Source organism: Pseudomonas migulae (assembly GCF_024169315.1).
Taxonomy (GTDB): Bacteria; Pseudomonadota; Gammaproteobacteria; order Pseudomonadales; family Pseudomonadaceae; genus Aquipseudomonas; species Aquipseudomonas migulae_B.
In genome coordinates this window covers 782,322-839,992 of the sequence record NZ_JALJWR010000001.1, presented here as the reverse complement: position 1 = coordinate 839,992, position 57,671 = coordinate 782,322, and the positions used below count along the sequence as shown (strand labels likewise).

44 protein-coding genes and 1 pseudogene (2 of these 45 cut by a window edge) are annotated in these 57,671 nt (G+C 59.6%); 19 read left to right on the top strand and 26 right to left on the bottom strand.

All coding sequences use genetic code 11. From position 1 onward, the window contains the following. From J2Y86_RS03735 to J2Y86_RS03670, 14 genes are all read right to left on the bottom strand, one after another. A protein-coding gene (locus J2Y86_RS03735; RefSeq protein WP_253428231.1) for a hypothetical protein crosses the window boundary here: on the bottom strand, positions 1-137 show its beginning. The gene continues 1,432 nt to the left of window position 1, outside the view; only the first 137 of its 1,569 coding nucleotides appear in the window; the start codon lies at positions 135-137; its stop codon lies beyond the left edge, outside the window. Beyond that, on the bottom strand, positions 134-2,425 hold the full coding sequence (tssI, locus tag J2Y86_RS03730; protein WP_253428230.1) for a type VI secretion system Vgr family protein: 2,292 nt from the start codon (positions 2,423-2,425) through the stop codon (positions 134-136). Before tssI ends, J2Y86_RS03735 begins: the two co-directional genes overlap by 4 nt. A gap of 261 nt (positions 2,426-2,686) precedes the next feature. After that, complete coding sequence (locus J2Y86_RS03725) at positions 2,687-3,631, bottom strand: carbohydrate kinase family protein (protein ID WP_253428229.1); 945 nt, start codon at positions 3,629-3,631, stop codon at positions 2,687-2,689. 13 nt (positions 3,632-3,644) lie between these two features. Continuing rightward, positions 3,645-5,141, bottom strand: a complete 1,497-nt coding sequence (xylB, locus tag J2Y86_RS03720) for a xylulokinase (RefSeq protein WP_253428228.1) — start codon at positions 5,139-5,141, stop codon at positions 3,645-3,647. A gap of 150 nt (positions 5,142-5,291) precedes the next feature. After that, entirely contained in the window at positions 5,292-6,764 is a 1,473-nt protein-coding gene (locus J2Y86_RS03715; protein ID WP_253428227.1) for a mannitol dehydrogenase family protein, read from the bottom strand. A 16-nt stretch (positions 6,765-6,780) separates the two neighbouring features. Beyond that, a complete protein-coding gene (locus J2Y86_RS03710; RefSeq protein ID WP_253428226.1) occupies positions 6,781-7,884 on the bottom strand; it encodes an ABC transporter ATP-binding protein in 1,104 nt (367 codons plus the stop codon). 169 nt (positions 7,885-8,053) lie between these two features. Next, the gene (locus tag J2Y86_RS03705; RefSeq protein ID WP_007936731.1) at positions 8,054-8,884 is read right to left on the bottom strand and encodes a carbohydrate ABC transporter permease; all 831 of its coding nucleotides are present in this window, start codon (positions 8,882-8,884) and stop codon (positions 8,054-8,056) included. 10 nt (positions 8,885-8,894) lie between these two features. Continuing rightward, entirely contained in the window at positions 8,895-9,821 is a 927-nt protein-coding gene (locus tag J2Y86_RS03700) for a carbohydrate ABC transporter permease (RefSeq protein WP_084321634.1), read from the bottom strand. 155 nt (positions 9,822-9,976) lie between these two features. Further along, entirely contained in the window at positions 9,977-11,287 is a 1,311-nt protein-coding gene (locus J2Y86_RS03695; protein ID WP_253428225.1) for an ABC transporter substrate-binding protein, read from the bottom strand. Positions 11,288-11,625: 338 nt separating this feature from the next. Then, positions 11,626-12,531, bottom strand: a complete 906-nt coding sequence (locus J2Y86_RS03690) for an AraC family transcriptional regulator (RefSeq protein ID WP_214383234.1) — start codon at positions 12,529-12,531, stop codon at positions 11,626-11,628. An 82-nt stretch (positions 12,532-12,613) separates the two neighbouring features. Continuing rightward, the gene (locus J2Y86_RS03685) at positions 12,614-13,501 is read right to left on the bottom strand and encodes a phospholipase (protein WP_253428224.1); all 888 of its coding nucleotides are present in this window, start codon (positions 13,499-13,501) and stop codon (positions 12,614-12,616) included. Positions 13,502-13,611: 110 nt separating this feature from the next. Beyond that, entirely contained in the window at positions 13,612-14,493 is an 882-nt protein-coding gene (locus J2Y86_RS03680) for a phospholipase (RefSeq protein WP_253428223.1), read from the bottom strand. Positions 14,494-14,543: 50 nt separating this feature from the next. Further along, complete coding sequence (locus J2Y86_RS03675) at positions 14,544-15,845, bottom strand: glycosyltransferase (protein ID WP_253428222.1); 1,302 nt, start codon at positions 15,843-15,845, stop codon at positions 14,544-14,546. A gap of 100 nt (positions 15,846-15,945) precedes the next feature. Continuing rightward, complete coding sequence (locus tag J2Y86_RS03670; RefSeq protein ID WP_253428221.1) at positions 15,946-16,305, bottom strand: response regulator; 360 nt, start codon at positions 16,303-16,305, stop codon at positions 15,946-15,948. 262 nt (positions 16,306-16,567) lie between these two features. Here J2Y86_RS03670 and J2Y86_RS03665 point away from each other — a divergent pair, with 262 nt between their 5' ends. The 5 genes from J2Y86_RS03665 to J2Y86_RS03645 all read left to right on the top strand — a co-directional run bounded on the left by J2Y86_RS03665 (position 16,568) and on the right by J2Y86_RS03645 (position 23,112). Further along, positions 16,568-20,059 carry a response regulator gene (locus J2Y86_RS03665; RefSeq protein ID WP_253428220.1) on the top strand — a complete coding sequence of 1,164 codons (3,492 nt, stop codon included), beginning with the start codon at positions 16,568-16,570 and terminating at the stop codon, positions 20,057-20,059. After that, positions 20,059-20,892, top strand: a complete 834-nt coding sequence (locus J2Y86_RS03660; RefSeq protein WP_253428219.1) for a CheR family methyltransferase — start codon at positions 20,059-20,061, stop codon at positions 20,890-20,892. Before J2Y86_RS03665 ends, J2Y86_RS03660 begins: the two co-directional genes overlap by 1 nt. Next, on the top strand, positions 20,889-21,482 hold the full coding sequence (locus tag J2Y86_RS03655; protein WP_253428218.1) for a chemotaxis protein CheB: 594 nt from the start codon (positions 20,889-20,891) through the stop codon (positions 21,480-21,482). Before J2Y86_RS03660 ends, J2Y86_RS03655 begins: the two co-directional genes overlap by 4 nt. Continuing rightward, on the top strand, positions 21,476-22,657 hold the full coding sequence (locus tag J2Y86_RS03650) for a hybrid sensor histidine kinase/response regulator (RefSeq protein ID WP_253428217.1): 1,182 nt from the start codon (positions 21,476-21,478) through the stop codon (positions 22,655-22,657). Before J2Y86_RS03655 ends, J2Y86_RS03650 begins: the two co-directional genes overlap by 7 nt. Before the next feature lie 77 nt (positions 22,658-22,734). Beyond that, on the top strand, positions 22,735-23,112 hold the full coding sequence (locus J2Y86_RS03645; protein WP_010460444.1) for a response regulator: 378 nt from the start codon (positions 22,735-22,737) through the stop codon (positions 23,110-23,112). Between the two features lie 112 nt (positions 23,113-23,224). Here the strand turns inward: J2Y86_RS03645 and J2Y86_RS03640 are convergent, their stop codons facing one another. From J2Y86_RS03640 to J2Y86_RS03630, 3 genes are all read right to left on the bottom strand, one after another. Beyond that, positions 23,225-24,895 carry a response regulator gene (locus J2Y86_RS03640; protein ID WP_253428216.1) on the bottom strand — a complete coding sequence of 557 codons (1,671 nt, stop codon included), beginning with the start codon at positions 24,893-24,895 and terminating at the stop codon, positions 23,225-23,227. After that, positions 24,892-26,394 (bottom strand): ATPase domain-containing protein, encoded by a 1,503-nt coding sequence (locus tag J2Y86_RS03635; protein ID WP_253428215.1) that lies wholly within the window; start codon positions 26,392-26,394, stop codon positions 24,892-24,894. The genes J2Y86_RS03640 and J2Y86_RS03635 overlap by 4 nt, the downstream gene beginning before the upstream one ends. A gap of 237 nt (positions 26,395-26,631) precedes the next feature. Next, positions 26,632-27,687 (bottom strand): tetratricopeptide repeat protein, encoded by a 1,056-nt coding sequence (locus tag J2Y86_RS03630; protein ID WP_253428214.1) that lies wholly within the window; start codon positions 27,685-27,687, stop codon positions 26,632-26,634. Between the two features lie 191 nt (positions 27,688-27,878). Between J2Y86_RS03630 and J2Y86_RS03625 the strand changes: the two genes are divergently transcribed. Genes J2Y86_RS03625 through J2Y86_RS03615 form a run of 3 tightly spaced genes read left to right on the top strand, consistent with a single transcriptional unit; the run spans position 27,879 to position 31,177 of the window. Beyond that, the gene (locus tag J2Y86_RS03625; protein ID WP_253428213.1) at positions 27,879-30,017 is read left to right on the top strand and encodes an FUSC family protein; all 2,139 of its coding nucleotides are present in this window, start codon (positions 27,879-27,881) and stop codon (positions 30,015-30,017) included. After that, positions 30,007-30,207: a DUF1656 domain-containing protein gene (locus J2Y86_RS03620; RefSeq protein ID WP_253428212.1), complete on the top strand. Its 201-nt coding sequence runs from the start codon at positions 30,007-30,009 to the stop codon at positions 30,205-30,207. Before J2Y86_RS03625 ends, J2Y86_RS03620 begins: the two co-directional genes overlap by 11 nt. 4 nt (positions 30,208-30,211) lie before the next feature. After that, complete coding sequence (locus J2Y86_RS03615; RefSeq protein WP_253428211.1) at positions 30,212-31,177, top strand: HlyD family efflux transporter periplasmic adaptor subunit; 966 nt, start codon at positions 30,212-30,214, stop codon at positions 31,175-31,177. 205 nt (positions 31,178-31,382) lie between these two features. On the opposite strand, the gene J2Y86_RS03610 is transcribed toward J2Y86_RS03615, so the two are convergent. The 4 genes from J2Y86_RS03610 to J2Y86_RS03595 all read right to left on the bottom strand — a co-directional run bounded on the left by J2Y86_RS03610 (position 31,383) and on the right by J2Y86_RS03595 (position 38,912). Next, positions 31,383-32,804, bottom strand: coding sequence for an efflux transporter outer membrane subunit (locus tag J2Y86_RS03610; protein WP_253428210.1), 1,422 nt, complete (start codon positions 32,802-32,804; stop codon positions 31,383-31,385). Continuing rightward, positions 32,801-35,983 (bottom strand): efflux RND transporter permease subunit, encoded by a 3,183-nt coding sequence (locus tag J2Y86_RS03605; protein WP_253428209.1) that lies wholly within the window; start codon positions 35,981-35,983, stop codon positions 32,801-32,803. Before J2Y86_RS03605 ends, J2Y86_RS03610 begins: the two co-directional genes overlap by 4 nt. 15 nt (positions 35,984-35,998) lie before the next feature. Beyond that, positions 35,999-37,252: a multidrug efflux RND transporter periplasmic adaptor subunit MexE gene (mexE, locus tag J2Y86_RS03600; RefSeq protein WP_253428208.1), complete on the bottom strand. Its 1,254-nt coding sequence runs from the start codon at positions 37,250-37,252 to the stop codon at positions 35,999-36,001. 643 nt (positions 37,253-37,895) lie between these two features. Next, positions 37,896-38,912, bottom strand: a complete 1,017-nt coding sequence (locus J2Y86_RS03595; RefSeq protein WP_253428207.1) for a LacI family DNA-binding transcriptional regulator — start codon at positions 38,910-38,912, stop codon at positions 37,896-37,898. 185 nt (positions 38,913-39,097) lie between these two features. Here J2Y86_RS03595 and J2Y86_RS03590 point away from each other — a divergent pair, with 185 nt between their 5' ends. From J2Y86_RS03590 to J2Y86_RS03580, 3 genes are read left to right on the top strand one after another with little or no spacing between them, the layout of a single operon-like run. Beyond that, positions 39,098-40,264, top strand: a complete 1,167-nt coding sequence (locus J2Y86_RS03590; RefSeq protein ID WP_253428206.1) for a Gfo/Idh/MocA family protein — start codon at positions 39,098-39,100, stop codon at positions 40,262-40,264. Further along, positions 40,261-41,364: a sugar phosphate isomerase/epimerase family protein gene (locus tag J2Y86_RS03585; protein ID WP_253428204.1), complete on the top strand. Its 1,104-nt coding sequence runs from the start codon at positions 40,261-40,263 to the stop codon at positions 41,362-41,364. Before J2Y86_RS03590 ends, J2Y86_RS03585 begins: the two co-directional genes overlap by 4 nt. 42 nt (positions 41,365-41,406) lie before the next feature. Then, on the top strand, positions 41,407-42,642 hold the full coding sequence (locus J2Y86_RS03580; protein ID WP_253428202.1) for a nucleoside permease: 1,236 nt from the start codon (positions 41,407-41,409) through the stop codon (positions 42,640-42,642). A gap of 109 nt (positions 42,643-42,751) precedes the next feature. Here J2Y86_RS03580 and J2Y86_RS03575 read toward each other — a convergent pair whose 3' ends face one another. The 3 genes from J2Y86_RS03575 to J2Y86_RS03565 all read right to left on the bottom strand — a co-directional run bounded on the left by J2Y86_RS03575 (position 42,752) and on the right by J2Y86_RS03565 (position 44,533). After that, complete coding sequence (locus J2Y86_RS03575; RefSeq protein ID WP_253428200.1) at positions 42,752-43,042, bottom strand: hypothetical protein; 291 nt, start codon at positions 43,040-43,042, stop codon at positions 42,752-42,754. Beyond that, entirely contained in the window at positions 43,043-43,426 is a 384-nt protein-coding gene (locus J2Y86_RS03570) for a putative quinol monooxygenase (RefSeq protein WP_253428198.1), read from the bottom strand. 192 nt (positions 43,427-43,618) lie between these two features. Beyond that, the gene (locus tag J2Y86_RS03565) at positions 43,619-44,533 is read right to left on the bottom strand and encodes a LysR family transcriptional regulator (protein ID WP_253428197.1); all 915 of its coding nucleotides are present in this window, start codon (positions 44,531-44,533) and stop codon (positions 43,619-43,621) included. A gap of 268 nt (positions 44,534-44,801) precedes the next feature. Here J2Y86_RS03565 and J2Y86_RS03560 point away from each other — a divergent pair, with 268 nt between their 5' ends. The 4 genes and pseudogenes from J2Y86_RS03560 (at position 44,802) to pgm (ending at position 51,011) form a co-directional block, all read left to right on the top strand. Next, positions 44,802-45,824 carry a zinc-dependent alcohol dehydrogenase family protein gene (locus tag J2Y86_RS03560; protein WP_253428195.1) on the top strand — a complete coding sequence of 341 codons (1,023 nt, stop codon included), beginning with the start codon at positions 44,802-44,804 and terminating at the stop codon, positions 45,822-45,824. 550 nt (positions 45,825-46,374) lie between these two features. After that, a complete protein-coding gene (locus J2Y86_RS03555) occupies positions 46,375-47,859 on the top strand; it encodes a hypothetical protein (RefSeq protein WP_253428192.1) in 1,485 nt (494 codons plus the stop codon). Next, positions 47,856-49,255: pseudogene (locus J2Y86_RS03550) on the top strand (PLP-dependent aminotransferase family protein). The gene J2Y86_RS03555 and the pseudogene J2Y86_RS03550 overlap by 4 nt, the downstream one beginning before the upstream one ends. 109 nt (positions 49,256-49,364) lie before the next feature. Further along, positions 49,365-51,011 (top strand): phosphoglucomutase (alpha-D-glucose-1,6-bisphosphate-dependent), encoded by a 1,647-nt coding sequence (pgm, locus tag J2Y86_RS03545; RefSeq protein ID WP_253428191.1) that lies wholly within the window; start codon positions 49,365-49,367, stop codon positions 51,009-51,011. Between the two features lie 155 nt (positions 51,012-51,166). Here pgm and J2Y86_RS03540 read toward each other — a convergent pair whose 3' ends face one another. Continuing rightward, on the bottom strand, positions 51,167-51,862 hold the full coding sequence (locus J2Y86_RS03540) for a pirin family protein (RefSeq protein ID WP_031318906.1): 696 nt from the start codon (positions 51,860-51,862) through the stop codon (positions 51,167-51,169). Between the two features lie 237 nt (positions 51,863-52,099). Here J2Y86_RS03540 and J2Y86_RS03535 point away from each other — a divergent pair, with 237 nt between their 5' ends. Then, positions 52,100-54,574 (top strand): UvrD-helicase domain-containing protein, encoded by a 2,475-nt coding sequence (locus J2Y86_RS03535; protein ID WP_253428189.1) that lies wholly within the window; start codon positions 52,100-52,102, stop codon positions 54,572-54,574. Between the two features lie 61 nt (positions 54,575-54,635). Here J2Y86_RS03535 and J2Y86_RS03530 read toward each other — a convergent pair whose 3' ends face one another. Further along, a complete protein-coding gene (locus J2Y86_RS03530) occupies positions 54,636-54,908 on the bottom strand; it encodes a DUF1652 domain-containing protein (protein WP_031318908.1) in 273 nt (90 codons plus the stop codon). A gap of 263 nt (positions 54,909-55,171) precedes the next feature. On the opposite strand from J2Y86_RS03530, the gene J2Y86_RS03525 reads away from it, so the two are divergent. The 3 genes in view from J2Y86_RS03525 to J2Y86_RS03515 are tightly spaced (at most 50 nt apart) and all read left to right on the top strand, a layout consistent with a single transcriptional unit that may run on beyond the window. Further along, positions 55,172-55,987, top strand: a complete 816-nt coding sequence (locus tag J2Y86_RS03525; protein ID WP_253428187.1) for an AraC family transcriptional regulator — start codon at positions 55,172-55,174, stop codon at positions 55,985-55,987. Positions 55,988-56,037: 50 nt separating this feature from the next. Beyond that, the gene (locus tag J2Y86_RS03520; RefSeq protein WP_253428185.1) at positions 56,038-57,444 is read left to right on the top strand and encodes an NAD(P)/FAD-dependent oxidoreductase; all 1,407 of its coding nucleotides are present in this window, start codon (positions 56,038-56,040) and stop codon (positions 57,442-57,444) included. Between the two features lie 30 nt (positions 57,445-57,474). Then, positions 57,475-57,671, top strand: the 5' portion of a protein-coding gene (locus J2Y86_RS03515; protein WP_253428183.1) for a cupin domain-containing protein. The gene runs 145 nt beyond the window's last position; the window shows 197 of its 342 coding nt (coding positions 1-197); it begins with the start codon at positions 57,475-57,477; its stop codon lies off the right edge, out of view.

Genomic DNA, 57,671 nt, shown 5'->3' with positions numbered 1-57,671 from the left:
TAGGCGTCGATGGCTTGGCCCAGAAAGGGCACGGCGCCGAGCGCGATGCCTTTGGTCAATTCAACCGCTGCCTCTTGATAGGCGGCGCTACGGTCTTCGCCTCCGTCGTTTGCGCTCTCAGCTACTGCCTCGCTCATGTCAGCCTCCCTGCGGCTTTCTCCACCAATGCTTGTAAATCAACCTGGTCCGGGTCCAGACCGAGCTTGCGTAAATCTTCGTTAACCTTTTCGTCCGAGTTCTGCACCACCGTTACGCTTTCACGGTTGAACGGCCTTGGATCCTCGCCGTAGTAAACCTTGGCCGGTCCTTTCGGGACGTCCTCCAACCGGGCGAAGCCGTCGTCATCCAGCACGCCTTCACGCGTGGACCCGTCTGCAAAGTCAACGCGATACGACGCACCCGGCACCGGCTCAAGGTTGTCGTAATGCAGGTTCAATTCCAGCCAGGTCGGATTGGCCTTGGCTTGTTTCATCAGCTGCCCGGCGATATCGGCAGCGGCGAGTCCCGGAATAAGCGGAGCAAGGATTCCAATCCCGGTTCCCGCCCCCGGCGCACCGCCCGAGTTGGCCTTCACCTCAGCACCACTAATGGTCACGCCACCCGCATCAACCTTGACGAAACTCCCTCCAGCCTTCGCCGTCAGCTCCATCCCGCCTTCAACCACCACTTTGTTACCCGCGTGGTAGTGAATCTCCTCACCAGCTTCAACAAACTGCGCCGTCCCGACTTTGACGTGCTGAGTCACGCCCACCGTGAGGTGATCATCCGCCCGCGCTTCGGTCTTGCGATCCAGGTGCGTAATCCGGTGCTCTTCCACCTTGAACTCGCTGAAAACCTTCGCCTCAACCGTGTCATGCCGTTCGTTGCCGATGCGGATTTTCTGGTCGTGCTCGATGTTTTCGTCCCAATCGCGCTGGGCGTGCAGGTAGATCTGTTCCGCGCCTTTTTTGTCTTCGATGCGAAATTCGTTGTAACCCTTGCCGCCCGGCGAGCTGAGGGTTTTGAAGGTGCTGCGGGTCTTGTTGGCCGGCAGGTCGTAGGGGACGACATTTTCCTTGTGGTACAGGCAACCGGTGATCAGCGGTTGGTCGGGGTCGCCTTCGAGGAAGGTGACGAGCACTTCCATGCCGACGCGCGGGATGGCAATGCCGCCGTAGGCGCTGCCGGCCCAGCCGGTGGCGACGCGCAGCCAGCAACTGGTCTTGTCGTCGGCCTGGCCGTCGCGGTCCCAGTGGAATTGCACTTTGACGCGGCCGTACTCGTCGCAATGGATTTCTTCACCCGGCGGGCCGGTGACGATGGCGGTCTGGCCGCCGAGAACTTGCGGTTTCGGGTGCTCGAGGGCAGGGCGGTAGTGCGCGTCCCACGGCGTGGCGAGGAAGCGGTTGCGGTAGCCCTGATGGAAATCGTCTTTGTTCTGGGTGACGTCGCTGGTGACGTTTTCGCCGAGCACTTGCGGTTGCTTGCCTTCGTGGACCACTTCCAGCAGCAGCCAGAGGTCGTTCCATTCGGCGCGCGGGTGTTCGCTCAGGGCCATGAAGTGGCCGCTGAGCAGTGTCGGTTGATCGCCTTTGCCTTCCGCGAGTTTGTAGTCGCTACGGTGGCGCTCAAGCGCGCGGGTTGCCAATTGCTTGCCGCGGGCACGGTCGGTGAAGCGGCCTGGGTAGTCGTAGTCTTCCAGGTCCGGAGCGAATGCACTGGAAGCGGTGCCTTCCGGGAGGATGCGTGGTTTTTCGAAATCGTAGTCGCGGCAGCTGACGCGGGTGGTGCGGGTTTCCAGGCGCAGGTTGAAGCGCTTGATCACCGGTTTCTCTGCGGCCATGCCTGAGTCTTGCTGATAGGCCACGGGCGCCAGTTTGCGGAATACCGTCTGGTCGTCGCCGAACACCAGTTTGTGGCCGCTGCTGCTGTGCTGGAAATGGAAGTGAATGCCTTCTTCCTCGCACAGGCGCTGGATGAAATGCAGGTCGGATTCGTCGTACTGCACGCAGTAGACGCGCTCCGGGTAAATTGCGCCGAGCTGAAAGCTGTAGGCGTCGGCGAGGATGCCGCGGGCCTCGAGCACCTGAGCGATGATCTTCGGCACCGTCAAATGCTGGAAGATCTGCTGGTCATGGTTATGCCGCAGATACGCCAGTTGCGGCACCAGGCTGATGCTGTATCGGGTCAGGCTTTTGCCGGAGTCGCCTTGCTCGATGCGATAGACCAGCCCGTGAATGATGCCTTCGCCAGTGGCGCCGAACGTCAGGCTGCCACGCTTGTGCAGCAACTCTTCGAGTTTCAGATCGGGGCGGGTGCTGACCAGTTCGATGTCAAAACAGAAGGGCTGATTGAGGGCTTCGCGACCGACGAAACTGAGTACCTGAAGGTCAACGGAAACGCCTTCCAGCGTGAGGGAAATATGGGTTGCGTTTGCGTCCAGCATGCCTTGAGTTCCGTCCTTTGGATAAGCAGATGCGGATGGTGCAGGATTAAACCTGCTGGTTCAAGGCGCAAATGCCGTAGGCGGTGAGGCAGGGCGGTATCGGGGAAACCCTTAATGGCGCGGTTTCATTGAGACTGGCGGTGTGAATTAGAGCGCTTTCGCGAGCAAGCCCGCTCCCTCATTTGATGTCGGCGAACACGAAATCCGTGGTCGCTGAGATCAAATGTGGGAGCGGGCTTGCTCGCGAAGAGGCCATCAGTTTCAGCGAAGATCCAACTGCTGCCGATACGGCAAATCCGGCCCGGTCTTGCTGCACGTCAGCGCCGCTGCCTGCACCGCAAACCTCAACATCCCGTCGATCTGCTCGCGGGCCAGCGATTGCACGCCTTCCACCGAATCCAGCTGCTGCTCGGTCAGCCAGGTAATCAGCGCCGCCTGAAAGGTATCGCCAGCCCCCACGGTGTCGGCAATCTTCACCGAACAGGCCGGCACCGACCACGAACCATGAGCACGGCTGAACACCGTCGCACCCTCGCCACCACGGGTCAAAAACACCAACTGACAGCGATGCTGCAACCAGCCTTCAATCACGCGCTGCGGATCCTGCTCGGGATACAACAGGCTCAAGTCCTCGTCGCTGACTTTGATCAGGTCGGCCAGCTCGACCAACGTGGCCACCCGCGAACGCCAGAGTTCGATGTTCGGTTCAGGATTGAGCCGCACGTTGGGATCAAGGCTGATCAGGCGTTTGCCGCTTTCCCGTTGCACCAAGGCCAGCAACGTGTCGGCGATTGGCTGTACCACCAGCGAGAACGAGCCGATGTGCAAGCCGCGCACTTCCGCGCCGAGTGGCGGCAGATGTTCCGGTTTCAACTGCCGGTCCGCGCAGCCTTCGCCACGGAAGCTGTAATGCGGCGAGCCGTTGGCGCCGACCGCGACCATCGCCAGCGTGGTCGGTGCGGCGAAGTCCACCAGGTAATCCGGACGCACGCCTTCATCCTGCAGCACTTGCTGCAAACGTCGGCCAAGGTAGTCGGTCGACAGCCCGGCAAACAGCGCGGCATCTACGCCCAGGCGGCGTAAACCGACCGCGACATTGAACGGTGAGCCACCGGCAATCGCCTTGAAATTCACTTTTGAAGCCAGGCCGCTGGCGTCGTCTTCACTGAAGAAATCGAACAGCGCTTCGCCACACACCAAGTACATAGTTGCTCACTCTTTAAAGGGTTGCGACATGCTGTTGATAGCGTTCATAGGCCTGCTGACAGGCCGCCACGTTTGCCGCGATCGGCAAGGTTTCACTGGCGAGGTCGAGCTTCACGCAACGCTCGCACAGGTCCGCCAGGCTGTCTTCGTGGCCGTTTGCCCAGGACTTGCACCACGCGGCCTGAATCGCCGCACCGAGGGCGGCGGCTTCGCTTTGTTCGGTGCAGATCACCGGGGTGTTCATGATGTCGGCGACGATCTGCCGCCACACCGGGCTTTTCGAGCCGCCGCCAATCAGACAGATGCGCAGGCTTTGTAAGCCATTCTGGCGCAGCAGGTCCAGTCCGTAACGCAAACCGAAGGTCGTGCCTTCGACCACGGCGCGGCACAGGTTGGCTTGCGTCAGGTTAGTCATGGTCAAGCCCAGCAGGCTGCCGGTGGCGTGGGGCAGGGCGGGGACGCGTTCGCCGTTGAGGAACGGCAGCATGCATACGCCTTCGGCACCGATCGGGGCTTGCGCGACGAGGTCGTTGAACCGTTCGATATCCAGCTCGAACAAATCGCGAATCACCCCGGTGGCGTTGGTCAGGTTCATGGTGCAAATCAACGGCAACCAGCCACCGCTGGAGGCGCAGAACGTCGCGACCGAGGCGTCCGGGCTGACGTTCGGTTGCTCGGCGTAGGCGTAAACCGTGCCCGAGGAACCGAGGCTCATGGTGATCGCGCCGGGCCGGATGTTGCCGGTGCCGATGGCGCCCATCATGTTGTCGCCGCCACCGCTGGACACCAGCGCCTTGGGGTTGATGCCCAGGTGCTCGGCGATGCCTGGCAGGATCGTGCCGACCGCTTGGTGGGCATCGATCAGCTCCGGCAGCGCGGCTTGCAAGCGCCCGCTGGGGTCGATGTCGCGCAATAGCTGCAAATCCCACTGGCGGGTGCGCACATTGAAATAACCGGTGCCCGAGGCGTCGCCGTACTCGCTGCAACTGCGGCCGGTGAGCCAGTGGTTGAGGTAGTCGTGGGGCAACAGAATGCGTGCGATCCGGGAAAAAACCTCCGGGTGCTGTTCTTTGGTCCAGAGCAACTTTGACACCGTATAGCCTGGTGCGATGACCACGCCGAGACGCTCCAGCGAACCTTTTTCACCTCCGAGATGGGCGAGCAGGCGGTCGTTTTCCGCCGTGGTTTCGGTGTCGCACCAGAGCTTCGCGGGGCGCAGCACCTGGCTTTGATCATCGAGCAGGACCAGGCCGTGTTGCTGGCCGGAGACGCCGATGCCGAGGATCTGTTGGCCGTCGACGTTGGCCGCGATCAAGGCACGGCGAGTCGCCGAAGTGAACGCTTCAAGCCATTGCGATGTGTCTTGCTCGCGGCGGCCGTTGGCGCCGCTGATCAACGTGTGCGCGGCGGCGCCCTGGCCGAGGACCTGACCGCTGGCCGCATCGAGGACGATGGCCTTTGTGCCTTGGGTGCCGCAGTCGATGCCGAGGAATAATTGTGGGTTTGCCATGAGTGGTCCTTGGGGTGTCAGGTAGATCTCGGGTGAAGCCGTTCGCGGGCAAGCCTCGCTCCTACGGAGTTGATGTCGATCAGAAGGCTTGCGACATCCCTGTAGGGGCGAGGCTTGCCCGCGATGACGGCAGTAGTTCTACCACCGTCCTTAAGCCAGCAACCGCTCCAACGTCCGCGTCACACCCACATCCCGCAAACTGTTGCAGCACCACTCAAACGCCGCCACAAATTCCGGCGAACGCGGAATCGCTGTGCCAAAAATCTCCTCGACCCCCAGCAACCGCTGGGTGATCAACGCATCATCGGCCACCAGCGCCTGGCAAAACGCGGCGCGCGGATCGGGAATCGAGTAGGTCTCGCCATTCTCATCCACCCCCTTCAAATACAGCGCCCAGGCCGCCACCACCAGCGCCGCGCGTTTGGTCTCCTGACGATCGGCAATCAACCGATTGATCGTTGGCACGGTGAACTTCGGAAACTTCGATGAACCGTCCGAACACACACGCTCCAGCTGATCGGCAATCGCCTGATTGGAGAAACGCTCCACCAGCGTGTTCTTGTACTCGGCCAGGTCGATCCCGGGAACGGACGACAGTTGCGGTGTCACGTCCAGGTCCATGTAGGCGCGCATGTAGCGCACGAACAGTGGATCGTTCATGGTCTCGTGAACGAAGCGATATCCCTTCAGGAACCCGAGATACGTCAGTGCCAGATGACTGCCATTGAGCAGTTTGATCTTCATTTCTTCGTACGGCGTCACGTCGTCGGTGAATTGCACGCCGACCTTTTCCCAGGCCGGGCGACCGTTGACGAACTTGTCTTCCAGCACCCACTGCACAAACGGTTCACAGACCACCGGCCAGGCATCGTCGACGGCATGTTTGTCGTGCAGTTGCAGCTTGTGTTCGGTGCTGGTCATCGGCGTGATGCGGTCGACCATGGCATTCGGAAAGCTCACGTTCCCGGCGATCCAGTCGCGCAAGTCCGCATCGCGCAACGCGGCGAAGGCCAACAGCGCTTTGCGAGTCACGGCGCCGTTGTGCGGCAGGTTATCGCAGGACATCAAGGTGAATGCCGGGGTGCCGGCGGCGCGGCGTTTGGCCAAGGCGGCGCAGAGGAAGCCGAACACGGTTCTCGGCGAATCCGGGTGCGCCAGGTCGTGCTGGATCTGCGGCAGGTGCGCCATGAACTCGCCGTTGCTGTCGTCGATGCAGTAGCCGCCTTCGGTGATGGTCAGCGAGACGATGCGAATCTCCGGGCTGGCGAGTTTGTCGATCAACGCTTGCGCGCCGTCCTCGGCCAGCAGCATGTCGCGGATCGCGCCGATGACCCGGACTTCGGTGTCGTCGGTGTCGCCCAGCTCGAACAGGGTGAACAGGTAATCCTGTTCCTTCAGATCGTCCCGGGCACGACGGTCTTCGGCGCGCAGGCCGACGCCGCAAATCGCCCAGTCCAGGCCTTCGCCCATATTCATCAAGGCGTCGGTGTAATACGCCTGATGGGCGCGGTGGAAACCACCGACGCCGATGTGCGCGATGCCTTGGCGGGTGTCGCTCAGGGCGTAGGCGGGCAGGACCACCTCGGGAGCGAGGTGGTGCAGGTTGTGTTTATTCAGTTTCATCACAGGCTCTCTGAAATCAGGCCGCAGCGCGCAACGGGCGGGTCAGCGCCACGCCGTCGGCATCGAATAAATGGCAGTGTTCGGCGTCCAGATGCAGGCTCAGGGTTTCGCCATAACGGCTGGCCAGGTCGCCGCGAACGCGCATGGTCAGCGCTTCACCGGACGAGGTCAGCACGTGGCAGAAGGTGTCGCTGCCCAGGCGTTCGCTGACGTCGGCGGTGACTTGCAAGGTGCAGTCGCCGGTTTGCGCCAGTTCCAGATGTTCCGGGCGAATGCCCAGGGTCACTGCGCCGCCGACGCTCAGGTTTGCGCCGGTCAACGGCAAGGTGATGCGGGTGCCGGCATCGAGCGCCACTTCGCAGCTTTGGCTGTCGACACGGGTAACCTTGCCCTTGAGGAACCCCATTTTCGGCGTGCCGAGAAAGCCGGCGACGAACAGGTTGGCCGGTTGGTGATAGAGGTCCAGCGGCGAGCCGACCTGCTCGATCTTGCCGCCATTGAGCACGACGACTTTGTCGGCCATGGTCATGGCTTCCACCTGGTCGTGGGTCACGTAGATCATCGTCGCTTGCAGCTCCTTGTGCAGGCGCAGCAGTTCCAGGCGCATCTGAACGCGCAGGGCGGCGTCAAGGTTCGACAGCGGTTCGTCGAACAGGAAGATTTTCGGGTTGCGCACGATGGCGCGGCCGATGGCGACGCGTTGACGCTGGCCGCCCGACAGTTGTTTCGGTTTGCGCTCCAGCATCGGCCCGAGTTCGAGGATGCGTGCCGCTTCGCCGACTTTTTTCTCGACTTCGGCTTTGGGTACGCCGGCCAGATCGAGGGCGAACGACATGTTTTTGCGCACGCTCATGTGCGGGTACAGAGCATAGGTCTGGAACACCATCGCCAGGTCGCGCTTGGCCGGGCTGACTTCGGTGATGTCACGGCCATCGAGTTCGATGGTGCCGTCGCTGACTTCTTCCAGGCCGGCGATCAGCCGCAGCAGTGTGGATTTACCGCAGCCCGACGGGCCGACGAAGACCACGAATTCCTTGTCGTTCACTTCCAGGTCGATGCCCTTGATGATGGAAAAGCCTTCGAAGCCTTTTTGCAGATTCTTGATTTTCAGGTTGGCCATGGTGATGGGCCTCCGCTTGATGTTATTCGTTTACGTCGGACGGGCTTTTTGTGTAGGAGCCAGGCTTGCCGGCGAAGGCGATCTCAAGGGCGCCTTCGCCGGCAAACCTGGCTCCTACAAAGATCGTGTCCGGCGGACGTTACGGTGATTCGCGTTGGGTGGGCGATCCTCATTTCACGGCACCAAACGACAGGCCGCGGACCAGTTGTTTCTGGCTGATCCAGCCGAAGATCAGGATCGGCGCGCAGGCCAGCGTGGACACCGCCGACAACTTGGCCCAGAACAGACCTTCGGGACTTGAGTACGAAGCAATCAGCGCGGTCAGTGGCGCGGCTTTCGACGAGGTCAGGTTCAACGACCAGAACGCCTCGTTCCAGCACAGGATCAACGACAGCAACACCGTCGACGCCAGCCCGCCCTTGGCGATCGGCAGCAGCACCCGGACCATTTCCTGCCACAACGTGGCGCCGTCGAGGCGTGCGGCTTCGAGGATGTCTTTGGGGATGTCCTTGAAGTAGGTGTAAATCATCCAGACCACGATCGGCAGGTTGATCAGCGTGTAGATCACGATCAGCGCGATCCGCGTGTCGAGCAGGCCAAAGCTCTTGGCCAGCAGGTAGATCGGCATCAGCACGCCCACCGGCGGCAGCATCTTGGTGGAGAGCATCCACAGCAGCGTGCCTTTGGTGCGCTGGGTTTCGTAGAACGCCATCGAGTAGGCTGCCGGCACCGCGATCAGCAGGCACAGGGCCGTGGCGCTGAACGAAATCACCACCGAGTTCCAGGCGAAACTGAAGTAATCGCTGCGCTCGTTGATGTGCAGGTAGTTCTCCAGCGTCGGCGTGAAGATGAACTGCGGCGGCGTGGCGAACGCGTCGATTTCGGTTTTGAAACTGGTCAGCACCATCCAGAAGATCGGGAAGAAGATCAGGATCGCGATGGCCCAGGCCAGCGTGCCCAGCAGCAGGCTTTGCAGACGACGGGATTGTTGAAGGGTCATGGCGCAGGCCTCAGGCTTTGTCTGTCAGGTTTTTGCCGATCATCCGCACCAGCACGATGGCCGCGATGTTGGCGATCACCACCGCAATCAAACCGCCGGCGGACGCCATGCCGACGTCGAACTGCACCAGCGCCTGGTTGTAGATCAGGTAGGCGAGGTTGGTCGAGGCGTAGCCGGGGCCACCGTTGGTGGTGGTGAAGATTTCGGCGAATACCGAGAGCAGAAAGATGGTTTCGATCATCACCACCACGGCGATGGGACGCGCCAGGTGCGGCAGGGTCAGGTGCCAGAAAATCGCGATTGGCCCGGCACCGTCGAGGCGCGCGGCCTCTTTCTGTTCCTGGTCGAGGGACTGCATGGCGGTCATCAGGATCAGGATCGCGAACGGCAGCCATTGCCACGAGACAATGATGATGATCGACAGCAGCGGGTAGTGGGCCAGCCAGTCCACCGGTTGCGCGCCGAAGAGTTTCCAGACGTAGGCGAGAATCCCCGACACCGGGTGGAAAATCAGGTTCTTCCAGATCAGCGCACCGACGGTGGGCATGATGAAGAACGGCGAGATCAACATCACCCGCACGATGCCGCGACCGAGAAACTCACTGGCCTCCAGCAGCGCACTGATCAACACCCCGAACACCACGCTGATCAGCAACACGCTGCCCACCAGCAACAAGGTGTTGGTGGCGCCCGGCATGAACCCGGAGTCGGTCAGGAAATAGGTGAAGTTCTCCAGGCCGACGAACTCGTTTTCACCGGGGTTGAGCAGGTTGTAGCGGATCATCGAGAAGTACAGCGTCATGCCCAGCGGCACGATCATCCACAGCAGCAACAGCGCCACCGAGGGGCTGACCAGAAACCAGCCGGGATTGGCCAGCCGGCTTTTACGCACCGGTTGGGGAATGTCCATGTGAGCTTTGGCAGTTGAAATATTCATGGCGATCAGAACCGAGTCATACAGACCTGAGAAGATCCCATGTGGGAGCGGGCTTGCTCGCGAAAGCAATGTATCAGTCAACATTGATGTTGAGGCTGCCGGCCCCTTCGCGAGCAAGCCCGCTCCCACATAAGGCGAGAGCGGGAAGGCAAGGGTTACTTTGGATAACCCGCGCGCTTCATCTCACGTTCGGTGGTTTGCTGGGCGGCAGCCAAGGCCTGATCGACCGTGGTCTGACCGATCAGCGCCGCCGAGAACGACTTGCCAACCTGAGTCCCAATGCCCTGGAACTCGGGAATGGTCACCAGCTGAATGCCGATGTAAGGCACGGGTTTGAGCGTCGGTTTGCTCGGGTCCGCCGCTTTCAGCGATTCCAGAGTCACCTTGGCGAACGGTGCAGCGCTCATGTAGGCATCGCTGTAGGTCGAAGCCCGAGTGCCTGGCGGCACGTTGGCGATGCCGTCCTTTTCTGCGACCAGCGCGCCGTACTCCTTGGACGTCGCCCAGGCGCTGAAGGTTTTCGCCGCCTCCTTGGCCTTGGAACTGGTGGGAATGGCCAGCGCCCAGGAATAGAGCCAGGCCGAGCCTTTGTCGGTGGTCTGATGCGGCGCGTAGGTGAAACCGACGTGCTCGCTGACCTTGCTCTGGGTCTTGTCGGTGACGAACGAACCGGCGACGCTGGCATCGACCCAGATCGCGCATTTGCCGCTGTTGAACAGCGCCAGGTTTTCGTTGAAACCGTTGCTCGACGCACCCGGCGGACCGGATTTCTTCATGGTGTCGACGTAGAAGTTCAGCGCGTTTTTCCACTCGGGACCGGTGAATTCCGGCTGCCACTTCTCATCGAACCAGCGTGCACCATAGGCGTTGGCGACCGTGGTGATCAGCGCCATGTTCTCGCCCCAGCCGGCCTTGCCGCGCAGGCAGATGCCGTACTGTTCCTTGTCTTTGTTGGTGAGTTTGCTGGCGAACTCGCCGATCTGTTCCCAGGTCGGGCGCTCGGGCATGGTCAGCCCGGCTTCCTTGAACAGGTCGGTGCGGTAGTAGGTGATGGAGCTTTCGGCGTAGAACGGCAGGGCGTACAGCGAGCCCTTGACCGACAGGCCTTCGCGCACCGACGGGAACACGTCATCGAGCGCATAAGACGCAGGCAAATCCTTCATCGGCTCGAGCCAGCCCTTGCCGCCCCAGAGTGCAGCTTCGTACATGCCGATGGTCAACACATCGAACTGTCCGCCCTGGGTGGCGATGTCAGTGGTCAGGCGTTGGCGCAGGACGTTTTCTTCGAGCACCACCCAATTGAGCTTGATGTCCGGGTGCTCGGCTTCGAAGGTTTTCGAAAGCTTTTGCATGCGGATCATGTCGCTGTTGTTGACGGTGGCGATGGTCAGGGTCTGAGCGCCGAGACTGACGCTGCTGAGGGTCATGCAGGTGAGGGCAAGCAGAGCTTTTACCGAAGGTTGCATCGTGCACTCCTTTTCTGCACCCGGCGGGGACAGAAGGACAGTTATTGTTTTTGTGTCTTCCCGTGGGGGAAGAATGTGCACTGATTACAGCCTTCAATTGAAGATGAGACAAATCATCCATCGCACTTGAATCGATACTATTTTGCACTGGTGTTTGGAACGGTGAACGAAGGGAAGGGCTTTTCAGCGTTAAGGCGCTATCGGATACGTACAGGTTTAAGTCGCAACACGAACCCTGTGGGAGCGGGCTTGCTCGCGAAGGCGGCGTGTCAGACGCCATTTTTGCAAACTGACACGCCGCCTTCGCGAGCAAGCCCGCTCCCACATTTTGATCGTGTTTACCCTAGGTTTTGTTCAGTCAACCGCTGCACCGCCAGCCGCCGGTAATGCGAAGGGGTCATGCCTTTCAATTGCTGAAAACGCCGGTTGAAATTGGAAATATTGTTGAAGCCGGACTCGAAACACACATCGGTCACCGGTTTATCGCCATCGGCCAGCAGTTCGCAGGACTTGCTGATGCGCAGCCGGTTGACGAACTCGATGAAGCAGCGCCCGGTGGCTTGCTTGAACACACGGCTGAAGTACGTCGGCTTCATGCCCAGGTGCTCGGCGACTTCCTCCAGCGGCAGTTCACGGGCGTAGTGGGCAAAGATGTAATCCACCGCCCGGTTGGTGCGATCGATGTTGTGTTCGTCCGCCAGTTGCGGCGTCGTGGCACCGGACAGCAATTGGTAGTCGTCGGAGGCGGCGAGCAGCTCAAGCAGAATGAAAAAGTGCCCGAGCCGGGTCACGCCCTTAGTGTCGGCAATGCGCTGCATCAAGGTCATGGCCTGGCGAATGGTGCGTTTGCAGCGGAACTCGATGCCGTACTGCGCACGCTCCAGCAAGGGGGCGAGGGTCTTGAGTTCGGCGAATACCTGATGGCCACTTTCGAACAACTCATCGGTGAAATTGACCAGCATGTCGCGCTTGGGCACCACTTCGTCCTCGGCCACCTGGCTGATCCAGTTATGGGGCAGGTTGGGGCCGGTCAGGAACAGGGTTTCCGGATAGAAGTTGCCAATGTAGTCGCCAATGAACACCTTGCCGGAGCTGGCGACGATCAGGTGCAGTTCGTATTCCTTGTGGAAATGCCAGCGTACCAAGGGGCACGGGAAACCGTGCTGGCGATAGATGATCGACAACCCGTTATGGTCGTCCATCAGTTCGTAGGAAGGATCGGTGACTCTGGCAGTCCGGGTCATATCAGGGCGCTTTTTTTGTTATTGCGCCCTGATCATGCCTCTTTCCGGGCCGGCAATGCCAGCCCGGGGCATATTGAACGTGTTAGGCGCCGATGGGTCGGTGCAACGCGCTGCCATAAACCGCTTTCATGCTCGTGGCGCTCCAGCAGTAACGCACGATGTCTGACTCATCGAAAAAGTCGGTACTGATGATGCTGCAACGCGTCACCCAGTCGCGAGTTGGATTGAACCAGTCGTTGATCTGGCTTTTGATGTCCTGCGGGCCGCCCAGAAACCCGTAGCTGGTGGCGGACAACGACCAGAGAAAGGTCGAGAAAGGCGCGTGTTTCAGCGTGCTGGAAATGTGCCGTTCCAGCTCCGTTGCATCAGTGAAGGCTTCGCCGCTCCATTTGTGGGGGATGCGTGGCCAGAAGTAATCATCGTCCAGTCCTTGCACGACCTGCGCCGCGAGTACCAATCTGCGGCGTGAACTGACTCTTTTGAGCTCGCCCACCGTTTTCGTGGCATCGGAGGGTGGAATGATCCGGTGGCCGAGGCGCCTCACCAGCAGGTCATTGAGTTTTTTTGCGTCGAAAGGCTTCTGACCATCCCCAAGCTGGTGAAAATCGAAAACGATGAACTCGTCCGGGTTTCGATCAAGGAAGGCCGACACGGCATCGATCAACTCATCGATGACGCGATGGGACTGGTAGCCATTATGGTGGAAATAGAAAATGGATTGGTCGTATCCCGCGGTATAGCCGAGGCGGATATCAAATGCCCGCGCGCCGTTTTCCAACTGCCAGGCAAACGAATCGTTTTGACAGGTGGTCCAGTTGCCGATCACTACCTCATAGTTGGGCGCTTTTTTGTCCATGCCGCTGTTATGTGTACCGGGCCAGACAATATCTGTCAGTTTTATTCGGTCGATGTCGAGGGAATTAGCCATCCATCTTTGTTTGTCGAAAGTTGCTTGTGTAGAACGTGTCATGTTTACTCCTGTAATTGCTTCGTGCCGTCCGTGGTACGAAGTGCATCATTATAAAAACCGAGCATAGACGGTCGTTTCGGCATTGCCAGTGCCGGAAACATTCGCACAAATTAATGATTGTTGGCTTTGATCAGATTGGCAGTGCGGCAATGACGAACCAGATTCGACGTTTCAAAAAAGTCAGCGTTGATGATGTTGCTGTTCAGAACCCAGTCACTGAGTGCAGGATCGAACCATCGATCTAGATGTTCGCGAATATTTACCGGCCCCTCGGCGACATTGTAACTGGTCGCGGAGAGCGACCACGGCAAGGACCCGCCAGGCGGGAACTTCATGACCTTGGTGATATGAACGTTCAGTTCGCTGACACTGGCGGTCCCGATGCCGCTCCACTCGTGCTCGATGTATTCACAGAAGTAGGTCGAATCGAGCTCCGTGTGATTCTCGGCGGCCACCATCACTCGCCGGGCATGGCTGGCCTGTTTCAATTGACCGAGGGTCAGGAATACGTGTGTGGAAGGAATCAGCCGGTTACCGAGATGCGTCAGCAGCAGCCTGTTGAACTCTTTATAGTCAAAGCGCTGGTTGCCCGGATTCAACTGGTGAAAATCCAGGATGATGAACTCGTCGGGATTTTCATCCAGAAACCGGATGACGCTCATGATCAGGCTTTCCAGCGACCTGGAGGAACGGAAACCGTTATGCTGAAACCAGAAAGTACCGACGCCATCGCCGCCAACCGCATACTCCAGCCTTAAATCGAGCGCCCGTGCGCCGTGGGTCAGCTGGTAATAAAAGGAGTTGTTCTGGCAGGCGGCCCAGTGACTGATGCCCAGCGCCGTATAAGAAGCTTTCTTGTCGACGCCGGCATTATGCGCGCCGGGTAATACCAACTCTGCGAGCGATAGCGAATCAATGATGGGGATGTCGGACATCCAGTTATTGGGGTTAAAGTTTCTGGTGATATATGGGTTGTTGAGAGCGTGCTTCATTGTGCGTCCTTGCACCGTTAATAAATCGTTAGTTGGAGCGAGTTTAACGATTAGTTGTGTTCCTTAAAGCGGTTTTTCGATTCAATCCATTGCGACATGTATTGAGTGCTCTTGTGCTGGTGATGGCGCAACATGCTGCCGGTAAAGTTGTCCCTTCTTAGTGACGCCAGGTGCCGTCGGCAATACTCGAGTTTTGCAATCAAGGCCGGGCCGTGTGTTTGCAGTTGATAACGATCGGCCAGTAACGCCAGACCGACAGCCTGAGCGTGAGTCCATTGCGCCTGGTCTTTATAAAGTTGCACGGCGCAATCGGCGAACTCGCGCGCCGTGCGGGTCACCGCGCCAGGCCAGGGGCTCTCGCCGTGCATGGCTTCAGCGCCGACAGGGGTGGTGACGTTCGGCGTACCGCAGATCATCGCATCGACGATCTTGCCTTTGATCCCCGCACCGAAACGCAACGGTGCCAGACACACCCGCGCCGCCGACATCACTTGCAACGCATCTTCCGCCCAGTTCATCACATGGAAACCCTGGGCCGCATTGTGCAAGGCCGTTGCTTTTGGCGGCGTATAGGCCCCGTAGATGTGCAATTGAGCCGTGGGTAACTGCTCGCGAATCAACGGCCAGATCGTGGTTTTCAGCCAGAGCACCGCATCCCAGTTGGGCGCATGGCGGAAGTTGCCGATATGGATAAAGTGCGATCGATCTTCAAACGGTACAGGCGTGCTGTCAGGTCGATCGACCATCAAAGGGCACCAATGCAACAGGTTGCGCGGAACGTTGAACTGTTCGACCAGGAGTTCGATTTCCACTTCGGAAATCATCAGGTTCAAATCACAGCGATACAGCGCCGCGATCTCGCGTTTGGCCAGGTCGGTGTCGGCCATCAGTTCGAATTCTTCACGCAAGGCCGGCGCGAACAGATCGCTGAAGTCATTGGCATCGTCACTGGCCTTCAGGCGATCCTTGAGCCGTTGATGCCGGGCATGCCGCAGGCTTTGCAAGTCCTGGGTGCCCAGCACGCGCAAGGCATCGGGGCAGTGCTTTTCGACGCGCCAGCCGAATTGTTCTTCCATCATGAATTGTTCGAACAGCACGATATCCGGTGCCAGCTCGCTGACGAATGTGTCGAAGCTGCTGTTGTTCAGCTCGATCGGCACTTCACGGATACCCAGCACCGTCAGGTCTTCCTGATGTTCGCCAGCTCCGGCCGGGCTGCTGAATGTCACGTCCCAGCCTTGTTGCAGGAAAGTCCCGAGCAGTTGCATCACATACCCACCGGCGGCTGAAGACCGAGGCTCGGGCCAGACGTAACCGATGACCAGGACTTTGGTTGCGCGGGGTTGATTCATGCGGGGAGATTTCCTTGAAGCGGGGCAGGGGATAAAAGCGGGGTGCAATTAAACCACAGCCGAGGGCATTTCCTGAGCCCGCTCCAGCGAAGACCGGGCGTTACGCGAGAATGCTTTTCACCTTGTCCCGCAACTGATCAATCGAGAACGGCTTGCCGATCACATGCATCCCTTCAGGCACGTCAATGCTTTCGGCATATCCGCTGGCGAACAGGATCGGCAACTCGGGACGAACCATGCGTGCCTGGGTGGCCAGTTCACGACCATCCATCACCGGCAACCCGACGTCGGTCATCATCAGGTCGATGTACTGGTCTTCATCGTTGAGAAACTCCAGTGCCTGTTCGCACCCGTCAGCTTCCAGCACCTTGAATTCCAACTCCTCGAGGACATCGACGATCAGCATGCGCACGATGTCGTCGTCTTCAACGACCAGGATGATGGATTTATCGGCGGACATAATGGGGCTCTCAAAAGTTGAATTCGCGGTGGCCGGTCGATCAAAAACGCCGGGCTCTAGCATGAGTAAATGACGGAACCCGACAAGTTCCCGGCCACGCCATAAAAAAGAATAGCCGCACACAGGCCGGCGAGGATAACCGCTTGCTTGCGCTGGAGCAGCTGAATGTAGGATTTTGCGCGAAAACACGTCAGAAAAATGGATTAAATCGGCTGATTTGGGGCAAACTCCTTGGTTTTCAACAGTTCGACAAGGCCTCCCCATGACCACCGCGTCTTCGGTTGATGAGCAACGATTCCGTAAACTCCTGAGCCGCAACATCGGCCTGCCGTTGGGCGTCGGCGTGCTCAGCGCGGTGTTCTTTGTTTCGCTGATCACCTATTTGCTGTCGGTGATCCAGTGGGTCGAGCACACCGACCGGGTGATCAATAACGCCAATGAAGCGGTGAAGCTGACCGTTGATCTGGAAACCGGCATGCGTGGCTTCCTGCTCACGGGTGACGACAAATTCCTCGAACCCTACGAAACCGCCCGACCGAGAGTCGCGGTGGCGGTGAAGACGTTGCTCGAACTCACCGCGGATAACCCGGTGCAAACGGATCGACTGCAAAGGCTGCAGGCCTTGCAGGATGAGTGGGCCACCTACGCGCAGAGCATGATCGACTTGCAACACGCGGGTGGTGATTACCGCAGCGCCGTTCAGGCCGGGCGCGGCAAACGCCTGACCGATGAGATCCGCAAGCAATTCGAAGACGTGATCGACATGGAGCAGCAGTTGCGCACCACGCGCAACGAAGAAGTGCGCCGCACGACGATCTGGAGCATCAGCCTTTATCTGTTGTTCATCATCGGTATCAGCGCCATGCTGGCTTACATTGGCCGACGGGATTTGCTCAACCTGTCGCAAAGTTACAGCGGCACGCTGGCCGCGCAACAGGCCAGTGCCCTGCGCCTGGAACAGCAAGCCTGGCTGCGTAACGGTCAGACCGAGCTGGCCGAGCAAGTGCTGGGGCAATTGTCTCTTAATATGCTGGGCCGCAATATTCTGCAGTTTTGCGCGCAATACCTGGGCACGGCCGTCGCGGCTATTTATGTGCGTGAAGAACACGGCGGACTCAAGCGGGTGGCGTCCTACGGTTTTTCCCGTGAGCAGGAAGAACGCGATCAGCAGATTTACAGCGATGAAGGGATTGTTGGCCAAGTGGCGCAACAGGCGCGCCTGATCCGACTCGACCACGTTCCGAACGACTACTTCAAAGTCACCTCCGGTCTCGGTGAAGGCCTGCCGCAGAGCGTGGTGGTCGTGCCGACCAGCGATGACGATCGGGTCAACGGTGTCATCGAACTGGGCTTTCTGCGTCCGTTGGACGACCGCGACATCGAACTCCTCGAGCTGATCGCCGGCAATATCGGTACCTCGATCGAGGCGGCGCGCTATCGCCAGCGTTTGCAGGAAGTGCTGGCCGAAACCCAGCAGCTCAATGAAGAGCTGCAGGTGCAGCAGGAAGAACTCAAGACCGCCAACGAAGAGCTGGAAGAGCAGTCGCGGATTCTCAAGGAATCCCAGGCGCATCTGGAAACCCAGCAGGTCGAGCTGGAGCAGACCAACGAACAGCTCGCCGAACAGGCGCAGATCCTCGCGGACCAGCGCGATGCGATGGACCTGAAAAACACTGAACTCAATCAGGCCCAGACGCAGCTCGAAGAGCGCGCCGAAGAGTTGCAGCGCTCGAGCAAGTACAAATCCGAATTCCTCGCCAACATGTCCCACGAACTGCGCACACCGCTGAACAGTTCGTTGATCCTGGCCAAGCTGCTGGCGGAAAACCCGCAGGAAAACCTCAGTGGCGAGCAGGTCAAGTTCGCCGAGTCGATCTATTCGGCCGGTAACGATCTGCTGAACCTGATCAACGACATCCTCGACATTTCCAAGGTCGAAGCCGGCAAGCTCGAGGTGCGTCCGGAGAACACCAGCGTCGCCCGTCTGGTCGACGGTTTGCGCGGGATGTTCCAACCAATGGCCACGGACAAGAAGCTGGATTTCCAGGTCGATCTGCAACCCGGTGCGCCGATGATGATCTTCACCGACCGTCAGCGTCTGGAGCAGGTGATCAAGAATCTGCTGTCCAACGCGGTGAAGTTCACCGAGCGAGGTTCGGTCAGCCTGACGGTGGCCAGTCAGCCAAACGCAGGCATCGCATTCATCGTCCGCGACTCCGGGATCGGCATTGCTGCGGATCAGCAGGAAAGTATCTTCGAAGCGTTCCGCCAGGCCGATGGCACCACCAATCGTCGTTATGGCGGCACGGGCCTGGGCCTGTCGATTTCCCGTGACCTGGCGGCCTTGCTTGGCGGTTCCATCAGCGTCACCAGCGAGCCGGGGCAGGGCAGTGTGTTCACCCTGGTCCTGCCGCAGCAATACGTTGAACCGGGTGACACGCCGAACGAGCCGATGAAAGCTTCACCGGTGGCCATGACGCCGAAAGTAGCGCCCGCTGCACTTGTACCGCTGATTGCCGACGTCGAGATCCCGCGCTTCAACGATGACCGCACGAATGCACCGTTCACGACGCGCTGCATTCTGGTGGTCGAGGACGAGCCGAACTTCGCGCGCATTCTCTACGACCTGGCGCATGAACTGGGTTATCAGTGCCTGGTGGCCCATGGTGCCGACGAAGGCTACGACCTGGCCAGGGAATACATTCCCGACGCGATCCTGCTGGACATGCGCCTGCCGGACCACTCCGGCCTGACCGTGCTGCAACGCCTGAAGGAACATGCGGATACCCGGCACATCCCGGTGCACGTCATCTCGGTCGAAGACCGCGTCGAAGCCGCCATGCACATGGGCGCGATCGGTTACGCGGTCAAGCCGACCACCCGCGAAGAGCTCAAGGACGTGTTCGCCCGCCTCGAAGCCAAGCTGACCCAGAAGGTCAAGCGCGTGCTGCTGGTCGAGGACGACGACCTGCAGCGCGACAGCATTGCCCGGTTGATCGGTGACGAAGACATCGAAATCACCGCCGTTGGCCTGGCGCAGGATGCGCTGGACCTGCTGCGCACGACGATTTTCGACTGCATGATCATCGACCTGAAATTGCCGGACATGCTCGGCAACGACCTGCTCAAGCGCATGTCTACCGAGGATATCTGTTCGTTCCCGCCGGTGATCGTCTACACCGGGCGCAACCTGACCCGCGACGAAGAGGCCGAGCTGCGCAAGTATTCGCGCTCGATCATCATCAAGGGCGCGCGCTCGCCGGAGCGTTTGCTGGATGAGGTCACACTCTTTCTGCACAAAGTCGAATCGCGGTTGTCCCATGAACGGCAGACGATGCTCAAGACCGCGCGCAGTCGCGACAAGGTCTTTGAGGGTCGCAAGGTGCTGCTGGTGGACGACGATGTACGCAACATCTTCGCCCTCACCAGCGCGCTGGAGCAAAAGGGTGCAATCGTGATCATTGGCCGGAACGGTCGTGAAGCGATTGAAAAATTGAATGAAGTGGAGGACATCGATCTGGTGTTGATGGACGTGATGATGCCGGAGATGGACGGTTTCGAGGCGACCAGCCTGATCCGTCAGGACCCGCGCTGGCGCAAGCTGCCGATCATTGCGGTGACAGCCAAAGCCATGAAGGACGATCAGGAGCGCTGCCTGCAGGCCGGCTCCAATGATTACCTGGCCAAGCCCATCGACCTGGATCGCCTGTTCTCGCTGATTCGCGTGTGGTTACCGAAGATGGAACGCATTTAGTGGAACGAATTGATTCAGTGGCGCGAAGTAGCGAAATCGAATTGCGGTTGTTGATCGAGGCGATTTACCTCAAGTACAGCTACGACTTTCGCGATTATTCCAACGCGTCGATCAAACGCCGCGTTCATCACGCGTTGAACCAGTTCGAGTGCGCGACCATTTCGGCGCTGCAAGAAAAGGTGCTGCACGATCCAATGGCGTTCATGCAGCTGCTGCAATTGCTGACGATTCCGGTCAGCGAGATGTTCCGCGATCCTTCGCACTTCCTGGCCATTCGCCAGGAAGTGGTGCCGCTGCTCAAGACCTATCCCTCGATCAAGATCTGGATCGCCGGTTGCAGCACGGGTGAAGAGGTCTATTCGATGGCGATCCTGCTGCGCGAAGAAGGCTTGCTCGACCGCACCATCATCTACGCCACCGACATCAACCCGCGCTCGCTGGACAAAGCCAAGCAGGGGATTTTCTCCATGGAGAATGTCCGTGCCTACACTCATAACTACCAGCAGGCAGGTGGCCAGCGTTCGTTTGCCGACTACTACACCGCAGCGTACGGCTATGCGATTTTCGACAAGAGTCTGTGTGAGAACGTGACCTTCGCCGACCACAGCCTGGCGACCGACAGCGTCTTTTCAGAAACCCAGTTGATTTCGTGCCGTAATGTTTTGATTTATTTCAACAAGAAGCTCCAGGACAGAGCGTTCGGATTATTCCACGAGTCCCTGTGCCATCGTGGTTTTCTGGTGCTGGGCAGCAAGGAAACCCCGGAGTTTTCGGCCTTCGGCAACCAGTTCGAGCCGCTGGTCAAACAAGAACGGATTTACCGCAAATCATGAACAATGCAGCGGAGTTGCCTTCTGTGGAGGCTATTGTGATCGGTGCTTCGGCCGGTGGAGTGGAGGCATTGCTGAGTATCCTCAGCCCTCTGCGTGAAGGCTTCGTGCTGCCGATCATTGTGGTGCTGCACTTGCCCGACGAGCGTCGCAGCCACCTGGCGGACGTATTTGCCCGGCGCGTGAACATGCCTGTCCAGGAAGCCCATGACAAAACGCCGATCGAAGCGGGAACGCTGTATTTCGCGATGCCCGGCTATCACTTGTCGGTGGAGCGAGATCGCACCTTTTCCCTGAGCCTGGAAGACCGCGTGCATTATTCGCGGCCAGCCATCGACTTTTTGTTCGAGTCAGCTGCCGATGCTTATGGCCCGACCCTGGCCGCGGTTCTATTGACGGGCGCCAACCGTGATGGCGCGAGCGGAATGGCTCAGATCAAGCATCATGGCGGCCTGACGATCGTGCAGGACCCGGACGAAGCCCAGGTCGCGACCATGCCCCAGGCGGCGCTGGATACCCACAAGCCTGACCATATTCTCCCCATACGCGGCATCGGCCGTCTGATTGTCGAGCTGGAACGAATAGCATGCTAAGTAACATCCAAGCCAAACTGCTGATCGTCGACGATCTGCCGGAAAACCTGTTGGCGCTTGAAGCGCTGATCAAGCGTGAAGACCGCATGGTCTACAAGGCCTTGTCCGCCGACGAAGCCTTGTCGCTGCTGCTGCAGCACGAATTCGCCATGGCCATTCTCGACGTGCAGATGCCCGGCATGAACGGCTTCGAACTCGCCGAATTGATGCGCGGTACCGAGAAGACCAAGAACATCCCGATTGTGTTCGTCAGTGCCGCCGGCCGTGAACTGAACTATGCGTTCAAAGGCTATGAAAGCGGCGCCGTCGACTTCCTGCACAAGCCGCTGGATATCCACGCGGTCAAGAGCAAGGTCAACGTGTTCGTCGATCTGTACCGCCAGAGCAAGGCCATGAAGCAACAGGTCGAAGCGCTGGAGCAGAGCCGCCGGGAACAGGAAGCACTGCTTGCGAAATTGCAGAGCACCCAGCTGGAACTGGAGCAGGCCGTGCGCATGCGCGATGACTTCATGTCCATCGTCGCCCACGAAGTGCGTACGCCGCTCAACGGTCTGATCCTCGAAACCCAATTGCGAAAAATGCACCTGGCCCGGGACAACGCCGCGGCGTTCACCCTCGACAAGATGCACGCGATGGTCGACCGCGACGAACGGCAAATCAAAAGCCTGATCCGCCTGATCGAGGACATGCTGGATGTGTCGCGCATTCGCACCGGCAAGTTGTCGATCCGCCCGACACGCTTCGATCTGTCGGGGCTGGTGCGCAATTTGTTACAGAATTTCGCCCCGCAGATCGATGCCGCCGAATCCTCGGTCACGCTCGACGCCGAGCATCCGGTGCAGGGCAACTGGGATGAATTTCGCATTGAACAGGTGATTTCCAACCTGCTGACCAATGCATTGCGTTACGGCGCCAAGAGCCCGATCAGCGTGAAGGTGTACAGTGAGAGCGATCAGGCGCTGGTGGAAGTGCGCGATCAGGGGATCGGCATCGATCAGGAAAACCAGAAGCGTATCTTCCAGCAGTTCGAGCGCGTTACGGCCAGGCATGCCGTTGCCGGGCTGGGCCTGGGATTGTTTATTTCAGAACAGATTGTGACCGCCCATGGCGGTTCCATCACCGTCGAGAGCCGGATTGGCGAAGGCGCCTTGTTTCGCGTTTGTCTGCCGCTGTAGGAAAACAGCCGGATAAACGCAACCTCTGATCGACCCCGGGGTCGTATCAGCAGCTATTGACCGAACAAAGGCTTCCCATGAGTGAAGATGCACAAGACGTCGTATTGATCGTCGAAGATGACCCCTCGATTCTGATGGTGCTGTCAGCCTATCTGTCGGGCGAGGGCTATCGGGTGTTGCAGGCCGAAAACGGCGAGCAAGCCTTCGAAATCCTGGCGAGCAAGCCGCACCTGGACATGATGATCACCGATTTTCGCCTGCCGGGCGGGATCTCCGGGGTGCAGATCGCCGAACCTGCCGTGAAACTGCGACCGGAACTCAAGGTGATCTTCATCAGCGGTTACCCGCAGGAAATCCGCGAGACCGACAGCCCGATCACCCGCAAGGCGCCGATTCTGGGCAAGCCGTTTGATCTGGATGTGTTGCAGGAGTTGATGCAGGACATGCTGTCGTAAGCATTCCGCCGAACCTGTGGGAGCGAGGCTTGCCCGCGAAGAACGATAACGCGGGGTGTCAGAATTTACGCCTTCGCGGGCAAGCCTCGCTCCTACGTGGGGCGGAGCTGCGTCAGATCCGGATCATCTCCCGCACCTTCGCCGTCAACAGGTCGAAGGTAAACGGCTTGGTGATCATCTGCATGCCAGGATCGAGGAACCCGCCGCGCACCGCCGCGTGTTCGGCATAACCGGTGATGAACAACACCTTGAGATCGGGCCGATACTGCCGGCCGATTTCCGCCAGTTGCCGACCGTTCATGCCGGGTAGCCCGACGTCGCTGATCATCAGGTCGATACGCTGCCCGGAATCCAGGATCGGTACCGCGCTGTCGGCATCCCCGGCCTCGACGAAGGCATAACCCAGGTCACTCAGCACTGTACTCACCAGCACCCGCACCGCCGGATCATCCTCGACGATCAGCACCGTTTCGCCGTTCTGCGCGAACAGGGCGTGCTGCACGTCCGAGGGGCTGTCCTGAGGCAAGTCACCACTGAAACGCGGCAGAAACAGACTCACCGTAGTGCCTTCGCCCACTTCACTTTGAATGGCGACGTGCCCGCGTGATTGTTTGCTGAAACCGTAGATCATCGACAAGCCAAGGCCCGTGCCCTGACCGATCGGCTTGGTGGTGAAAAACGGATCGAACGCGCGGTTGATCGTGCTTTGCGGCATCCCGCAGCCGGTGTCTGCCACCTTGAGCACCACATAGTCGCCGGGTTCGAGGTTGATGTGGGCTTCGGTGAAATCGCCGTCCAGATACTGATTGGCGGTGCTGACCACCAGGTTTCCACCGCCGGGCATGGCATCCCGCGCATTGATGACCAGGTTGAGCAGGGCGCTTTCCAGTTGATTGGGATCGGCCTCTGCCACCCACAATGGCTCGCTGAGCTGCATGTCCAGGTGAATGCTTTCATTGATGCTGCGCTGCAGTAGTTCGCCCATGGACACCACCAGCGTGTTCATCGCCACGGGTTTGGAGTCCAGCGACTGACGGCGGGAGAACGCCAGCAAGCGATGAGTCAGGCCCGCCGCACGGTTGGCGGACGTCACGCCGAGGTCGATCAGACTGTCCAGATCCTCGGTGCGTCCGCGTGCCAGGCGCCGGCGCAAGAGTTCCAGACTGCCGATGATGCCGGTCAGCATGTTGTTGAAGTCGTGGGCGATGCCGCCGGTGAGCTGGCCGACCGCTTCCATTTTCTGCGATTGACGCAGGGCTTCTTCATTGTGACGCAACTGCGCAGTGCGTTCCTCGACCTGCTGTTCCAGGGTTTCGAGAGTGGTTTGCAGGCGCAACTCGCTTTGACTCAGATCGATCAGCCGATCCCTGGCCTCATACTGTCGTCGGCGCCCGCGCAACGCGGTGGTCACCAGACTGATCAGCGTCACCGGATGAAAAGGGCGTTCAAGGAAGGTGACATTGCCCAATTGCGGGCCGAATCGCGACGCGGGGTTTTGTTCGGGACCACCATGATAGGTCATCAGCACGATGGGCAGGTCGGACCATGCCGGCTGTTGCTCGATCAGTCCGAACAACGGTTCCACATCACTGCCCAGCAGGGCCTCGGAGGAGATCAGCAACAACCCGGCGCCATGCTCCAGTTCGGCGCAAAGGCCGATCAGGTCGCAGGTGATGACGCCGTCGTAACCCGCTTCATTGAGCATCATCAGGGCAATCTGGCTGTCACGTCCCAGTGGCGCGAGAATGATCGCGCGCTCGGACGTTGCTTGCTGAACCGTCACGGGGTTTCATCCCCGAGCAATGGATTGCTCGCACCCAGATATGTCGGTACCCCGCGCAATACACCCTGGAATGCGTCCAGTGGCTCGCCGATGGTCATGCCCTGCGAGCTGATGCGATATTCGCGAATGGTCGACTCATGGCTGCCGGTGCGTTTCTTGATGATCGAGATCGCCCGGCGGACCTTGCCCAGCGCTTCGAAGTAGCGCAGCAAAATGACCGTATCGGCGAGGTAGGTAATGTCCACGGGCGCTTGCATGTCACCGACCAGCCCATGCTGGGCCACGGTCATGAAAGTCGCTGCGCCTCGGCGATTGAGGTACAGCAACAACTCGTGCATGTGCAGCACCAGGGCGTTCTCTTCGGGCATGGCGGCTTGATAGCCGTTGATGCTGTCGATCACCACGGTTTTGATGTCGCGCTCATCGACGCAGCGACGAACCCGGTAGGAAAATTCGCCAGGGGACAATTCGGCGGCATCCACTTGTTCAATCAAAAGGTTGCCAGTGTCTTGCAGGGCCTTGAGGTCGATCCCCATGTTTTTCATGCGTTCAAACAGCAGGCCCAGTTCTTCATCGAAAATGAACAGCGCGGCTTTCTCGCCCCGGGCCACGGCTGCCGCGGCGAAGATCATCGAGATCAGCGATTTGCCGGTGCCGGCGGGGCCAAGGATCAATGTGCTTGAGCCGGTTTCTATACCGCCGCCGAGCAGGGCGTCCATTTCCCTGATGCCGCTGGTCAACTGCTGGCGGATATACCCTCCACGGTGTTCGGCGGCCACCAGGCGCGGGAACACATGCACGCCGTCGCCCATGATGGTGAAGTCATGGAAGCCGCCACGGTATTTCTGGCCGCGGTATTTCACCACGCGAATGCGTCGACGCTCGGCGCCATAGTTGGGGGTCAGTTCTTCGAGGCGAATCACGCCGTGCGCCACACTGTGCACGGTCTTGTCGAGGGACTCTGTGGTCAGGTCGTCCAGCAGCACCACCGTGGCGTCATAGCGCACGAAGTAGTGTTTGATCGCGAGGATCTGGCGACGGTAACGCAGGGAGCTTTGCGCCAGCAGTCGGATCTCGGACAGGCTGTCGAGCACGACGCGAGTCGGCTTGACCCGCTCGACCACTTCGAAAATCTGCTTGGTGGCTTCACCCAGCTCTAGGTCCGAGGAGTACAAAAGACTCTGCTGATGCTCGGCATTGAGCAGGCTTTCCGGCGGCGTCAGCTCGAAGATGTGGATGTTTTCATCCAGCTCCCAGCCATGGGACAAGGCCCCTTGGCGCAGTTCGCGTTCGGTTTCGGACAGGGTGATGTACAACGAGCGCTCGCCGGCTCTGGCGCCGGCCAACAGAAAATGCAAGGCGACGGTGGTTTTGCCGGTTCCGGGTTCACCCTCCAGCAAAAACACATGACCGCGGGACAGCCCACCGGCCAGGATGTCATCCAGACCATCGATGCCGGTGGCGGCTTTTGCACTGAACAACTCGTTAGATGTAGACAAAAAATGCCCTCTCATGACTAGGGGAAGCGAGGCAGCAGGCCTGAAGTGCCTGAGTGGACTGCCTGTTCACTTGACCGTTTGCCGTGATGGGGGTTCCAACATTTTGCGTAGATCTTGCGGGCCTCTCCGCTGGCAAGCCAGGCTCCTACAGGATCGGGGGCCATCAAGTCTGGTGAACAAAACCACATTGTAGGAGCATGGCTTGCCAGCGAAGACGGCCTGAAGAACCACGAAGTTTTAAAGACCTTGTTGCAATGCCGGGTCGTCGGGGTTGAGTTGTTCAAGTTGCGCCAACAGGATCTGCACGTTCTGCAACTGCCCGCTTTCTTTCCAGTAGTTGATCAGCAGGACCCGTGCCTTGCGGTCGGCGGGGTGGCGCTGGACGATTTCCTGCAACTGTTTCTGCGCCGCTTCAAGCTCTTGCTCGCCATGCAGCGTCGTCGCCAGGTCGTAGCGGTAATCCTTGTTGTCCGGTTCAAGTTCCACAGCCTTGGACAAGCCGAGCAGGGCGAACTCACTCTGGCCATGGTGCAGCAACCACATCCCCAGGGCATGTTGCAGGTAAGCGGAATCGGGTTGGGCCTTCAGCTGTTTGGCCAACAGCAGCCGGGCGGCTTCGCTTTGTCCTTGCCGGTCCAGCACTTCGATCTGCATCACCAGTGCGGGCAGATTGGCGGGGGCCAGGCGCAGGGTATTTTCAAGCGCCTGTTGTGCCGCTTTGAATTCACCGTTGTGCAGGTGCAACCGGGCCAACTGATACTGGTTGTCCGCGCTTTCAGGCGCTTGCGTGAGCACCTGTTCCCAGGCATCGATGGCCTGCTGCAACGGTCCGAAATACAAACCCAGGTCGTCCGGCGACAAGCCCAGCAATGCGTTGACCGCGGCAAACCGGACTGGTTGTTCGCTGTCATCGAGCAACGGGCCCAACAGCAGGCTGCGCTGACCACTGGGGACCAGTCCGCTGATGCTTCTGATGGCGGCGATACGCACATCGGCCGAGGGATGTTGCAGGTCGGCGTCCGCCAGTTTCAGGGCTACGGAACTGGGGTAGTTGGGCAGTTCGGCATGCAGCCAGACGCGGCGCTTGGGTGAGATATCGGTACGAGCCAATTGCTGATACAGAACCCGCGCCGCGCCCGGTTGACCTGCCCGGGCTTGCGTCAGCGCTTCACTGTAACCGCGCCTGATCGCTTCCGGCACCACGGGGGTCGTGCTGCGCAGAAAGACCCACGCAAGGCCGATGGCAAACAGGACGCTGAGGCTGATGATCAGGTAGCGGCGGGACTTGGGCATGCAGGAATCCGGGAACTGGCGAGCTTTTGCAAGGTTGCCAGCTTCGGTCAGGTGGGGCCGCGAGTCAAACCCTGAGGCCATTCGGCAGCGGATCGTCAGTATTTTTCCTACAGGTCCTGTCGACACTGAAACCCCGTCGAGGCACCGAACCAGTGACTACGCTTGCAGGAGATGACTCGAAGAGCACTCCCATGCAACCGCTGCTTCAATACTTCAAGGCAATATTCAACCCCGGGCCGGGGGTCGTGCTGTTCGCCTTGAGAACCATCGCGGCCGGGCTGTTGACGCTGTACCTGGCATTTCTGTTTGACCTCGACCAGCCCAAGTGGTCGATCATGGCGGTGGTCATCGTCAGCCAGCCCTTGGGGGGAATGGCGCTGGCTCGCAGCTTCGGCCAAATCATCGGCACTACCCTGGGCGCGGTGGTGGCGGTGGTGATCATGGCGATATTCCCTCAAGCGCCACTGCCTTTCCTTATTACGCTGTCCCTGTGGCTGGCGCTGTGTACCGCCGGTGGCACCTTGTTGCGCTACACCAGCTCCCAGGCCTTTGTGCTCAGCGGTTATACCGCGGTGGTGGTGGGACTGCTGGCGGTCCCCGATCAGGACGGCACCTTTCTGTTGGCCGTGACCCGCGTGACGGAGACGTTGCTGGCGGTGGCGTGCGTGTGTGTCGTCAGCCTCCTGACCGCGCGCCCGGAAGCCGTGGCCAAGGATTACTTCGCCAGGATCGATCAGGTGATCAAACTGCTGGCGACCCATGCCAGCGCCGCGATTCATACCGAGGAAAGCGAGGCCGATTTCCACCTTCGGCAAATGCAGCTGCTCAGCCAGATCAGCGCACTGGAGGGAGTACGCCGGCATCTGTATTACGACGCGCCGCGCTTGCGCAGTGCCGATGACCTGGTGCAGTTGCTCGGCAATCAACTGATGCTGCTGACCGCGCGGCTCACCGCGTTGCGCCATCAGCGGCAGTTGTTGCTCGAGCGTCTGGACGGCGAGATTCCCCAGGAGATCCAGCGTTTGCTCGCCGAAGAAGTACTGTTTCTCGATCAACTGGCGCAGCTGGGACGTGCGATGCCCAATGAACAACGGCGCCAATTCGCAACGTTGCAGAAGCGTTTCGATGCTCTGGCTTATCGTTCGGAGCAACTCATCGAACCTTTTTCGGCGACCTTGCGCTCGCTGTCGTGGTCGTTGCGCTGGGAGCAGGCGCGTCTGTTGCAGCAGTTTGAAACGATTCTGGAGTTGAGCGATGCGATCCAGAGCGGGCGCAAAGCCAGCAGTCTCCATCGCGGGCAGAAAAACCCGCTGCACATGGACTACACGCTGGCGGCGATGAACGCGATTCGCGCCTTTTGCGCACTGATGGTGGCCGGTCTGATCTGGATCGAAACCGGCTGGGACGGCGCTCGGGGTGGGATGATCGTTGCCGGGATTCTCTGCTCGCTGATGGCCACCTTTCCGCGGCCGCTGCTGGCCGCCCAAAGCTTCGCCCGAGGCCTGGGCCTTGCGCTGGTGGTCTCGGCGGTTCTGCAATTCGCGCTGGTGCCGATGATCAGCAGCTTCGAACTGTTGGCGCTGTTGCTGGCGCCCTTGCTTTACGCGGTCGCGGTGGGGTTATCCAGCCCGCCCACTACGGGGACGGGGATTGGGCTCGGGTTGTCGACCTTTCTGTTGCTGGGCCCGCAAAACACTGGATTGGGACAGAACACCGCGACCCAGTGGTTCGAATTCGCCGGCTCGTATGTCTGCGCCGCTGCACTGGCGTTGAGTGTGTACGCCTTGATTTTCCCCTTCAGGCCAGTACTGCGTATTCGTCGGCTGCACCAGGAAAATTGCGAGCAGGTCTACGCCTTGCTGAAAACCCCGGCCACCGATGAAAACCAGTTTGCCTTCGAGAGCCGTATGGTCGATCGCCTGACCATGATGCTGGGACTGTTGCCGTCCATCCAGGACAAGTCAGCGCGTGACCTGTTCGACGTCAGCCTCGGTTGCATGGCGTTGGGCATTGCGTTGAACCAGCTGAGGCAACAGGGGCAGGACAACACGTTACTGAGCCCGGAACTGCAAAGCCGGCTGTTCGCTACGGTTCGGGAAACCGGGCGACTGGTCGCCGGTCGGGCTGACGTTGAAGTGGATCGTGTGCTCGACAACTTGCACGCCCTGGGCGATGAGCTGGATGCGCTGCATTCCAGTGTGCATGAGCATCTGTGGTCGGTGTTCCGCATGCGTGTGGCGCTATTGATCGTGGTGTCGTTCCTCGAGCGTCACCGTGGCCACTTTGAACCTGCAACGCCACAAGAAGGAGTACCCGCGATTGCCCATTGATCTGGAAATAGGCGGTGTCTACCTGCCGCCGATTGCGCAGGCGCTGCTGCTGGGCTTGCCGGTTTTCCTGCTGCTGGACTGGATTCTGCGGCGCCTCGGCGTGTTGCAGTTCGTGTGGCATGAAGCCTTGTTCGAGGGCGCGTTGTACGCCTGCGTGTGTGCCACGTTGATTCTGCTGATGGGAGCCTGATGCATTGAAGAAGATCCTCGCCCGATTCACGACAGTGGTCGTGGTAGTGCTGGCCTTTGTGCTCGGCTGGTTCGCCTGGGAGTATTACACCCGCGCCCCCTGGACCCGGGACGCGCGGGTGCGTGCCGATGTGGTGACCTTGTCCGCCGATGTCGCAGGGCGCATCGTCAACCTCGGCGTGCAGGACAACCAGCACGTGGAGAAGGGGCAGTTGCTGCTGGAAATCGATCCCTCGCGCTACGCCCTGGCGGTGGAACATGCCAAGCGTTCGGTGGAAGTGGCGAAGGCTTCACTCGGGCAATCCGAAGCAACCATCGTCGCCAGCCAGGCGCTGCTCAAACAGCGTCAGAGCGAGGAGCGTCGCCGCCGTACACTCAAGGAGCGCGCGGCGATTTCCGGTGAAGAGTGGGAAAAATCCAGCACCGATGTCTCGGTGGCCCAGGCCGATTTGCTGCGCAACCAGGCCAATCTGGGTTTCGCCCAGGCCAACGTGCATCTGGCCATAGCCGCATTGGCCGAGGCCGAGCACGACCTGGAGCGCACTCGGGTCGTATCGCCGGTCAGTGGCTACGTCACCAATCTACTGACCCGACAGGGCGACTATGCGACATCGGGTGGTCCGTTAGTGGCGCTGGTGGACAGCGAATCCTTTTACATCAGCGGCTATTTTGAAGAAACCAAACTGCCGCGAATCGGTGAGGGTGACCGGGTCGACATTGAATTGATGAGTGGCGAGCGTTTTGGCGGCACGGTGCAAAGCATCGCCTTCGCCATCGCCGACCGGGAAAACCTGCCCGGCAGCCGCCTGCTCGCCAACATCAACCCCAGTTACACCTGGGTCAAACTGGCACAGCGAGTGCCGGTGCGGATCAAGATCGATGGCGACTATGCCGGCAAAGACAAACTGCGGGCGGGGACGACGGCGACAGTGACCGTCCAGGAAACCCACAAATCCCAAGACCAACACTGAACCCTTGTGGGAGCGGGCTTGCTCGCGAATGCGGTGTGTAAGGCAACATAGATGGCGACTGAAACACCGCCTTCGCGAGCAAGCCCGCTCCCACATTGGATTAGTGGTGGATTCAACATTGTAAGCAGACAAAAAAAAGCCCCGCGACCGAATGAGGCGCGGGGCAAAAAAATCTGGTTGGCTGCGGCCAACCAAAAGAGCTCTGTTACTTGCTGGCGACCGTCTCTGGTTGCCAGCCGCCGCCAAGGGCCTTGTAGATCGCGACGATGCCGCGATACAGATCGACTTCAGCCTGGGCCTGGGTGTCTTCCGCTGCCAGACGCTCGCGCTGGGCATCGAGCAGGACGAGGAAGTCCGACGAGCCTTCGCGGTAGCGAATTTCCGCCAGGTCGGCGGCCGCGCGGCTGGATTCACTCTGACGAATCAGCGAAATCAGGCGTTGCTGGCGTTTGCCGTAATCACTGAAAGCGTTTTCCGATTCTTCCAGGGCCAGCAGTACTTGCTGCTCGTAGGTCGCCAGAGCACCTTCGGCTTCCGCGTCGGCACCGCGCAAACGCGCTCGAACACTGCCCAGGTCAAACGCTGCCCAGGTGATGCTTGGGCCCAGTGCCCAGGCATTGGCCGCCGAGGAACCGATCTGCGAACCGCGCCCGGCGGTAAAGCCGAGGAAGCCGCTGAGGCTGACCCGAGGGAACAGATCCGCCTTGGCCACACCGATACGTGCCGTGGCCGAAGCCAGTTGACGTTCGGCGCTGAGAATGTCCGGGCGACGTTGCAGCAGTTCGCCCGGGTCACCGATCGGCAATGCCTTGGCGATGGCCGGCAAGTCCTTAGGACTCAGGTCGACGGTCAGTTTGTCCGGACGTTCACCCAGCAAGGTGGCGATACGGTTTTTCTGTCGAACCTGTTCAGCCTGCAACTGCGGCACGCTGGCTTCGACGGCCGCCAGGCGTGCATCGGCGCGGACCACATCGAGCTGATCGCCGACGCCGGCATCACGCAGGCTCTCGGTGATCTTGCGCGATTCCTGCTGGTTGTTCAGGTTGGCCAGGGCAATCTTTTCCCGCAGTTGTGCGCCGCGCAGTTGACCGTAGGCGTCCACCAGTTCGGCAATCATGCTGACTTGCAGTTGGTACAGATCGGCTTCAGCCGCTTGCTGCTCGGCGTCGCTGGATTCCAGGTTGCGCTGGATGCGACCGAACAGATCCAGTTCCCAGGCCATGTCCAGACCCAGGTCATAGCGTTCGCTGTTGACCCGTTTGGTGGTCTGGCCCGGAATCTGGCCTTTGCCCAGATCACTGCTGGCGCGGCTGGTGATGGTCGGCATAGCGTCATTGCTGGCGTCGTCACGAATCGCCCGGGCCGCTTTCCAGCGTGCAAAGGCCACGCGCAAATCGCGGTTGCCTTGCAGAGATTGCGTCACCAACTGGTTGAGGGTCGGGTCTTCGAACTGCTGCCACCAGATACCTTCGAAACGCGAACGGTCGAAGTTTTTCTGGCCGGCAGCGCCATCGGTAGCGGTCGTGATGTTGGCCGGCTCGGTGGCTGGGGTCTTGTAGTCCGGGCCCACGGCACAGGCACTCAGGGCCAGTACCAGCAGGCTCGGCAGGAAGGCTTTCAGGCTCATTGTTGCGCCTCCAGTTTCAGGGCCTTGGCCGCTTTGCGTTTCTCACCGCGCTCCACAAAGTTACGAATCAATACGTAGAACACCGGCGTCAGCAACAGACCGAAGAAGGTCACCCCGAGCATCCCGGAGAACACCGCCACACCCATGGCATGACGCATTTCGGCACCGGCACCGCTGGAGAACACCAGTGGCACCACACCCATGATGAACGCGAAGGAGGTCATCAGGATCGGCCGCAGACGCAGACGGCACGCTTCGAGCACCGCAGCCAGCGGGCTCATGCCTTCGTCCTGCTGTTTATCCTTGGCAAACTCGACGATCAGAATCGCGTTCTTGCACGCAAGTCCCACCAGTACGATCAAGCCGATCTGGGTGAAGATGTTGTTGTCGCCTCCCGAAGCAATCACACCAGCGATGGCCGACAGCAGGGTCATCGGTACGATCAGGATCACCGCCAGTGGCAGGCTCCAGCTTTCGTACTGCGCCGCGAGCACCAGGAACGCCAGCAATACGCAGAGCGGGAACACGAACAGCGCGGTGTTGCCGGACAGAATCTGCTGGTAGGTCAGGTCGGTCCATTCGTAGGTCATGCCGTTCGGCAGTTCTTCCTTGAGCAGTTTCTCGATGGCCACCTGAGCCTGGCCGGAGCTGTAGCCGGGGGCTGCCGCACCGTTGATTTCAGCGGTGATGAAGCCGTTGTAGTGCATCACACGGTCCGGGCCCGAGGTGTCGCTGACCTTGATGAAGGTCGCCAGCGGGATCATCTCGCCTTTGTTGTTACGCACTTTCAGCTGACCGATCTGGTCCGGCTCGAGGCGGAACTGCTGTTCGGCTTGAACGTTGACCTGATAGGTACGACCGAAGCGGTTGAAGTCGTTGGCATACAGCGAACCCAGGTAGATCTGCAGGGTGTCGAAGATGTCGCTGACAGCCACGCCGTGGGTCTTGGCTTTTTCACGGTCGATGGCGGCATCGACCTGCGGCACGTTCACGGTGTAGCTGGTGAACAGCGCGGCCAGTTCCGGCACGTTGTGGCTCTTGGTGATGATGTTCATGGTTTCTTTGTACAGCTCGTCGTAGCCCAGGTTGCCCCGGTCTTCGATCTGCAGGCGGAAACCACCGATGGTGCCCAGGCCTTGTACCGGCGGCGGCGGGAAGATCGCCATGTAGGCTTCCTGAATCCCGGCGAACTGACCGTTCAATGCACCGGCAATCGCACCGGCGGACATGCTCGGGTCTTTACGCTCGTCGAACGGTTTCAGGGTCACGAACACGATGCCGGCGTTCGGGCTGTTGGTGAATCCATTGATCGACAGGCCGGGGAAGGCCACCGCACTTTCCACGCCAGGCTGTTTCAGCGCCAGGTCGGACATGCGTTTGATCACGTCTTCGGTGCGGTCCAGACTCGAAGCGTCCGGCAGTTGCGCGAAAGCCACCAGGTATTGCTTGTCCTGGCCGGGTACGAAACCGGTCGGGGTGTGGGCGAAACCGAAGAAGGTCAGCACCATCAGGCCTGCGTACAACAGCAGGGCAATACCGCTGCTGCGGATGACCCTGGCTACGGTGCCGACATAGCCATGGCTGGCGCGTTCGAAGAACCGGTTGAACGGACGGAACAGCCAGCCGCCCAATAGTTTATCGAGCACTTTGGTAAAGCGATCTTTCGGCGCATGGTGGCTCTTGAGCAGCACGGCGGCCAGGGCAGGGGACAGTGTCAGCGAGTTGAACGCCGAGATCACGGTCGAGATGGCAATGGTCAGGGCAAACTGTTTGTAGAACTGGCCGGTGAGTCCGGAAATGAACGCCGCCGGGATAAATACCGCACACAGCACCAGCGCCGTCGCGATGATCGGCCCGGTCACCTCTCGCATGGCTTTCTTGGTGGCTTCTACGGGCGTTTCTCCCAGCTCGATGTGCCTTTCCACGTTCTCCACCACCACAATCGCATCGTCGACCACGATGCCGATGGCCAGCACCAGACCGAACAGCGACAAGGCGTTCAGCGAGAAGCCGAACAGGTGCATCACCGCAAAGGTACCGATCAACGATACGGGCACCGCCACCAACGGAATGATCGAGGCGCGCCAGGTCTGCAGGAACAGGATCACCACCAGAACAACGAGGATCAGTGCTTCGAAGAGGGTGTGAACCACCGCTTCGATGGAGCCGCGCACGAAGATCGTCGGGTCATAGACGATGCTGAAGTCCATGCCTTCCGGGAAGCTCTTCTTCAGCTCTGCCATCTTGTCGCGCACTTCGTTGGAGATTTCGATCGCGTTGGAACCCGGGCGCTGGAAGATCGGGATCGCCACCGCCGGTTGGTTGTTCAGCAAGGAACGCAGGGCGTATTGGCTGGAACCGAGCTCAACGCGCGCGATGTCTTTTAGACGAGTGATTTCACCGTTGTCGCCGGAGCGAATGATGATGTTCTCGAACTCTTCTTCAGAAACCAGACGGCCCTGGGTGTTGACCGACAACTGGAACGCCGTGGCATTCGGTGCAGGCGGGGCGCCCAGGGCACCGGCCGCCACCTGACGGTTCTGCTCACGAATCGCGGTCACCACATCGGTGGCGGTCAGGTTGCGCGAGGCAGTCTTGTTCGGGTCAAGCCATACACGCAGCGAGTAATCGCCCATGCCGAACAGTTGCACATCACCGACACCGCCCAGACGCGCCAGCTCATCCTTGATGTTGAGCAAGGCGTAGTTGGACAGGTAGAGCATGTCGTAGCGTTTGTCCGGCGAGGTCAAGTGCACGACCATGGTCAGGTCGGGCGATGCCTTGTCCACGGTGATACCGATGCGCGTCACTTCTTCTGGAAGTTTCGGCTCGGTCCGGGTCACGCGGTTCTGCACCTGTACCTGCGCGTTGTCCAGGTCAGTGCCCAGCGCAAAGGTGATGGTCAGGGTGATCTTGCCGTCAGCGGTGGACTGCGAGGACATGTACAGCATGTTCTCGACGCCGGTGATGGCTTGCTCCAGTGGAGCGGCCACGGTTTCACCGATGACTTTTGGGTTGGCGCCCGGGAAGTTGGCACGGACCACAACGGTCGGCGGCACCACTTCCGGGTATTCGCTGATCGGCAACTGGAACAGCGAGATGGCACCGGCGATCAGGATCAGCAGCGACAGCACCGCTGCAAAGATCGGCCGAGAAATGAAGAATTGGGAAAAATTCATCGGAGTTGTTGTCCCTTAACCGCGTGGAGTCGCAGCAGCCAGTTTCACAACCGAACCCGGCGCGGCCTTCGCAGGCGCGACTTGGGGCAGGTTGCTGGCTTCCAGCGCTTGTCGTTGTTGTGCGAGTGCCGCGAGGGTTTGCTCGCTGGCCATCGGGATCACTTCAGGGGTGACTGGCGAACCGGGACGTACCCGCTGCAGGCCCTTGACGATGATCGTGTCGTCCTTGTTCAGGCCGTTGCGCACGATGCGCAGGCCTTCGATTTTTGGTCCCAGCTCGACCGCGCGGTAGGCGGTTTTGTTGTCCGCATCCATCACCAGCACGAACTTTTTACCGAGGTCGGTGCCGACGGCTTCGTCGTTGATCAGCACGGCGGAGTAGGTGCCGCTGCCGACCAGTTTCAGCCGCGCATACAGGCCTGGGGTGTAGGTGCCATCGGTATTGTCGAACACCGCGCGACCACGGATGGTGCCGGTTTTCGGGTTGACCTGGTTGTCGACGAAGTTCATCACGCCCTGGTGCGGGTTGCCGTCTTCGTTGGACAGGCCGAGGTACACCGGGGTGGTGGCGCCGCGTTTGCCCTGGCGAGCGAGCTGGGTGTACTTGAGGAACACACGCTCATCGGCGTCGAAGTAGGCGTAGACCTTGTCGGTGGACACCACGCTGGTCAGCGGGGTGGTATCGGCGGTCACCAGGTTGCCGGCGGTGATTTCCGCACGGCTGACGCGGCCGCTGATTGGCGCGGTGACGCGGGTGAAGCTCAGGTTCAGTTTGGCCAAGTCCAGTTGCGCTTGAAGCGCACCGACAGCGGCGCGAGCTTCTTGTGCCGCGCTGGTGCGCGAATCGGCCAGTTCGGCGGAAATCGCGTTGCTGGTGCGCAGGCGTTCACCGCGCTGGGCTTCATTTTCGCTACGGGTGGCATTGGCGCGGGATTGAGCAACCAGCGCTTCGAGCCGGCGGACCTCAGCCTGGAAAGGGCGTGGGTCGATCTGGAACAGCAGGTCACCTTTCTTGACCAGCGCGCCTTCGGTGAAGGCCACGTCATCGATCTGGCCGGAGACCCGTGGACGAATCTCTACCGTTTCCGGCGCTTCAAGGCGCCCGGTGAATTCGTCCCACTCGTTGACCGGTTGTTCCAGCACCTTGGCGACGCTGACTTTCGCCGCAGGCATGGTCGCGGCAGACTCCGGAGCCTTGCCGCAAGCGCTCATCACCAGCACGGCCAACATGGCCAAGGGGAAGCGCAAATGTTTGAGTGACTGTTCCATGGATGCATCCGCCAATGTATTGAGATGGGCGGATGATGCTCGGCGAGGTGGTATGGCACGAATCGAATGAAGCGAAGGTAACTATCATTCGGAATGATATAAGTTCAAAGCGAGCCCTCTAGCATGCGCCTGCGGTAGCAAGGCGATCAATGTGCTTGACGGCAATTCTGTGTTGCCAGTAATGCAAGGAATCGGCGTGAGAGCGAGTCGCTCCCTTCGCGGGCAAGCCTCGCTCCTACAGGGATGCGATCAACTGTAGGAGCGAGGCTTGCCCGCGAAGAGACCGTCGGCCCCAACAAGACTTCAGGATCAGGCCAGGCTATCCGGATCCCCAAAGAACATTTTGACTGGGCTCTAAAACGGTGGTTTCAGGTCGTTAAAAACTAACGATGCCCCCATATTTGCCCCCAATGGCGCGAGATGCGCGAGCGATTGCGAACGGCGATCTTTCAACTAAGCGTATGAGTGGAGGAGGTTACCTTCGATCGGATGTGGTCGCGCCCCTACCACAATCCTGCCTAATGGCCCTTCTAGGAAAGCCGCAAAACACTCCTTGATTCATATGCCGAGGTATCACTGATCCGGTCAGCCTCTTGCTAGCCACTATCTTTGCTGATCCTGGTGTGGCCACTTTTCTAAGATATCAAAAGCGCCCCTCTGTCTGTTGTACTGACGGGGCAGCAGAGCTTTTACGTATAGTCAGTTCAAAAGGCAGGATCACATGCTGCTGAAGATTGGTTTTTTTTTCGATCAGGTTGATCAGCATCTCCACGGCTCTGCGCCCAAAGCCTTCGGCGGGCTGGGCAATGGTGGTCAGCGGTGGATCACAGTAATGCGCCAACGGAATATCATCGAATCCCACCAAAGAGATATCTTCAGGCACGCGTAGGCCTGCTTCCTTGATGCGCTTGAGCGCGCCAATGGCCATCTCGTCGTTCTCGCAAAACAGCGCAGTGGGACGATCGGGTAGCGTCAGCAGGGTGGCAGCACCGTCATAGCCGGCGCGCAAGCTGAAGTCGCCATGGCAAATAATCGCCGGGTCGCTGGTGAGGCCTGCCTGAGCCAATGCCGCCTGGTAGCCCGCCACTCGATCCTGGGTCAGTGGGCTGCTTTGAGGGCCCTTGATCAAGCCAATCCGACGATGCCCCAAACCGATCAGGTGTTCGGTCATCGCTTTGGCGGCTGCCTGGTTGTCGAGGCTGATGGTGGGATGGCGTCCGTCCTTGATCACTTCGCAGGCGTTGATCATCGGCGGCGTGTCTGCGCGGTCTGCCGGAAAAGGATCGTAGGCACGCAACTGAATCACGCCATCGGCCTGATGGGCGTCAACCAGTTCGGCAAACTCGCGCTCGATGTCTTCGCGGCCCTGGGTGTCGCAGAGCAACAGTCGATAACCCGCGGCCTGGGCGGCCTGTTGTGCGCCGCTTATCACGCGCGCAAAAAACGTGTTGGCAATTTTCGGGACGAGGATGACCAGGTTGGCGGTGCGCCGAGAGCGAAACTGGACTGCCATCAAGTTGGGGCGATAACCCGCCTGTTCGACGGCAGCGTTGACCTTGTCCCGCGTGGCCTGACGTACGCGGTCGGGTGATGTCAGGGTGCGCGATACGGTAGCCACCGAAACGCCGGCGAGCCGGGCGACTTCACGAATATTGGACAAAATCACCTCATGTTTGAACTGAGCGTCGGGCGAGCTTACAGCAGGTCTGCCTGCGCTTGAATCCTCGCGACCGTGGATTATCGATTTGACAGCTTACTCTCCAGCGCATAAATTCCAGTTGAAATGTAACCGGTTACATTTTTATGGAAACAGCTTTCAACCGAGCCGGACAGAGAAGGTCAGCGATGAACACAGTGATACCCAAAATAAGAATGGGCTTTGTCGGTGGGGGGGAGGGTTCGTTTATCGCCCAGGCTCATCACCAGGCCGCGGGGCTCGATGGGCGCTTTGAGCTGGTTTGCGGTGCGTTCAGTCGCGACGCGCAGAACAACCTGCGTACGGGCAGCCACCTGGGCCTGGCGCAATCACGCTGCTACAGCACATGGCAATCAATGCTGGAGGCCGAGCGCGCGCTGCCGGCCGAACAGCGCATGGAACTGCTGGTGATTGTCACCCCCAATCATCTTCACGCACCGGTGGCCAGCGAAGCGCTGGCCGCCGGTTTCCATGTGTTCTGCGAGAAGCCCGCGGCCTTGAACCTGGCTGAGCTGCAGGCCCTGAAAACCCGTTTGCACAGCAGCGTTGGGCTCTATGGCCTGGCCCACACCTACCTCGGTTACCCCATGGTCTGGCAAGCGCGGGAAATGGTGCGCAGTGGCTTGATTGGCGTGGTGCGAAAGGTCCTGGTGGAGTATCCCCAGGGCTGGCTCAGCCAGGATGTGGCCGGGCAGGGCAACAAGCAGGCCGAGTGGCGTGGGCAGCCGGAACTGTCCGGAGTGGGCGGCTGCATCGCCGATATCGGCACCCATGCTTTTTCCCTGGCGGAGTTTGTGGCTGATCAAACCGTCACCCACCTGTGTGCCAGTCTGGGTGTGCACGTCGAGGGCCGTCAGTTGGATGACGACGCCGCGATGCTGCTGAAGATGGAGCAGGGCGCCAGTGGCGTGCTGATCGCCAGCCAGGTCTGCGCGGGGGAAGAGAACCCGCTGAGTATTCGTGTCTACGGTGACAAGGGCGGCCTTGAATGGCGCCAGGAACAACCCGCCAGCCTGATTCATCGTTCATTGGAGCAACCGATGCGCGTCTTGCGCTCCGGCACCGGGCAGCCGTGGTTGTGCGAGGCGGCGACCCAGCGTATGCGCTTGCCCGCTGGTCATCCCGAAGGTTACCTGGAAGCCATGGCCAATCTGTATGGCGATTTTGCCCAGGCTATTCGCGGCGAGGTTGAAGGCCACACCGCGCCGGGTGTGCCGGGGATCGAGGTGGGCCTGCGTGGCATGGCCTTTATCGAAGCGGCCATCGCCAGCCACACCAGCGATGCCAAGTGGACCCCGCTGGAGTGCAGCCGATGAAACCGCAGACGGCTGCCGTGCCCCCGAATGCCCTTGCCCCTCAAGGCCTGCGTGGCCCCGGGATATTCCTGGCGCAGTTCATCACCGATGAAGCGCCTTTCGACTCTCTGGCCAATATCGCCCAATGGGCAGCGTCCCAGGGCTACACAGCCATTCAACTACCGACCCTGGGCACGCGCTACATCGACCTTGAACGCGCAGCCGAAAGCCAGAGCTATTGCGATGATCTGAAGGCCGTCTGCGCCAGCGCCGGGGTTGAAATCAGCGAACTGTCCACCCACCTGCAAGGGCAGTTGGTGGCCGTGCACCCGGCGTTCGATGCGCTGTTCGATGACTTCGCGCCGGCGCATCTGCGTGGCCAACCCCAGGCGCGTACCGAGTGGGCGATCGAGCAATTGAAGCTGGCAGCACGGGCCAGCCAGCGTCTGGGCCTGACGGCACACGCAACGTTTTCCGGGGCCTTGCTCTGGCCCTATATGTACCCCTGGCCACAGCGCCCGGCCGGTTTGGTGGAGCAAGGTTTTGCCGAACTGGCCAAGCGCTGGCTGCCGATCCTCGACTGTTTTGATCAGGCCGGCGTCGACCTATGCTACGAAATTCACCCGGGTGAAGACCTGCACGACGGCGCCTCATTCGAGCGTTTCCTCGAGGCGGTCAATCATCATCCCCGTGCGGCCATCCTCTATGACCCCAGCCACCTATTGCTTCAGCAAATGGACTACCTGGGGTTTATCGACCGTTATCACTCACGCATCCGCATGTTCCACGTCAAGGACGCGGAGTTCCGTCCCGATGCGCGCTCCGGTGTCTATGGCGGTTACCAGGGTTGGGTCGAGCGCCCCGGGCGTTTCCGCTCGTTGGGTGATGGCCAGATCGACTTCAAGTCGATCTTCAGCAAGCTGACCCAATACGGCTTCACCGGTTGGGCCGTGCTGGAGTGGGAGTGCTGCCTCAAAGACTCCGCCCAAGGCGCTGCCGAAGGCGCGGGGTTCATCCGTGACCACATGATTAGCCGAAGCCAAAAGGCCTTTGACGATTTTGTCAGCGTGGCCAGCGATGCGGCTTCCAACAGACGTTTGTTGGGCTTGCCTGACGCCTGAGTTTCACCAGTTTCTTTCAATAACAATAAGACGGTGACTGTTATGACGTGGATGACTGCGCGCTTGAGCGCCATGATGTTTCTGCAGTTCTTTATCTGGGGTGGCTGGTTCGTCACCCTGGGCACTTTTCTGTCCAGCCAGTTGGGCGCCAGCGGCGGGCAGATTGGCATGGCGTTCTCGACCCAGTCCTGGGGCGCGATCATTGCCCCGTTCGTGATCGGGCTGATCGCTGACCGCTTCTTCAATGCCGAACGCATCCTGGCGGTGCTGCACCTGGTGGGGGCTGTGTTGCTCTATCAGCTATACCGAGCGCCGGACTTCGGCGCGTTCTATCCCTACGTGCTGGCCTACATGATGATCTATATGCCGACCCTGGCACTGGTCAACTCCGTGGCTTTTCGCCAGATGCGCGATCCGGCGCTGGAGTTCTCGCGTATTCGGGTGTGGGGCACCGTGGGCTGGATTGTCGCGGGTGTGATGATCAGTTTTGTGTTTGCCTGGGACTCGAAAGCCGCGATTGCTTCCGGTGGCCTGCGCAACACCTTCCTGATGGCGGCGCTGGCGTCGCTGGTGCTGGGCGTCTACAGCTTCACGCTGCCCAGTACGGCGCCGCTGAAAGCCGAAACAACGCGAACCGGTGTTAAACAGATCCTCGGCCTAGATGCCTTGGGTCTCCTGAAAGACCGCAGCTACCTGGTGTTCTTCATTGCCTCGATCCTGATCTGTATCCCGCTGGCGTTCTATTACCAGAATGCCAATCCGTTCCTCGCCGACATAGGCATGACCAATCCCACGGCGAAGATGGCCATCGGGCAGGTCTCCGAAGTCCTGTTCATGCTGCTGCTGCCCCTGTTCATTCACCGTTTCGGCATCAAGATCGCGTTACTGATGGGCATGCTGGCCTGGGCCTTGCGATACGTGCTGTTCGCCTACGGCAATAACGCCGACCTGGCCTTTATGCTGTTCACCGGCATTGCTCTGCACGGCATCTGCTACGACTTTTTCTTTGTGTCCGGGCAGATCTATACCGACGCGAAAACCCCTGAGCGTTTCAGAAGCTCGGCCCAGGGCCTGATTACCCTGGCCACCTACGGCGTTGGCATGCTGATCGGTTTCTGGGTCGCGGGCCATGTCTCTGATTACTACGCCACCCCTGCGGGTCACCAGTGGCAGAGCATCTGGTTGTTCCCGGCGTTCTTTTCCCTGGGTGTGGTGCTGGTGTTCATGTTTGCCTTTCGCGATGCGCGGCGGTCTGAGTTGGCACCTGCCAAGGCTTGAGCGGTTATGACTTGATAACAACCCACCTTGAAATGGCGATGCGCGGGGCAGGCAAAAACTGAATGGCGAACCGAATGCCTTTCAGAGCCCCGCGTTGGACAGTGCGATATCAGTCGTGAGCGAGTGACACCGAGAGATCACGCCACGCCGCCAGTTCCTCATGACGTTTCTGAAGTTCGTCTTCAAAATAGCCGATAGCGTCGCTGCCAGCGGTGAAGCGCAGTGGACGCTTTTCAGTGTGGGCCAAGATAATCAAGGCCTGCGCCAGCTTCTTCGGATCATTGGCTTGCTTGCCATGTACCGCCAGGACCGCTTCACGCGAGCCGGCTGGATTCTTTGCGTAATCTTCAATGCTGTGCCTGCGGGCCTGATTGCACAATCCGAGCAAATAATTGCCCAATCATTGACCTTGCTGTGCGCTGAGCTGCACCGGGTCGGTTTCGATAAGCGTTCTGGACACGATCATCGACTTTGTCGTTTTCACGTATTTCTGAAAATGGGCAGATGCGATATGGCTTTTGTAGGCCACTTCGTTTGCATAGATTTCGAAGAAGTGAAGGCGGTTCGGGTGGTCCTTTTCCGCCACCGAATAAATCGCGAGCACGCCTGGCTCAAGCCGAACAGAGTCAGCCATTTCCTCCTTGACCGCCGTTTGGTAAGCCGCCAATTGAGCAGGGTCTATCACGAGTTGTGCAATCCGCACGACTTTTTCGGTCGGCTCCGCTGCCAACACCGAACCTACCCAAATGCATCCAACTACAACAGCTATACGCAGTACCGACATGTGCATTTATTCCAGATAGCCACTGATGGGGCATTCTCGGGACGTTGAGCAAACCCTGGGGGCATACTTTTCAAACTATCCAAAGAATGCCCCTAGATGTGCCCCCAATGTAGCAATCCACTGGAAGTGAATGGATCTCCATGGCCTATGAAAAGCCAGAAATGATCAGCTAAACAGCCTACCCGACGACGCCTAAAGACTCTCAGGATCGCCAAAGAACATCTGAATCCGCGACCGCAACCAACGCTCCCCCGGGTCATTATCCTGGGACCCACGCCACGCCATGTGCAATTCAAAGGTACGCACCGGCAACGGCGGTTCTTCAGCCCGCAAACCGCCGCCCGCCGTCAACGCGTCCGCGGTGTAGTCAGGCACCGTCGCGACGATATCGGTCCCGCTGATGAGCGTGTTGAGCCCGTTGAACTGCGGCACCGCGAGCACCACATGACGTTTGCGCCCGAGCTTTTCCAGTTCTTCATCTATAAAGCCGCTCAGGTCACCGGCATAGGAGACCAGCGCATGGGGTCGGGCGCAGAAGTCATCCAGGCTCAACGGCCCCGGTACGCTGTCGGCGCGTAACAGTTTGGGCATGCTGCGGCGCAGCACTTTGCGCTTGGCGTTGGCTGGCAGGTCGGTGGTGTAGCTGACGCCGATTGAAATCTCGCCCGAGGCCAGCAGGCTCGGCATCAGGATGTAGTTGGCCCGACGCACCACCAATACGATCCCCGGCGACTCCGCACGCAAACGCTTGAGCAGTAACGGCAGCAGCGCGAACTCGGCATCGTCCGACAGGCCAATGCGGAACACCGCCGTACTGGTCGCCGGATCGAATTCTGCCGCACGGCTGACAGCGGTGGAAATCGAATCCAGGGCTGGAGAGAGCAGGGCGAAGATTTCCACCGCACGGGCGGAAGGCTCCATGCTGCGCCCGGTTCGCACGAACAACGGGTCATCGAACAGCCCGCGCAGGCGTGAGAGCGCCGCACTGATGGCCGGCTGGCCGAGGAACAATTTCTCCGCGGCGCGGGTCACACTGCGTTCGTGCATCAATGTTTCGAAAACGATTAACAGGTTCAGGTCGACACGACGCAGGTCATTACGATTCATCTGGAGTCCTGGAAGAGTCATCAAGCTTGACGAGAGCGGCCATATGAGAACAATGGCCGGCATGAATCTTACGGGGAAAGGCTGCTACTCTGCACCGAATAATTCAGTTTCCCTGGAATGGCTACTCTGGATTTTACGATAACCGTTGATCCTGTGGATGCTGCGGAATCAATGACAGGCATGTCGACTATTAATAGCCACTGATAGTCTTGGGTAGAAAGCCCAGATAGAGTTCAGGGCATTAGAGGTTTCTTTGGCGAGGTTTGCGATGTCACGCACGATCCGTTTTCACAAGTTTGGTCCAGCCGAGGTGCTCAAATGCGAAGAGCATGCGGCCGCTCTCCCTGCGCCGGGCGAAGTGCAGGTGCGCGTCGAGGCGATTGGCATCAGCTGGTACGACATTCTCTGGCGCCAGAACCTGGCCTCGTCCCACGCTCGTCTGCCTTCAGGCCTCGGCCATGAAATGTCTGGCGTCGTGACGGCGGTAGGCGAGGGCGTCGATGATCTGGCTGTCGGTGACAAGGTCGCCAGCTTCCCGGCTGAAAGCCCGAACGACTATCCCGTTTATGGCGAGCAGATCGTTCTGCCGCGCTCGGCACTGACCCGTTATCCGGACGTGCTCAGCCCGATTGAAGCGGCGGTGCATTACACGCCGCTGTTGATTGCCTACTTCGCGTATGCCGATCTGGCACGGGTCAAGCCTGGTCAGTTCGCCCTGGTCACCGACGCCAGTCACTGTGCCGGTCCTTCCTTTGTACAGTTGGGCAAGGCTTTAGGTGTACGGGTGATTGCCGCCACGAAGACAGCTGAAGAGCGTGAATACCTGCTGTCGCTGGGTGCCGAAAAAGTCATCGTCACCGAGGAAGAAGATCTGCTCATGCGGATCAACAAAATCACCGACAACCGCGGTGTCGACGTGGTGTTCGATGGCCTCGGCGGCCCGCAGATGTCACTGCTCGGCGATGTGCTCGCGCCTCGTGGCAGCCTGGTGCTGTATGGCCTGCAAGGCGGTAATCAGACGCCGTTCCCGGCCTGCGCGGCGTTTCAGAAGAACATTCAGTTCTTCGTTCACTGCATCGGCAACTTCACCGGCAAGCCGGAGTTGGGCATCATCCAGGACCAGGTGGCACTGCAACGTGCCTTGCGCGACATCAACCAGCTGACCGCTGACCGCGTGCTGCTGCCACTCAAGACTCGGGTCTTCCCGTTTTCCGAGTTTGTCGAAGCACACCGCTACATGGACGAATGCCCATGCCGCGAACGGGTCGCCTTGCAGGTCGAACCTGCGTAACACACGCTGAAAAAAAGTCCGTGCCTGCACGGACTTTTTTTTGTCTTCTGAAAACGTGAGACGCCCATCTGTCGATGGAGTCAGTTCCGCAACTGAACTGGTTTTTGCTCTCGATCTGTATCTTCTAATCGTCATTTAAGCCCTGATAATTGAATGATTACTTTCATCTCAAGGAAAGAGTCATGGCTGGGTATCGGTTTGATACTTTTCAACAAACATCTTTAATACATTTCCGACAAACTGTTGATCGTTGTGCAGTTGCCAAACAAGCGTGTGCGACTTCTTTCTTTATTTCTTGTGCTAAATGTCTGTGGGGCGTTGTCGGATATTTCCTAGGACCTCTCTCGCAGCCCGAGAGCCCAGGTTTTACGGGGCTTTCCGGCGGACTGGCTTTGGCCGGAACTGTTGCGCTATCGAGTCATGTCAAATAATTACTCAAGGTTTGAGTGTTAGTATTTGAATAACGTCCAGCTCTTCATGCGTGGCAGACAATTCGTCTGCGCATTGCATAGTGTTGTTTGCGCACTATTGAACTATCAGGTAAATAAAGATGACCCTCATCCATGACCAGGCGATGAATTATGTTTATCAGCAAATGCTGCAACGTTTGCTGAGTTTCTTTTCCCGGGCCGAACGCACGGCATTGCAGCTGCTGATTCAGCGGTTGGTGGTCACCGCCGGTGGCATGGAGCGCATTGGCGAGTACAAGGTGCTGGCCATCCAGTCCGGTTCCCGGGACAGCTGCTACACCCTGGCGCTGCTGCGGGCCGCACAGCTGAGTATTGCCGGCAGGGCGCCTGCCACGTTCCAGTTGCGCGTGGCTTCACTGCGCATGAACGGCGTCAGTTCGACGGTTCAAGACAACATTCATCGCAGCTACAGCGCCTTGTTTCTCTATGATGATCCTCGGGTCGAAGTATTGATGGCCGATAATCGGGAGGTTTTGCCGTTCAGGCACCTGGCACCGATTTCGGAGGCGGGCCGCGAAACCAATCGACTCAACCTGCTGATGGTGGGGCACCGCCAGCCCCTGGACGGGCCGATCAGTCTGTGGGACGACGGGTATCTGGCTATTGGCGAATTCGTGGGGCAGATCGCCCGGTGGAACAGCGGCGTCGATGCATTGGTCTGCAGCGACGCACCGCGTCAGCAGAAACAGTTTATCGATGGCCTGAAGCGGGCAGCCGCGAAGGCCGGGATCGAGACGTCGAATCATTCCGGAACAGGCTTTGATGTGCTGTTTGCGGTGCTCGACGAACTCGGCAGCGATTGTTACCGCGCCTTTTATGACGGGCAGGGGCAAGCCCAATGGCGCCCGGCCGAACAGTTTGAAGCCTGCCGTCGCACCACGTTCATCGACATCCACGACATGCTGGTCAGCAACCGGGAAGAGCGGTGGCCGCTGCTCACCGAGTTCCTGGGTTTTCAACCTGACGAACTCACCGCACAGCTCAGCGACAACGAATACGTCAGCCCTTCGATTTCTGCCCATGTCCGGGGTTTGCAAGCGTGCTTCATGCACGGTCACAGCTATGAGTCAGGCATCGCCGAATATTTGCAGCGCGCCTTGGTGATGATGCGCCGCAAGCATCTGCCGGAACGTCTGTGCGAGCAAGCCGTGGAGGTCTTTGGCAACCCGGCGAGGCAGTCCGAACAGCGCGCACTGGCAGCGGCCGAGGCGCAGAAAAGCCTCGGGTTGAGCGAAGCGCAGTTGGTGTGCCTGCTCTTCGCACCTTTTGTCGACAACGGCGCTGGGCTCGAGCGTTTCCTGCGCCAGTGCCACCCGGGCATGCTGGTCGCGATGCCTGACTTGCACCGGGCGATGCAGGGCAACCCGGTGCCGGAGCAGATTGTGCAATGGATGGTCGACGTCAGCGGGCTGCCTGTCAGCCTGATCGGCAAGCTGTACCGCATGGGGCCGGTGCCTGGGGTCGAGGGCAGCGCGGCTGACGGGGAGCTCGAAGACGCGGACGGGCAATCCGAAGCCGGCGACCATGATGCAGCGGTGGCGGGTGAATGGTCAGCGGGACGTTGAAAGGACCTCGCGAGACCGACTTTGCCTATCAGGCGGTGTACCGATACTTGACCCACCTGATCAACGAGCCGGTCAGCGACACGAGTGTGCGCTTGCCATCGTTGCGTCAGCTGGCCAATCGTCTGAGCGTGTCGATCTCGACGATTCAGTACGCTTATTCCCTGCTGGAGAAAGAAGGCCGTGTCTACTCGGTGGCCAAGTCCGGCTACTACGCGTTGCCAGTGTCCTCGATCAATATGCCCGGCACTGCAACGACCTGCTCGAAACCGTCTATGTCAGCGCCAGGCGTCCGGGCATGCTGGTCTTCAGCGCCGATGAGCCAGCGCTGCTGCAGCCCCTCGACAGTCCGTTGTTGCTGCTGGAACGTGAACTGCTGCGTCAGTACCCGCGTCTGCCGCAACCACCTTCACAACCGTGCGGCGAGCTCGAACTGCGCACCGCGCTCGCCGCACGTTACACCACGTCGCCGGTGCGCTGCTGGCATGCCGATGACGTCTATGTCGGCGCGGATTTGCGCGGCGTCCTGGAAATATTGATCGCTGTGCTGGGTCTCAAAGAGGCGGCGGTGGTCGTCGAGTCGCCGTGTGACTGGACGATTCTGCGCCTGCTTCAGGCGGCGGACGTTCAAGTGATCGAATGGCCGATGCAAGCCAATGGCAGCCTGGACGTCGAGCGACTCAAGGAACTGCTGGAAACCCGGCCGGTGCGGCTGGTGATGCTGTCGTCGGGGGTGAGTGTGCCGCGGGGTAGCCTGCCGCCCGATGACAATCGACAAGCCGTTGCGCAGTTGCTGGAACAGCACGGCAGTTGGGTGCTGGAAAACGACTGTTACGGCGAGCTCGAATTCGAGCCCGGCGGTCTGCGATTCCGCGACCTGCTCGACCCCGACCGACTGATCGTGTTCTCCACGTTCGAGAAAATCATCGGTCCGGAAGCGCCCTACGGCTATCTGCTGTCGCGGCATTTCAGCGAGCAGTTGCAGCGGCACTTTCTGCTACGCTCATTTCGCCTGTCACCGATTCGCCAGAAAGCCATTGCCCGTTTGTACGGCAGTGGCCGGATCGATCAGCACCTTCATGTGTTGCGCAGGTTGCTCAAGGATCGCAAGGTGCAGATGACGCAGATATTGCAGGAGCGTCTGGGCGACGCCCTGCAGGTCGTCGATCCTCAGGGCGGGGCGACGATCTGGGCACGCTCACTGCGTCAGGTCGATATGCGTCGAGTGTTCCAGCGCTTACTCAAACATCATGTGGTGATTGCGCCGGGGGAGCTCTTCAGTCTGCAGGGCCTGCACACGCAGCACTTGCGCTTGAATCATGCGTTTGGCGGCGATCATGACATCGCTGCTGTACTGAGCCTGCTGGGGGATGCCTTGCGGTTGGAGTCGATGGACTGACGCGACTGAAAACAACCTGGGACCCGTGGGATCGATCCCATCGCGTTGCGGTCAAACTGCCAGTAAACTGCGATCCAATTCCTGAACCACTCTATTCCAGAGGTTTTGCATGACACTCAGTCCTTTTGCGGGCAAACCGGCACCGGCAGAATTGTTGGTCGACATCCCGCGACTGGTCACGGCCTATTACACCGGCCAGCCCGATGCCGCCATCTCCACCCAGCGCGTCGCCTTCGGCACATCAGGGCACCGGGGTAGCTCGTTCGACCTGAGTTTCAACGAATGGCACGTTCTGGCGATCAGCCAGGCGATCTGCCTGTACCGCGAAGCCCAGGGCATCGACGGGCCGCTGTTCGTCGGCATCGATACCCACGCGCTGTCCACCCCGGCCGGCGCCAGCGCCCTCGAAGTCCTGGCGGCCAACGGCGTGACGGTGATGATTGCCGAGGGTGATGAATACACCCCGACACCGGCGATTTCCCACGCCATCCTCTGCTACAACCGCGGTCGCACCTCCGGGCTGGCGGACGGTATCGTCATCACGCCGTCCCACAACCCGCCGCAAAGCGGTGGCTACAAATACAACCCTACCAACGGCGGCCCGGCCGATACCCACATCACCAAGTGGATCGAAGCCAAGGCCAACGAGCTGCTGGGCAACAAGCTCGCCGGCGTAAAACGCATCAGCTACGAACAGGCGCTGAAGGCCGGCACCACCCGTCGTCATGATTACCTCAACACCTATGTGGCCGATCTGATCAACGTGATCGACTTCGATGCCATTCGCGATGCCAAGCTGCGTCTGGGCGTTGATCCGCTGGGCGGAGCAGGGGTGCGCTACTGGTCGGCGATTGCCGAACATTACAAGCTGGATCTGGAGGTGGTGAACAAGCAGGTCGATCCGACGTTCCGCTTCATGACGGTCGACTGGGATGGCCAGATCCGCATGGACCCGTCTTCCAGCCACGCCATGCAAGGCCTGATCGGTCTGAAAGAGCGTTTCGACGTGGCGTTCGCCTGCGATCCGGACCACGACCGCCATGGCATCGTGACCCCGTCGGGTGGATTGCTTGCGCCGAACAGCTACCTGGCGGTATCCATCGACTACCTGTTCCAGAACCGTCCGCAATGGCGCGCCGATGCAGCCGTGGGTAAAACCGTGGTCAGCAGCGGCTTGATCGATCGCGTGGCCAAGCGTTTGGGCCGTCGCCTGTACGAAGTACCGGTCGGGTTCAAATGGTTTGCCGACGGTCTGTTCGACGGCTCGCTGGGTTTTGGCGGCGAAGAAAGCGCTGGCGCGTCGTTCCTGCGCAAGAACGGCGGTGTCTGGAGTACCGACAAGGATGGTTTGATCCCGGCGCTGCTGGCGGCAGAAATGACCGCTCGTACCGGTCGTGACCCAAGCCAGGCTTACCGCGCATTGACCGACGAACTGGGCGAACCGTTCTCGGTGCGCGTCGATGCCAAGGCCAATCCTGAACAGAAAGCGCTGCTGAGCAAGTTGTCGCCGGACCAGGTCACCTCGACCCAGCTGGCGGGCGAAGCGATCCAGAGCATCCTCAGCCATGCGCCGGGCAACGACCAGGCCATCGGCGGTCTGAAAGTCATGACCGAGAACGGCTGGTTCGCGGCGCGTCCGTCGGGTACCGAGGACATCTACAAGATTTACGCCGAGAGTTTCGTCAGCGACGAACACCTGAAGCAGTTGGTGGCTGAAGCCCAAACGCTGGTGGACGGCGCAATTTCCGCGAAATAGTTGAGGGCCTCTTCGCGGGCAAGCCTCGCTCCTACAAGGATTGCGCAACCCCCTGTAGGAGCGAGGCTTGCCCGCGAAGGCGTCGGAACAGCCAGCCAAAAAAAATGGGGCGACCATCAACGGTCGCCCCATTTTTTTGCCCTGCATTTACCCAATCAAGCCAGGTCCACCAGAACTATCTCACTGTCCTCAATGGCCGTCACCCGCAACACCTGCTCATCGGCCACTGCAACACCGTCTCGAGCTTGTGCGCGCAACCCATTGACTTCAATGACGCCCGTGGCCGGCACCAGGTAAGCACGACGGCCGCTGTCCAGCCGATATTCGGCAGACTCGCCGGCCTTCAGGTTCGCTGCCACCAGCCGCGCATCCGCACGAATCCGCAGGCTTTGGTCGTCGCCGCTCTTGCCGCTCGCCAGGGTCACAAATCCTTCGCGCTGGCCTTTAGGGAACGGCTTGGCGCCCCACGAAGGTGCCAGGCCGGTTTCGTTCGGGATGATCCAGATCTGGAAGATTCTGGTTTCGGTGGCTTCCAGGTTGTATTCGCTGTGCGCAATCCCGGTGCCGGCACTCATGACCTGAACGTCGCCCGCTTCGGTGCGGCCCTTGTTGCCGAGGTTGTCCTCGTGAGTAATCGCGCCTTCACGAACGTAAGTAATGATCTCCATGTCCCGGTGGGGGTGTTTCGGGAAGCCGGTGCCGGAGGCGATCACGTCATCGTTCCACACCCGCAGGTTGCCCCAGTTCATGCGTTTTGGGTCGTGGTACTCGGCGAACGAAAAGTGGTGATGAGCATCCAACCAGCCATGGTGGGCGCCGCCCAGGGAGTTGAAAGGTCTGAGTTCGAGCATGATCGTCTCCTGAAATGGGTTTTGATGGCGAGCATCATCCATCAGGCACTGATCGATAAAAAGCGTAAAAAATGCCTCAATACCATCGAATTAGTTGATATCAAATAACCTCGAAACATTCTCACCCAGCCTTCACTTCATCGCATAAGCCAATGACCTGTAAGCATTTCACTAGAACTGAACGGCAAATGCAGACACCATAGCCTTCAACAGCCTCACACCCTGGAGTCAGCCCGCGTGCCGCAACACACCCCCGATCTTCCTCCTGAACTTCGTCCCCTGGCCGAGATGCCGCTGCTCAAGCGTCTTGCCGCCCGGTTCTTCGGCCATGGCCTGACCCGGCTGCGCGCGCAGCACCGAGCGTCATGGCTGCATGGCCAGGCCGACGGCTTTCGCAGTGGTCACAGCGCCGGAGTGGATTACGGCTATAAGGAAGGCAAGCTCGAAGGGTTGGAGGAAGGTCGGCAGGTGTTGCTGATTCGTGACTCGCGCTCGACCGAACACCGCCCACCCAACGTCGACGACAACCTGTTCGATGATTGGCGCCTGCCATTGAGTGCAGACCTGAAAAAACGCATGAAGGCCGACGTCGCCCGGTTGCTGCCACCCCATGCCCAGCCCAGTGCCGCGCAGTGGAAGATGATTTTCAGCGACACGCCATCGACGTCGGTGATTGCCGGTGCGGGTGCGGGCAAGTCCACCACGCTGGTGTTGCGGATATTGCTGTTAACTCACTATCTGGGCTTCGAGCTCGATTCGATGACGGTGGTTACGTTCACGCGTGAGTCGCGCAAGGACTTCATCAATAAGCTGATCGAGCTGTTTGCGCTCTGGGGCCGAGCACTCAGCTTCAAAGAAGCGCGGGACCTGGTGCGGACCTTCCATTCGCGAATCCTGCCGATGGTGCGCAGTCTGCCGGGTTTCGAGCGGTTGCAAGCCTTCGAAAACCTCAGCCACCGCCCGCAAAATGGCGATGAGGAAGCCGACAGCAACCCGTTCGACCTGCGCATCAATGACGCCCAGCGCCAGCAACTGAACGCCTGTTATCACAGCCTTTACACCCGCGATGAACGTTTTCGCGAGCTGATCACGCCGCTATCCCGCCATGCCTTGCAGCTCAAGGAGCTGGAGCGCGATCACCCGGACGTGCAAAAGCGCATGGCCGTGACCGAACTGGCCGCCAAGCGTGATGAAGAACTGTGCGATTTCATCGAAGATCTGTGGTTTCGCGCCGGTGCCTGGCCGATCAAGGGCATCGAGCCTAACCGTCAGTCGTTCGATATCAACGGCTCGACGTTTCACTGCCATGGCTATATTCCGGGCCTGGACGCCTGGGTGGTACTGGGGTTCGACCCGCGGGAAAACCCGCAGGTCAGCCGCCCGAATGCCAAGCTCAGCGTTCGCGCCGAGTGGGCTGTAAAGCGAACCCTGTTTCAAGCTTTCTGTCGTAAGCCGTTGATATGGCTTGATAGTTATGAATCATCAAAACGGGTTTTGGCCTCGTTGGCAGGGGATGCCAGTGCGGGTCCGGGGTTCGATTACAAGGTCAAGGGCGAACTCGGTTCCGCGCCGTTGCTCGACTGTTTCGTCGCCGCGGCGGGGTTTATCGAGAACCTCGGCCTCGATGTTCCGAAAGCGGTTGGCCAGATGAGTTTCGCCAAGGACGACCCGGACCGTTTTTTCTTCGAGGCCCTGAGCCTTTACTGGCGTGCCCTGGAAGATCATCTGCTGGATCAGAAACCACCGGTGATGACCTACAACCGCATGTTTGCTTTGTTCAGCGAGCACTCCCCGGAGAATCAGAAGCTGTTGAGCGACGAATTGCTACGACCCTTGTCGCACCTGATGATCGACGAATTTCAGGATGTGTCGCCGCAGATCGTTTCCTGGATTCGTGCCAGCCTGGCCGAAATTCGCAGTCGTGGCCCGGCCATGCACGTCGGGCGCGGTGCCCAGCGTTCGTCGCTGCTGTGCGTGGGCGATGACTGGCAGTCCATTTATGGATGGCGCGGCAGTTCACCCACGTACTTCATGGAGTTCAACAAGGAATTCCCGTCGCCGGGCACCACCAGGGTCATGCTCAGTGACAACTATCGCAGCCATCAGCACATCATCGATGCTGCGGAACATATCGTGCGCGCAGCACCGGCCATTGCCGGGAAAAAGGCCAGGGCCAGCGGCGAGCCCAAGTCGTTGCTTCCGGTCAATGTGCTGGATCGCGACGATCAGGGCATGGCGAAACGCCTGATGGAGCACTATAGAAAGGGTGACTCAATCTTGATGCTTTATCGAAAAAGTAGCGATAAGTCACTGATAGAAGAGCATATTCAGTCTGTAGTTAATGTGGATTCTAGCTTGCCGCACGAATCGCGAAGGCTGAAGCAACTGACCTATCACAGCGCCAAAGGCCTTCAGGCCGATGCGGTGTTCCTGCTCGGAGACTGTCAGCACCTGACCAGTTCGCCGTACAAGAATCAGGTCTACCGTATGGCAGGTCTGGGCAAGGCTGGCGACAACGAAGCTTACGATAGCGCGCAGAAATACGAGATCCTGCGACTGGCTTATGTCGGCATCACCCGGGCGGTGAGCCATTGCTATTGGTATGTCGATGGTCAGGACACCCAGGCAGCGAACATGCCCAAGGCTTCCGACCGGATCGGCAAGGGCAAAGCATTCTTTGCCGATCATCGACAGGGCAAGACATCGGCGTAAACCTGCCTCATAAAAAAAGCCCACAAAATGTGGGCTTTTTAGTGCCAATGCGTTTCAACCTTCAGGCATAACTCCTGAGGGCCGCCGGTGGAATGAAAGACTCCAGCTCATCCTCCACCGCTTCGATTATTCGTTCCACATCCGCGGCATTCATGACGGTTGCGCACGGAATACCGGCGATGGCGATCATGGTCTCGCCGCTGGCGCGGTCAAACAGACGGGCAATCATGCTGCCCGGGGCGTCCATGCTCGCCTCAAAACCCATGGGATGAAAATGCCAGCGCATCAGCTGGCAGGCGTTTGGAAAGGTGACCTTACTGAACCCTTTATTCATATGTTGCCCGCCTTCTTCATCGAGCGCTTCCGTTAGCTCATGTTAGGAGGGAAGAGCCTTCATTGGCTCAACCGGTGACTGCCTTTAAAAGTAGCATCCGGATGTGAAAATAATGTGGATTTTTCAGGCCGTTTAGCGATTGGTTCAGTTTTTTTTGATTCAGATCACAGCGCCACCGTTAACAGGCAAAAGGCCAGCGCTGAATCCACGTTGATGCCGGGGCTGAATTTCGGCAAGCTCGCTTTTTTCTCATCGAGACCTTTATGCCCGCCGATGATGATGGTCCGCTGCAAACCCAGGCCACGAGCGAGACGGTCATGCGTTATCACCTGCGCTGGAAACACCGCGACCTCGACGGGGTCATGGCGCTGTATCACCCGGATGTTCAGTACAGCGACTTTTTCCAGAACCGTGTGATGGGGCTCGGCGAGTTGCGCGAATACGTGCGCAGCAGCATGCCGCGCGATCCCGATGAAGCGCTGGAGCACTCGGACCGCATTCGACTGGACGGCAACACGGCGTTCATCCAATACCGCATTACCTTGCGCGGCGGTGAAGGGTTGGTGTCATTTCGCGCCAGTGAGGCGATTACCGTGCGCGACGGGCTGATCTGGCGGGTCAACGAATACGCTTCGTTGGTGCATGAGCAACCCGTCAACAAAACCGCCAACAATCAGCGTCCGGCCGCCAGCCGGCTCGGGCTGTCGCCGCGTCAGCTGAGTTTCATGGCGGAAGATTTGCAACAGTATTTCCAGCGTCAGCAGCCCTATCTGGATCCCGAGCTCGACTTGCAGCGGGTGGCGAAGGAGTGCGGTTACAGTCGCAATCAGATTTCCTATCTGCTGAATCAGGTGCTGGGCCAGAGTTTCTATCGCTACGTTAACCAGGCACGGTTGCAGCATCTGCTCGCCGCGCTGGACACTGCCACGCCGCCACTGCGGATCGATGAGCTGGCATTTGCCGCCGGCTTCAATTCGCTGTCGGCGTTCTACAGCTGTTTCCGTCAGCACACCGGCCTCTCGCCGAAGGCCTACGCCAAACAAATTTCTTTGCGTGCACGCGCGCAAGACAGCCTCTGAGCTCACGCACTAGGATCGACGCCATCGAAGTTTGAGTGGCGGAGTCTTGCATGCCGGCGTGGCGCACTATCAGTTTGTGGATGGACCAGCTCGACGAGCCCCTGTTGGCGCGCCCAGCGCTGGAGCAGGATCTGGACGTCGATGTCGCCATCATTGGCGCGGGGTACACCGGACTCTGGACCGCGTACTACCTCAAGCGCCTGGCGCCGGGGCTGAACATTGCCATCGTAGAAGCGCAGACCGCCGGTTTTGGCGCATCGGGACGCAACGGCGGCTGGCTGATGGGCAATATCCTCGGCGAAGATCGCTTGCTGGCGAATCTGTCGGCCGAACAGCGCCGCGCCTCGTATGATCTCCTGCACAGTATTCCGGATGAAGTGGAGATTGTCCTCGAACGTGAAGGTATCGACTGCGATTACCGTAAAGGTGGCGCGCTGTATTGCGCCGCGCGCTATCCCGAGCAGGAAGCCAGCCTGCGGCACTATCTGGACAAGCTGTACCAGCAAGGCCTGACCGAAAGCGATTACCGCTGGCTCAGCCCCGAGCAGTTGGCCCAACAGATCAGAATGGCCAAGCCTTATGGCGCAATCTATGCCCCGCACGTCGCGACCCTTCACCCGGCGAAGCTGGTTCGAGGCCTGGCCCGGACAGTGGAACGCATGGGCGTCAGGATTTACGAAAACAGCCCGGTCACTCACTGGCAGTCGGGGAGCCTGCGCACGGCAAAAGCCACCGTGCGCAGCCGCTGGATCGTTCCTGCGGTTGAAGGTTACGCGACCACCTTGCCGCCGTTGAGTCGTTACCAGTTGCCGGTGCAAAGCTTGATTGTGGCGACAGAACCCCTGTCCGCGGCGACTTGGGACGAAATCGGCCTAAGTCGCGGCCAGGCGTTTGGCGAAAGCAGCCGGCAGGTCACTTACGGTCAGCGTACGGCGGATAACCGTCTGGTCTTCGGTGCGCGGGGCGGCTATCAGTTCGCCGGCAAACTGCGCCATGACTTCGATCTGACCACCAGCGAAGTAGAGCTGCGCCGTTACCTCTTTGGCGAGCTGTTCCCGCAACTCAAGAACGTTCGGATCACTCACGGCTGGGGTGGCAACCTGGGCATGTCCCGGCGGTTCAAGCCGCACATGTTGTGCGATCAGGCGAGCGGCATTGCGATTTCCGGCGGTTATGGCGGGGAGGGCGTTGGCGCCAGCAACCTGGGCGGGCGAACCCTGGCCGATCTGATCCTGCAACGCGATACCGAGCTGGTTCATCAGCCGTGGGTCATCCCTCAAGGCGGTCTCGATGCGCTCAAAGCCTGGGAGCCGGAGCCCTGCCGCTGGCTTGGCTACAACGCGATCATCCGCAGCTTCGTCCACGAAGACCAGGTCCTGGCCAACCCGGCGACCGCACCCTGGCGGCGCAAGCTCGCCAGCGGGGTTGCCGGGTTCATGGAAGGTTTCATGCAGTAAACGGCGCTCTCTCCATTGAAAGGTATTCCCATGAGCATCACGCAATTCAAGAACACCGCCACCCTGGCGCTGGACGAATCGAACCCGGTTGCCGTGCCGCTGGGCACCCCCGTAGCGGTGGCGTCCAGCACCAGCGTCGAACGCGACGATGGCGTCGAAACCGGCGTCTGGGAATGCACCCCCGGCCGCTGGCGCCGGCAGATCGTGGCCCAGGAATTCTGTCATTT

Excerpts from the sequence above, each read along its gene's own strand:
- tssI (WP_253428230.1), bottom strand. The coding sequence starts at position 2,425 with ATGCTGGACGCAAACGCAACCCATATTTCCCTCACGCTGGAAGGCGTT.
- J2Y86_RS03725 (WP_253428229.1), bottom strand. The coding sequence starts at position 3,631 with ATGTACTTGGTGTGTGGCGAAGCGCTGTTCGATTTCTTCAGTGAAGAC.
- xylB (WP_253428228.1), bottom strand. The coding sequence starts at position 5,141 with ATGGCAAACCCACAATTATTCCTCGGCATCGACTGCGGCACCCAAGGC.
- J2Y86_RS03715 (WP_253428227.1), bottom strand. The coding sequence starts at position 6,764 with ATGAAACTGAATAAACACAACCTGCACCACCTCGCTCCCGAGGTGGTC.
- J2Y86_RS03710 (WP_253428226.1), bottom strand. The coding sequence starts at position 7,884 with ATGGCCAACCTGAAAATCAAGAATCTGCAAAAAGGCTTCGAAGGCTTT.
- J2Y86_RS03705 (WP_007936731.1), bottom strand. The coding sequence starts at position 8,884 with ATGACCCTTCAACAATCCCGTCGTCTGCAAAGCCTGCTGCTGGGCACG.
- J2Y86_RS03700 (WP_084321634.1), bottom strand. The coding sequence starts at position 9,821 with ATGAATATTTCAACTGCCAAAGCTCACATGGACATTCCCCAACCGGTG.
- J2Y86_RS03695 (WP_253428225.1), bottom strand. The coding sequence starts at position 11,287 with ATGCAACCTTCGGTAAAAGCTCTGCTTGCCCTCACCTGCATGACCCTC.
- J2Y86_RS03690 (WP_214383234.1), bottom strand. The coding sequence starts at position 12,531 with ATGACCCGGACTGCCAGAGTCACCGATCCTTCCTACGAACTGATGGAC.
- J2Y86_RS03685 (WP_253428224.1), bottom strand. The coding sequence starts at position 13,501 with ATGACACGTTCTACACAAGCAACTTTCGACAAACAAAGATGGATGGCT.
- J2Y86_RS03680 (WP_253428223.1), bottom strand. The coding sequence starts at position 14,493 with ATGAAGCACGCTCTCAACAACCCATATATCACCAGAAACTTTAACCCC.
- J2Y86_RS03675 (WP_253428222.1), bottom strand. The coding sequence starts at position 15,845 with ATGAATCAACCCCGCGCAACCAAAGTCCTGGTCATCGGTTACGTCTGG.
- J2Y86_RS03670 (WP_253428221.1), bottom strand. The coding sequence starts at position 16,305 with ATGTCCGCCGATAAATCCATCATCCTGGTCGTTGAAGACGACGACATC.
- J2Y86_RS03665 (WP_253428220.1), top strand. The coding sequence starts at position 16,568 with ATGACCACCGCGTCTTCGGTTGATGAGCAACGATTCCGTAAACTCCTG.
- J2Y86_RS03655 (WP_253428218.1), top strand. The coding sequence starts at position 20,889 with ATGAACAATGCAGCGGAGTTGCCTTCTGTGGAGGCTATTGTGATCGGT.
- J2Y86_RS03650 (WP_253428217.1), top strand. The coding sequence starts at position 21,476 with ATGCTAAGTAACATCCAAGCCAAACTGCTGATCGTCGACGATCTGCCG.
- J2Y86_RS03645 (WP_010460444.1), top strand. The coding sequence starts at position 22,735 with ATGAGTGAAGATGCACAAGACGTCGTATTGATCGTCGAAGATGACCCC.
- J2Y86_RS03630 (WP_253428214.1), bottom strand. The coding sequence starts at position 27,687 with ATGCCCAAGTCCCGCCGCTACCTGATCATCAGCCTCAGCGTCCTGTTT.
- J2Y86_RS03625 (WP_253428213.1), top strand. The coding sequence starts at position 27,879 with ATGCAACCGCTGCTTCAATACTTCAAGGCAATATTCAACCCCGGGCCG.
- J2Y86_RS03610 (WP_253428210.1), bottom strand. The coding sequence starts at position 32,804 with ATGAGCCTGAAAGCCTTCCTGCCGAGCCTGCTGGTACTGGCCCTGAGT.
- J2Y86_RS03605 (WP_253428209.1), bottom strand. The coding sequence starts at position 35,983 with ATGAATTTTTCCCAATTCTTCATTTCTCGGCCGATCTTTGCAGCGGTG.
- mexE (WP_253428208.1), bottom strand. The coding sequence starts at position 37,252 with ATGGAACAGTCACTCAAACATTTGCGCTTCCCCTTGGCCATGTTGGCC.
- J2Y86_RS03590 (WP_253428206.1), top strand. The coding sequence starts at position 39,098 with ATGAACACAGTGATACCCAAAATAAGAATGGGCTTTGTCGGTGGGGGG.
- J2Y86_RS03585 (WP_253428204.1), top strand. The coding sequence starts at position 40,261 with ATGAAACCGCAGACGGCTGCCGTGCCCCCGAATGCCCTTGCCCCTCAA.
- J2Y86_RS03580 (WP_253428202.1), top strand. The coding sequence starts at position 41,407 with ATGACGTGGATGACTGCGCGCTTGAGCGCCATGATGTTTCTGCAGTTC.
- J2Y86_RS03570 (WP_253428198.1), bottom strand. The coding sequence starts at position 43,426 with ATGTCGGTACTGCGTATAGCTGTTGTAGTTGGATGCATTTGGGTAGGT.
- J2Y86_RS03565 (WP_253428197.1), bottom strand. The coding sequence starts at position 44,533 with ATGAATCGTAATGACCTGCGTCGTGTCGACCTGAACCTGTTAATCGTT.
- J2Y86_RS03560 (WP_253428195.1), top strand. The coding sequence starts at position 44,802 with ATGTCACGCACGATCCGTTTTCACAAGTTTGGTCCAGCCGAGGTGCTC.
- J2Y86_RS03555 (WP_253428192.1), top strand. The coding sequence starts at position 46,375 with ATGACCCTCATCCATGACCAGGCGATGAATTATGTTTATCAGCAAATG.
- pgm (WP_253428191.1), top strand. The coding sequence starts at position 49,365 with ATGACACTCAGTCCTTTTGCGGGCAAACCGGCACCGGCAGAATTGTTG.
- J2Y86_RS03540 (WP_031318906.1), bottom strand. The coding sequence starts at position 51,862 with ATGCTCGAACTCAGACCTTTCAACTCCCTGGGCGGCGCCCACCATGGC.
- J2Y86_RS03530 (WP_031318908.1), bottom strand. The coding sequence starts at position 54,908 with ATGAATAAAGGGTTCAGTAAGGTCACCTTTCCAAACGCCTGCCAGCTG.
- J2Y86_RS03525 (WP_253428187.1), top strand. The coding sequence starts at position 55,172 with ATGCCCGCCGATGATGATGGTCCGCTGCAAACCCAGGCCACGAGCGAG.
- J2Y86_RS03520 (WP_253428185.1), top strand. The coding sequence starts at position 56,038 with ATGCCGGCGTGGCGCACTATCAGTTTGTGGATGGACCAGCTCGACGAG.